The sequence below is a fragment of the Succiniclasticum ruminis DSM 9236 genome (assembly GCF_900112895.1).
Taxonomy (GTDB): Bacteria; Bacillota; Negativicutes; order Acidaminococcales; family Acidaminococcaceae; genus Succiniclasticum; species Succiniclasticum ruminis.
Genome location: NZ_FONL01000004.1, coordinates 1 through 56,783, shown reverse-complemented (window position 1 = coordinate 56,783; position 56,783 = coordinate 1). Strand labels below are relative to the sequence as shown.

60 protein-coding genes, 2 tRNA genes, 2 rRNA genes and 1 other RNA gene (1 of these 65 running past the window's edge) are annotated in these 56,783 nt (G+C 48.7%); 10 read left to right on the top strand and 55 right to left on the bottom strand.

The genetic code is table 11. The features are described from left to right. The 11 genes from rnc to BM159_RS04665 form a co-directional block, all read right to left on the bottom strand. Window positions 1-424, bottom strand: the 5' portion of a protein-coding gene (gene rnc / locus BM159_RS04715; RefSeq protein ID WP_093913180.1) for a ribonuclease III. It extends 332 nt beyond the left edge of the window; only the first 424 of its 756 coding nucleotides appear in the window; its start codon is at window positions 422-424; the stop codon falls past the left edge of the window. A gap of 20 nt (window positions 425-444) precedes the next feature. Then, window positions 445-1,695, bottom strand: coding sequence for a beta-ketoacyl-ACP synthase II (gene fabF, locus BM159_RS04710; RefSeq protein WP_093913179.1), 1,251 nt, complete (start codon window positions 1,693-1,695; stop codon window positions 445-447). A gap of 81 nt (window positions 1,696-1,776) precedes the next feature. Next, a complete protein-coding gene (locus tag BM159_RS04705) occupies window positions 1,777-2,733 on the bottom strand; it encodes an NAD(P)H-dependent flavin oxidoreductase (protein WP_093913109.1) in 957 nt (318 codons plus the stop codon). Window positions 2,734-2,830: 97 nt separating this feature from the next. After that, the gene (locus BM159_RS04700) at window positions 2,831-3,067 is read right to left on the bottom strand and encodes an acyl carrier protein (protein WP_093913108.1); all 237 of its coding nucleotides are present in this window, start codon (window positions 3,065-3,067) and stop codon (window positions 2,831-2,833) included. Window positions 3,068-3,115: 48 nt separating this feature from the next. Beyond that, window positions 3,116-3,862 carry a 3-oxoacyl-ACP reductase FabG gene (fabG, locus tag BM159_RS04695; protein WP_093913107.1) on the bottom strand — a complete coding sequence of 249 codons (747 nt, stop codon included), beginning with the start codon at window positions 3,860-3,862 and terminating at the stop codon, window positions 3,116-3,118. Window position 3,863: 1 nt separating this feature from the next. Further along, window positions 3,864-4,811, bottom strand: a complete 948-nt coding sequence (gene fabD, locus BM159_RS04690; RefSeq protein ID WP_093913106.1) for an ACP S-malonyltransferase — start codon at window positions 4,809-4,811, stop codon at window positions 3,864-3,866. 70 nt (window positions 4,812-4,881) lie between these two features. Next, on the bottom strand, window positions 4,882-5,871 hold the full coding sequence (locus BM159_RS04685) for a beta-ketoacyl-ACP synthase III (protein WP_281243268.1): 990 nt from the start codon (window positions 5,869-5,871) through the stop codon (window positions 4,882-4,884). 38 nt (window positions 5,872-5,909) lie between these two features. Beyond that, window positions 5,910-6,941: a phosphate acyltransferase PlsX gene (gene plsX / locus BM159_RS04680; protein ID WP_093913178.1), complete on the bottom strand. Its 1,032-nt coding sequence runs from the start codon at window positions 6,939-6,941 to the stop codon at window positions 5,910-5,912. Window positions 6,942-7,047: 106 nt separating this feature from the next. Continuing rightward, the gene (gene fapR, locus BM159_RS04675; RefSeq protein WP_093913104.1) at window positions 7,048-7,620 is read right to left on the bottom strand and encodes a transcription factor FapR; all 573 of its coding nucleotides are present in this window, start codon (window positions 7,618-7,620) and stop codon (window positions 7,048-7,050) included. Window positions 7,621-7,849: 229 nt separating this feature from the next. Then, window positions 7,850-8,029: a 50S ribosomal protein L32 gene (rpmF, locus tag BM159_RS04670; protein ID WP_093913103.1), complete on the bottom strand. Its 180-nt coding sequence runs from the start codon at window positions 8,027-8,029 to the stop codon at window positions 7,850-7,852. Window positions 8,030-8,060: 31 nt separating this feature from the next. Beyond that, on the bottom strand, window positions 8,061-8,564 hold the full coding sequence (locus BM159_RS04665) for a YceD family protein (RefSeq protein ID WP_093913102.1): 504 nt from the start codon (window positions 8,562-8,564) through the stop codon (window positions 8,061-8,063). Between the two features lie 193 nt (window positions 8,565-8,757). Here BM159_RS04665 and BM159_RS04660 point away from each other — a divergent pair, with 193 nt between their 5' ends. Then, window positions 8,758-9,981, top strand: coding sequence for a nucleotidyltransferase family protein (locus BM159_RS04660; protein WP_093913101.1), 1,224 nt, complete (start codon window positions 8,758-8,760; stop codon window positions 9,979-9,981). A gap of 190 nt (window positions 9,982-10,171) precedes the next feature. Here the strand turns inward: BM159_RS04660 and BM159_RS04655 are convergent, their stop codons facing one another. The 5 genes from BM159_RS04655 to BM159_RS04635 all read right to left on the bottom strand — a co-directional run bounded on the left by BM159_RS04655 (window position 10,172) and on the right by BM159_RS04635 (window position 14,032). Then, complete coding sequence (locus tag BM159_RS04655; protein WP_143089394.1) at window positions 10,172-10,822, bottom strand: ATP synthase F0 subunit B; 651 nt, start codon at window positions 10,820-10,822, stop codon at window positions 10,172-10,174. 101 nt (window positions 10,823-10,923) lie between these two features. Then, window positions 10,924-11,415 (bottom strand): pantetheine-phosphate adenylyltransferase, encoded by a 492-nt coding sequence (coaD, locus tag BM159_RS04650; RefSeq protein WP_093913099.1) that lies wholly within the window; start codon window positions 11,413-11,415, stop codon window positions 10,924-10,926. Between the two features lie 63 nt (window positions 11,416-11,478). Next, window positions 11,479-12,036, bottom strand: coding sequence for a 16S rRNA (guanine(966)-N(2))-methyltransferase RsmD (rsmD, locus tag BM159_RS04645; protein ID WP_093913098.1), 558 nt, complete (start codon window positions 12,034-12,036; stop codon window positions 11,479-11,481). 267 nt (window positions 12,037-12,303) lie between these two features. Next, window positions 12,304-13,398: a TPM domain-containing protein gene (locus BM159_RS12085; protein WP_245763634.1), complete on the bottom strand. Its 1,095-nt coding sequence runs from the start codon at window positions 13,396-13,398 to the stop codon at window positions 12,304-12,306. Window positions 13,399-13,480: 82 nt separating this feature from the next. Then, the gene (locus BM159_RS04635; protein ID WP_093913097.1) at window positions 13,481-14,032 is read right to left on the bottom strand and encodes a LemA family protein; all 552 of its coding nucleotides are present in this window, start codon (window positions 14,030-14,032) and stop codon (window positions 13,481-13,483) included. A gap of 439 nt (window positions 14,033-14,471) precedes the next feature. On the opposite strand from BM159_RS04635, the gene BM159_RS04630 reads away from it, so the two are divergent. Next, on the top strand, window positions 14,472-15,209 hold the full coding sequence (locus BM159_RS04630; RefSeq protein WP_177205913.1) for a polysaccharide deacetylase family protein: 738 nt from the start codon (window positions 14,472-14,474) through the stop codon (window positions 15,207-15,209). Between the two features lie 64 nt (window positions 15,210-15,273). Here BM159_RS04630 and BM159_RS04625 read toward each other — a convergent pair. The 3 genes from BM159_RS04625 to tyrS all read right to left on the bottom strand — a co-directional run bounded on the left by BM159_RS04625 (window position 15,274) and on the right by tyrS (window position 18,032). Then, window positions 15,274-15,350, bottom strand: a tRNA-Val gene (locus BM159_RS04625). Between the two features lie 77 nt (window positions 15,351-15,427). Next, entirely contained in the window at window positions 15,428-16,729 is a 1,302-nt protein-coding gene (gene brnQ / locus BM159_RS04620) for a branched-chain amino acid transport system II carrier protein (protein ID WP_093913095.1), read from the bottom strand. Between the two features lie 82 nt (window positions 16,730-16,811). Beyond that, window positions 16,812-18,032 carry a tyrosine--tRNA ligase gene (gene tyrS / locus BM159_RS04615; protein WP_093913094.1) on the bottom strand — a complete coding sequence of 407 codons (1,221 nt, stop codon included), beginning with the start codon at window positions 18,030-18,032 and terminating at the stop codon, window positions 16,812-16,814. 246 nt (window positions 18,033-18,278) lie between these two features. Between tyrS and BM159_RS04610 the strand changes: the two genes are divergently transcribed. From BM159_RS04610 to BM159_RS04600, 3 genes are all read left to right on the top strand, one after another. Next, window positions 18,279-18,614, top strand: coding sequence for a hypothetical protein (locus BM159_RS04610; RefSeq protein WP_093913093.1), 336 nt, complete (start codon window positions 18,279-18,281; stop codon window positions 18,612-18,614). A 56-nt stretch (window positions 18,615-18,670) separates the two neighbouring features. Continuing rightward, window positions 18,671-18,747, top strand: a tRNA-Pro gene (locus tag BM159_RS04605). 70 nt (window positions 18,748-18,817) lie between these two features. Further along, a complete protein-coding gene (locus BM159_RS04600) occupies window positions 18,818-19,630 on the top strand; it encodes a TFIIB-type zinc ribbon-containing protein (RefSeq protein ID WP_093913092.1) in 813 nt (270 codons plus the stop codon). Between the two features lie 201 nt (window positions 19,631-19,831). Here BM159_RS04600 and BM159_RS04595 read toward each other — a convergent pair whose 3' ends face one another. The 10 genes from BM159_RS04595 to BM159_RS04550 all read right to left on the bottom strand — a co-directional run bounded on the left by BM159_RS04595 (window position 19,832) and on the right by BM159_RS04550 (window position 26,793). Then, on the bottom strand, window positions 19,832-20,794 hold the full coding sequence (locus BM159_RS04595; protein ID WP_093913091.1) for an alpha/beta hydrolase: 963 nt from the start codon (window positions 20,792-20,794) through the stop codon (window positions 19,832-19,834). Beyond that, window positions 20,791-21,207 carry a MaoC family dehydratase gene (locus BM159_RS04590; protein WP_218149510.1) on the bottom strand — a complete coding sequence of 139 codons (417 nt, stop codon included), beginning with the start codon at window positions 21,205-21,207 and terminating at the stop codon, window positions 20,791-20,793. Before BM159_RS04590 ends, BM159_RS04595 begins: the two co-directional genes overlap by 4 nt. Before the next feature lie 113 nt (window positions 21,208-21,320). Then, a complete protein-coding gene (locus BM159_RS04585) occupies window positions 21,321-21,710 on the bottom strand; it encodes a MaoC family dehydratase (protein ID WP_093913090.1) in 390 nt (129 codons plus the stop codon). A 31-nt stretch (window positions 21,711-21,741) separates the two neighbouring features. Continuing rightward, a complete protein-coding gene (locus BM159_RS04580) occupies window positions 21,742-22,566 on the bottom strand; it encodes a lecithin retinol acyltransferase family protein (protein WP_143089393.1) in 825 nt (274 codons plus the stop codon). 96 nt (window positions 22,567-22,662) lie between these two features. Continuing rightward, window positions 22,663-23,535: a DMT family transporter gene (locus BM159_RS04575; protein ID WP_093913089.1), complete on the bottom strand. Its 873-nt coding sequence runs from the start codon at window positions 23,533-23,535 to the stop codon at window positions 22,663-22,665. 8 nt (window positions 23,536-23,543) lie between these two features. Further along, on the bottom strand, window positions 23,544-23,885 hold the full coding sequence (locus BM159_RS04570) for a cupin domain-containing protein (RefSeq protein WP_177205912.1): 342 nt from the start codon (window positions 23,883-23,885) through the stop codon (window positions 23,544-23,546). Between the two features lie 8 nt (window positions 23,886-23,893). Then, window positions 23,894-24,154 (bottom strand): hypothetical protein, encoded by a 261-nt coding sequence (locus BM159_RS04565; protein ID WP_093730702.1) that lies wholly within the window; start codon window positions 24,152-24,154, stop codon window positions 23,894-23,896. A gap of 2 nt (window positions 24,155-24,156) precedes the next feature. After that, the gene (locus BM159_RS04560; protein WP_093913088.1) at window positions 24,157-24,756 is read right to left on the bottom strand and encodes a nitroreductase; all 600 of its coding nucleotides are present in this window, start codon (window positions 24,754-24,756) and stop codon (window positions 24,157-24,159) included. Between the two features lie 259 nt (window positions 24,757-25,015). Continuing rightward, complete coding sequence (locus BM159_RS04555; protein WP_093913087.1) at window positions 25,016-26,023, bottom strand: ABC transporter substrate-binding protein; 1,008 nt, start codon at window positions 26,021-26,023, stop codon at window positions 25,016-25,018. Between the two features lie 107 nt (window positions 26,024-26,130). Then, the gene (locus tag BM159_RS04550) at window positions 26,131-26,793 is read right to left on the bottom strand and encodes an HAD family hydrolase (protein WP_093913086.1); all 663 of its coding nucleotides are present in this window, start codon (window positions 26,791-26,793) and stop codon (window positions 26,131-26,133) included. A gap of 109 nt (window positions 26,794-26,902) precedes the next feature. On the opposite strand from BM159_RS04550, the gene BM159_RS04545 reads away from it, so the two are divergent. Further along, window positions 26,903-27,955: a 5'-nucleotidase, lipoprotein e(P4) family gene (locus BM159_RS04545; RefSeq protein ID WP_093913085.1), complete on the top strand. Its 1,053-nt coding sequence runs from the start codon at window positions 26,903-26,905 to the stop codon at window positions 27,953-27,955. A 174-nt stretch (window positions 27,956-28,129) separates the two neighbouring features. On the opposite strand, the gene ssrA is transcribed toward BM159_RS04545, so the two are convergent. From ssrA to BM159_RS04530, 3 genes are all read right to left on the bottom strand, one after another. Beyond that, window positions 28,130-28,481, bottom strand: a transfer-messenger RNA (tmRNA) gene (ssrA, locus tag BM159_RS04540). Window positions 28,482-28,676: 195 nt separating this feature from the next. Then, window positions 28,677-29,393, bottom strand: a complete 717-nt coding sequence (locus BM159_RS04535) for an SIMPL domain-containing protein (RefSeq protein WP_093913084.1) — start codon at window positions 29,391-29,393, stop codon at window positions 28,677-28,679. 11 nt (window positions 29,394-29,404) lie between these two features. Continuing rightward, the gene (locus BM159_RS04530; protein ID WP_093913083.1) at window positions 29,405-29,785 is read right to left on the bottom strand and encodes a RidA family protein; all 381 of its coding nucleotides are present in this window, start codon (window positions 29,783-29,785) and stop codon (window positions 29,405-29,407) included. A 254-nt stretch (window positions 29,786-30,039) separates the two neighbouring features. Between BM159_RS04530 and cuyB the strand changes: the two genes are divergently transcribed. From cuyB to BM159_RS04515, 3 genes are all read left to right on the top strand, one after another. Then, window positions 30,040-30,771: a cysteate racemase gene (cuyB, locus tag BM159_RS04525; RefSeq protein ID WP_218149508.1), complete on the top strand. Its 732-nt coding sequence runs from the start codon at window positions 30,040-30,042 to the stop codon at window positions 30,769-30,771. A gap of 11 nt (window positions 30,772-30,782) precedes the next feature. Continuing rightward, a complete protein-coding gene (locus BM159_RS04520; protein WP_093913081.1) occupies window positions 30,783-31,541 on the top strand; it encodes a sulfite exporter TauE/SafE family protein in 759 nt (252 codons plus the stop codon). Window positions 31,542-31,628: 87 nt separating this feature from the next. Continuing rightward, a complete protein-coding gene (locus tag BM159_RS04515) occupies window positions 31,629-32,459 on the top strand; it encodes a P-loop NTPase (RefSeq protein WP_177205922.1) in 831 nt (276 codons plus the stop codon). Window positions 32,460-32,803: 344 nt separating this feature from the next. On the opposite strand, the gene BM159_RS04510 is transcribed toward BM159_RS04515, so the two are convergent. The 10 genes from BM159_RS04510 to BM159_RS04465 all read right to left on the bottom strand — a co-directional run bounded on the left by BM159_RS04510 (window position 32,804) and on the right by BM159_RS04465 (window position 41,921). Next, window positions 32,804-34,267, bottom strand: coding sequence for a nicotinate phosphoribosyltransferase (locus BM159_RS04510; protein ID WP_093913079.1), 1,464 nt, complete (start codon window positions 34,265-34,267; stop codon window positions 32,804-32,806). Window positions 34,268-34,365: 98 nt separating this feature from the next. Beyond that, entirely contained in the window at window positions 34,366-34,935 is a 570-nt protein-coding gene (locus BM159_RS04505; RefSeq protein WP_093913078.1) for a hypothetical protein, read from the bottom strand. A 225-nt stretch (window positions 34,936-35,160) separates the two neighbouring features. Then, complete coding sequence (locus BM159_RS04500; protein ID WP_143089392.1) at window positions 35,161-35,646, bottom strand: DUF6935 domain-containing protein; 486 nt, start codon at window positions 35,644-35,646, stop codon at window positions 35,161-35,163. Window positions 35,647-35,765: 119 nt separating this feature from the next. Further along, window positions 35,766-35,924 carry a rubredoxin gene (gene rd / locus BM159_RS04495; RefSeq protein WP_093913076.1) on the bottom strand — a complete coding sequence of 53 codons (159 nt, stop codon included), beginning with the start codon at window positions 35,922-35,924 and terminating at the stop codon, window positions 35,766-35,768. 203 nt (window positions 35,925-36,127) lie between these two features. Continuing rightward, entirely contained in the window at window positions 36,128-36,901 is a 774-nt protein-coding gene (locus BM159_RS04490) for a M48 family metallopeptidase (RefSeq protein WP_143089391.1), read from the bottom strand. A 28-nt stretch (window positions 36,902-36,929) separates the two neighbouring features. Beyond that, entirely contained in the window at window positions 36,930-37,400 is a 471-nt protein-coding gene (gene smpB / locus BM159_RS04485; RefSeq protein ID WP_093913074.1) for an SsrA-binding protein SmpB, read from the bottom strand. Between the two features lie 111 nt (window positions 37,401-37,511). Next, the gene (gene rnr / locus BM159_RS04480) at window positions 37,512-40,034 is read right to left on the bottom strand and encodes a ribonuclease R (protein WP_093913073.1); all 2,523 of its coding nucleotides are present in this window, start codon (window positions 40,032-40,034) and stop codon (window positions 37,512-37,514) included. 109 nt (window positions 40,035-40,143) lie between these two features. Next, window positions 40,144-40,650 carry a PaaI family thioesterase gene (locus BM159_RS04475; RefSeq protein ID WP_245763633.1) on the bottom strand — a complete coding sequence of 169 codons (507 nt, stop codon included), beginning with the start codon at window positions 40,648-40,650 and terminating at the stop codon, window positions 40,144-40,146. A gap of 116 nt (window positions 40,651-40,766) precedes the next feature. Continuing rightward, window positions 40,767-41,513 (bottom strand): alpha/beta hydrolase, encoded by a 747-nt coding sequence (locus tag BM159_RS04470; protein ID WP_093913072.1) that lies wholly within the window; start codon window positions 41,511-41,513, stop codon window positions 40,767-40,769. A 12-nt stretch (window positions 41,514-41,525) separates the two neighbouring features. Further along, window positions 41,526-41,921 carry a secondary thiamine-phosphate synthase enzyme YjbQ gene (locus tag BM159_RS04465; RefSeq protein ID WP_093913071.1) on the bottom strand — a complete coding sequence of 132 codons (396 nt, stop codon included), beginning with the start codon at window positions 41,919-41,921 and terminating at the stop codon, window positions 41,526-41,528. Between the two features lie 330 nt (window positions 41,922-42,251). Between BM159_RS04465 and BM159_RS04460 the strand changes: the two genes are divergently transcribed. Further along, the gene (locus BM159_RS04460) at window positions 42,252-43,727 is read left to right on the top strand and encodes an ATP-binding protein (RefSeq protein ID WP_218149507.1); all 1,476 of its coding nucleotides are present in this window, start codon (window positions 42,252-42,254) and stop codon (window positions 43,725-43,727) included. A 174-nt stretch (window positions 43,728-43,901) separates the two neighbouring features. Here BM159_RS04460 and BM159_RS04455 read toward each other — a convergent pair whose 3' ends face one another. The 13 genes from BM159_RS04455 to BM159_RS04395 form a co-directional block, all read right to left on the bottom strand. Then, window positions 43,902-44,528 carry a hypothetical protein gene (locus BM159_RS04455; RefSeq protein WP_093913070.1) on the bottom strand — a complete coding sequence of 209 codons (627 nt, stop codon included), beginning with the start codon at window positions 44,526-44,528 and terminating at the stop codon, window positions 43,902-43,904. A gap of 119 nt (window positions 44,529-44,647) precedes the next feature. Next, window positions 44,648-45,049, bottom strand: a complete 402-nt coding sequence (locus BM159_RS04450; protein ID WP_093913069.1) for a hypothetical protein — start codon at window positions 45,047-45,049, stop codon at window positions 44,648-44,650. Window positions 45,050-45,067: 18 nt separating this feature from the next. Continuing rightward, window positions 45,068-45,907 carry an alpha/beta hydrolase gene (locus BM159_RS04445; protein WP_177205910.1) on the bottom strand — a complete coding sequence of 280 codons (840 nt, stop codon included), beginning with the start codon at window positions 45,905-45,907 and terminating at the stop codon, window positions 45,068-45,070. 135 nt (window positions 45,908-46,042) lie between these two features. Then, window positions 46,043-48,058, bottom strand: coding sequence for a sodium-translocating pyrophosphatase (locus BM159_RS04440; protein ID WP_177205921.1), 2,016 nt, complete (start codon window positions 48,056-48,058; stop codon window positions 46,043-46,045). A gap of 95 nt (window positions 48,059-48,153) precedes the next feature. Further along, complete coding sequence (gene secG / locus BM159_RS04435; RefSeq protein ID WP_218149506.1) at window positions 48,154-48,384, bottom strand: preprotein translocase subunit SecG; 231 nt, start codon at window positions 48,382-48,384, stop codon at window positions 48,154-48,156. Between the two features lie 311 nt (window positions 48,385-48,695). Next, window positions 48,696-49,982: a phosphopyruvate hydratase gene (eno, locus tag BM159_RS04430; protein WP_093913066.1), complete on the bottom strand. Its 1,287-nt coding sequence runs from the start codon at window positions 49,980-49,982 to the stop codon at window positions 48,696-48,698. A gap of 30 nt (window positions 49,983-50,012) precedes the next feature. Then, entirely contained in the window at window positions 50,013-51,560 is a 1,548-nt protein-coding gene (gene gpmI / locus BM159_RS04425) for a 2,3-bisphosphoglycerate-independent phosphoglycerate mutase (protein WP_093913065.1), read from the bottom strand. 24 nt (window positions 51,561-51,584) lie between these two features. Continuing rightward, a complete protein-coding gene (tpiA, locus tag BM159_RS04420; protein WP_245763632.1) occupies window positions 51,585-53,519 on the bottom strand; it encodes a triose-phosphate isomerase in 1,935 nt (644 codons plus the stop codon). Between the two features lie 167 nt (window positions 53,520-53,686). Further along, window positions 53,687-54,691 (bottom strand): type I glyceraldehyde-3-phosphate dehydrogenase, encoded by a 1,005-nt coding sequence (gene gap / locus BM159_RS04415; RefSeq protein ID WP_093913064.1) that lies wholly within the window; start codon window positions 54,689-54,691, stop codon window positions 53,687-53,689. A 248-nt stretch (window positions 54,692-54,939) separates the two neighbouring features. Beyond that, window positions 54,940-55,437, bottom strand: a complete 498-nt coding sequence (gene queF, locus BM159_RS04410) for a preQ(1) synthase (RefSeq protein WP_093913063.1) — start codon at window positions 55,435-55,437, stop codon at window positions 54,940-54,942. 111 nt (window positions 55,438-55,548) lie between these two features. Further along, window positions 55,549-56,061, bottom strand: coding sequence for a QueT transporter family protein (locus BM159_RS04405; RefSeq protein WP_093913062.1), 513 nt, complete (start codon window positions 56,059-56,061; stop codon window positions 55,549-55,551). A 424-nt stretch (window positions 56,062-56,485) separates the two neighbouring features. Beyond that, window positions 56,486-56,602 (bottom strand): 5S ribosomal RNA (gene rrf, locus BM159_RS04400). Between the two features lie 76 nt (window positions 56,603-56,678). Further along, window positions 56,679-56,783 (bottom strand): 23S ribosomal RNA (locus BM159_RS04395); the annotation flags it as partial.

Here is a 56,783-nt window from a genome sequence, read left to right as displayed (position 1 = left end):
CTCCCAGCACCGCTTCAAAGGCATCAGCCAGTATAGAGGGGCGTTTGTTCCCACCGGAAGACAGTTCGCCGTTACCCATACGCAGGTAATCCCCCAGTCCGATACGTTTCGCGCACTGATACAGCGAAGCCTCGCATACTACCTGGGCACGCAGCTTGGTCATCCGGCCTTCATCAAAATGGGGAAAATGCTCAAACATATAGGTGCTGACAATGAGACCCAGGACAGAATCCCCCAGAAATTCCAGCCGTTCATTATGCTCATTGTGAGGATAGTGCGGCGTTTCATGGGCAAAAGAAGTATGCGTCAGAGCCAGATTCAGCAACTCAAAGTGTTGCATTGTGATTCCCAGCCCTGCGCACAGTTCTTTCAGTTGTTCTTTTCGTTCTTCGCTACAGCAGGTCAATCCTGCAGAATTTTTCATGGTCACTGTGCGCCTGTCTCTTATGCTTCGTACTTTCGAATCACGATAACCGCATTATGTCCGCCAAAGCCGAAATTGCTGGACAAGGCAGCCCGGACGTCCTGTTTTCTTGCTTCGTTAGGAACGAAGTCCAGATCCATACCATCTTCCGCATCCACTTCATGATAGTTTATAGTGGGCGGAATGATGCCGTTCACAATGGTGAGAACCGTTGCAACTGCTTCCATGCCGCCGGCCCCGCCTAACAGGTGACCGGTCATTGATTTATTGGAACTCATGGGAACTTTGTAAGCCCGTTCCCCAAAAATCTTCTTGGATGCGATAACCTCATTCAAATCATTGCGATGGGTAGAAGTTCCGTGAGCGTTGATGTAATCAATATCGTCCGGGGTCAGGCCCGCGTCTTTGATTGCTGCTTCCATGCAGACCGCAGGCATCTCTCCTGCCGGGTCTGGAGCAGTGATATGGTAAGCATCCGTGTTCATGGCGAAACCTGCCAGCTCCGCATAAATATGGGCGCCCCGTTTCTTTGCGTGTTCCAGTTCTTCCAACACTATTACACCGCCGCCTTCACCCATCACAAAGCCGCTCCGGGTCTTGTCAAACGGACGGGAAGCTGCCTGGGGATTCTCATTGCTGTCGGTGCAAAGGGCCTTCATGTTTTCGAAACCGGCGATAGCAATGGGATTCACCGCTGCTTCCACGCCACCGGCGATCATCACGTCAGCATCACCGTACTGAATGGTACGCAGTGCATCTCCGATGCAGTTGGTGCCTGTAGCGCAGGCTGTCACGATAGCCGTGTTGGGTCCCTTCCATCCCAGCGCTATACCGATATGGGCCGCCGGCATGTTGGGGATTTCCATGGGAATAAAGAACGGACTGATACGCCCCGGCCCTCTTTCCCCGTATTTCAGGGACTGTTCCAGGAACGTAATGATTCCTCCGATGCCGGTACCGACACACACGCCCAGGCGTGCAGGGTTTTCCTGCGCCACATCAATGCCGGCATCCGCCACCGCCTGCCTGGCAACGGCCACTGCAAAATGAGCCACCCGGTCCATTTTACGCCCTTCTTTTTTATCAACATACTGGGTGTAATCAAAATTTTTGACTTCTCCTGCGATTTTCGTTTTCAATGCCGAAGTATCGAATGCTTTTATCGTATCGATACCCGATTTCCCGGCAATCAGATTGTTCCAAAATGTTTCTACATCATTACCGATTGGTGTAACAACGCCTAACCCGGTAATTACCACGCGTTTCTTCAAAATCATCACCTCAAAATTATTGGGAACCACAGGACCGTGCACCGGACGGTCTGCCCGCTCGCCTTACTGCCCCGCTTCCTTTTAGCTGTTGATAGCTGACACTTCATCCTTAATGCGCCGGAAAATTTCTTTCACCGGCAAAATTTCATGAATCTTCCACATGTGAGCCCCGGTAAAAATCAGACCTGTTTCCACATCTCCCTGCTGAGCCCGGGACAAGGCACGAATTATACAGAACTGATGCGTGCAATGTTTCAGACATGCATCACAGGTTACCGGCAGAGGTGCCCTGCCTTCCAAGGAAAGTTGGGCGAAAGGACTGCGGATGGCGCGACCCTTATAACCTACCGGACTGTCAATCTGTACGACGTCCTCTTTTACCATCCTCAGGTACATTTCCTTAAGGAAACGCGCGCCGTTGGACTCCTCGCTGGCCGCAAACCGGCTGCCCATCTGTACACCGTCAGCCCCCAGGTTCAGAAGGTCCACAATATCCTTTCCGCAGGTAGCTCCGCCAGCCGCAATAACCGGAATCTTCACCGCTTTCGCAATGTCCGGAAGAATCTCTTTGATTGACTGTTGCGTTCCCAAATGACCGCCGGCTTCCGTACCTTCAACCACAATTGCGGAAGCACCCAGCTTTTCAGAAATCTTTGCCAGCTTTACAGACGATACAATCGGTACAACCGCCACATTGTATTCCCTGCCGACGGCAAAAATATCTCTTGAAAAACCGGCGCCGGCCACAATCAGATCCACGCCTTCCTGCGCAGCAGTCACAATTAAGTTTTTAAACGCACGGGCCGCTACCATGCAGTTTATCCCAATGATACCCTTGCCGTTGGTCAGCTTACGGGCAAGACGGATCTCCGTCCTTAATTCCTGCTCCTCCATACCAGAAGCAGCAATCAGACCGATACCCCCTTCATTGGCTACCGCAGCAGCCAGACGTGCCGTTGATAATCTAATTGCCATGCCGCCCTGGATAATCGGAACCTGCGCAACTAAATTCCCTATTTTAAGCACTGGTAATTTCAACAGATATCCCCCATTTCAGGAAACAAATTCACGATTCACAAACATAAAACAGTTTACAGGGATGCCCTTTCCCAGAGCATCCCCGAACTGATCAGCATTATGCCTCTTTTTCTTCGTCCAACATTTTAACTGCGTCGGCAACAGTACGGATCTTTTCAGCTTTTTCATCCGGAATTTCTACACCGAATTCTTCTTCAAAAGCCATAATCAGTTCAACGATATCCAGGGAGTCAGCTCCCAGATCATCAATGAACGCAGATTCCATCTTTACTTCATCAGCGTCAACGCTTAACTGTTCAACTGTAATATCTCTTACTTTTTCGAAAGTGCCCATCACGATTCACCTCCTCTCAAGACCTGTTACCGGTCAGTCTCCTTTTCCTTAATTCATAAACATACCGCCATTTACATGCAATGTCTGGCCAGTAATATATGCAGCTTCATCCGATACCAGGAATGCAACCGCTTTTGCAATATCCTCCGGGTCGCCGAGGCGTCCCATGGGGATACCTGCTTTCAAACTTTCCACGACCTTTTCCGGCAGCACTGCTGTCATATCGGTAGCAATAAAACCGGGAGCCACAGCATTCACTGTAATGCCCCGGGCCGCGACTTCTTTCGCCGTGGCTTTGGTAAAGCCCAGGATGCCTGCCTTAGCTGCGGCATAGTTTGCCTGGCCGGCATTTCCCATAGCACCTACTACAGAACTGATATTGACAATCCGGCCGCTGCGGGCTTTCATCATATACTTAATGGCAGCCTTGGTACAGTTGAATACGCTTTTCAGGTTGGTGAGCAGTACCGCATCCCAGTCTGCTTCCTTCATACGCATCAGCAGTCCATCCCGTGTAATACCCGCATTGTTTACCAAAATATCAATCTTTCCAAAAGCCTTAACTACTTCGTCAATCATGGTGACACAGGCTTCTGCGTCTGCCACATCCGTCTTCACCAGAATCGCTTTGCGTCCCAGCGCTTCTACTTCCGCTTTGGTTTTCTCGGCAGCTTCAGTATTGCCGGCGTAGTTGATTGCAATATCAGCGCCCCGGGAAGCCAGCAAAAGGGCGATGCTTCTACCGATTCCGCGGGAAGCACCTGTAACCAGTGCAACTTTACCTTCTAACTGCATTTTAGCGAACCTCCTTAAAATAAGCAAGTGTTTTTTCCAAACTTGCCATGTCTTCCACGTTTAAAGCATTCATGGCACGGTCAATTTTGCGGGTAAAGCCCGTCAGGACCTTACCCGGACCCACTTCAACAAACGTATCGAAGCCGTCTTTGATCATCCTGTGCATGGACATCTCCCATTTAACCGGACTGGCAGCCTGTTTAACAAGCAGAGCTCGGATTTCTTCCGCTTTGACAACCGGCTCGGCAGTTACATTGGAGAATACCGGGAACTTTGCATCCCGGAATTCAATCTTGTCCAACACTTCCTTTAGGCGTTCTGCAGCCGGTTTCATCAGAGTGCTGTGGAAAGGTGCGCTTACCGGCAGTGGGATGGCTCGTTTGGCACCTGCCGCTTTTAAGGCTTCCGATGCTTTATCCACTGCTTTTGTCGCCCCCGCAATAACAACCTGACCGGGACAGTTGAAGTTAACAGCCTGCACTTCTTCTCCGCATTCTGCTTCCACATTCTGGCAAATTGCCACGATTTCATCCGGCGTCAGTCCCATCACTGCCGCCATGGCGCCTTCCCCGACAGGAACCGCTTCCTGCATGAACTCGCCACGCTTGTGGACCGCCACCACCGCATCCTGCAGCCTCATAACGTCAGCTGCTACCAGCGCGGAATATTCACCCAGACTGTGGCCGCCGGCCGCCTCACACTCCAGCCCGTGTTCGCGCATCACAGCCAGCGCTGCTACGCTGCAGGTCAGAATAGCCGGTTGGGTATACTTTGTCAGTCGCAAATCTTCTTCCGGTCCCTCAAAACACATCTTCGTAATAGAAAAACCCAGCGCGTCATCTGCTTCTTCAAACACCTTTTTTGCGCAGGCGTAGTTGTCATAAAAATCCTTACACATACCAACTTTTTGGGAACCCTGTCCCGGAAATACAAATGCAACTTTTGACAATGGAACCAACCTCACTTTCCATACTTAAATGTATTATTTATATCCCAGAAATCACGTTAAAACATCAGAATTACTTTGCCCATTTCAGTAATGCGCCGGCCCATGTCAGCCCTGCGCCGAAGGCAACCATAATCACATTGTCACCTTTTTTTAACCGTCCGGCTTGCTGCGCTTCCGTCAGACAGACGGGAACGCACGCTGCTGACATATTCCCGTGTTTTTCAATATTGATCCAGACCCTGTTCCTATTTATTTTCAGACGGTCTATGGCATTATCGATAATGCGCAGGTTCGCCTGATGAGGTACCAGCAATGCAATATCATCTATGGTCATGCCGGCTTTCTGCAGCACCTTTTTACAGGCTGCAGGCATTTTGCGCGCCGCAAACTTGAATACATCCTGACCGTCCATGTGCACACATTGCCCGTAAGCATCTACCGTCTCGTGAGTGGTCGGATTGCGGCTTCCCCCGGCAGGCTGAATCAGATGCTCTCCACCCGTTCCGTCTGCTCCAAGCTCAAGACTCAGCACACCATAACCGTCATCCACCCGTCCCAGTACCGCAGCGCCTGCGCCGTCACCGAACAGCACACAGGTATTGCGGTCCGTCCAGTTGATAATCCGGGAAAGAGTCTCCGCTCCCACCAACAGAATCTTTTTATACAACCCGCTTACGATACTCTGGCTGCCTATACCCAGGGCATACACAAAACCGCTGCAACCGGCAGACAGATCAAAGCACGCCGCATTTTTCGCACCCAGTTTTGCCTGCAGGAGACAGGCCGTAGACGGATATTTATAATCCGGTGTCTCAGTCGCCACAATAATCATGTCGAGTTCTTCCGGTTTTGTTTTCGCATCAGCCAGCGCCTGCAACGACGCCTCGTAGGCCAGGTCACTGGTCGCCTGATCCGGAGCAGCAATATGACGCGTCTTGATACCCGTACGTTCGGTAATCCAGGCATCGGAGGTGTCAACCATTTTCTCCAGGTCCTGGTTCGTCAGTTTCTTTTCAGGAAGATAACAGCCTATACCTATTATACCAGCAGCAAATGTCACTATGTTTCTCCTTATATGAACCTTTGTACTTCATTTTTTTACCGCAGACTGCCCACTTTCTTGTCAGCTTTTGTCTGTCTTGCAATATCCTCAGCAATACGGCTGCAGATGTTTCGTTCCACGCCGTCAACCGCCGCACCTATGGCATTTTTGATTGCTTTTGCCCTGGAAGAGCCGTGACAGATAAAGAAAGGTGCCCGTACCCCCAGCAACAACGCGCCACCGTAGGCTTCCGGATCCAGCCGTTTTTTGAGACCTTTCAGGGCCGGACGGATCAGCAGTCCGCCGACCTTGGCTAAGAAGCCTCCGTTCATAATAGCTTCCTTTACCATGGTAAGGATGGCCGTTGCCAGGCCTTCCGCCGCTTTCAGCACCACGTTTCCCACAAAGCCGTCGCAGACTACCACGTCCACATTGCCTTTATTGATGTCGCGGCCTTCCACGTTGCCGATAAAGTTGATTTGTTTCTCTTCTTTCATCAGCGGGTATGTCGCCAGTGTCTGTTCATTGCCTTTTATCTCTTCTTCGCCGATGTTTAGCAGCCCCACCCGGGGATTTTTTATGTTCAGCATCAATTCCGCATAAATGGAACCCATGATGGCATTCTGCAGCATGTGCTGTGGTTTGGCGTCCACCTTGGCCCCGCTGTCCAGCAACACCGTAGTGCCCGTCAGACTGGGGATAGGCGTGGCAATCGCCGGCCGGCCTACGCCACGGATTCGTCCCAGATGGAACAGAGCCGCTGCTACTGCCGCCCCCGTACTGCCGGAAGACACCAGCGCATCGCATTCTTTGTTGCGCAAAAGGTCGGTAGCCACCACGATAGAGGCATCCTTTTTTGTCTTTACCGCAATGCCGGGATGCTCGTGCATATCAATGACTTCCGACGCATGCCGGGTAGTCAGATGCGGATTCTTATCAGCACCGTAATCTTTCAGCAATTTTACAATGGTAGGCTCATCCCCCACCAGCACTACGTCACAATTATATTCTTTTACCGCCATTACAGCGCCCAGAACCAGTTCCTTCGGGCCGTAATCGGTACCCATTACATCCAGCGCAATTTTCATGCGTTTTTCAGCATCCTTTCCAGTCAGCGGAACCACTTGCAAAGCCGCTGATCAATTTCTCAGTGCGTTTATCGTCAATTACACGTTCTGCTGTAACAACGCTTTACTAATTAAACTCTTCACCGTTACCTACTGCGGCAATAATAAACTTCGCTCTGAAAACTTCCGTATTTTCCTTTTTAATAATGACTCTGATGTAATATTTTCCGTCTTTGATGTTGGTCACATCCGCTTTGGCTACCAGCCTGTCATCGGGATACACAGGCACTTTATACTTTACATTACCGACAGCCGTTAAGGCAAATTCAGTATCTACCAGCGCAAGAGCCAGCGTATCTGCCATCGCATACATGAAATAGCCCCGGCCCACTCCGGTTTTTCCCAGTACCATCTCATTGGTGACAGTCAGGGTTGAAATGGCGGACTTGTTAAGTTCCAGATCAATCAGCTCGCCTACAATATCCTTCTGATCGATTGCTTTCAGGCGTGTGCTGGCCGCGCTGGCCATCGCGCGGATCCGCTCCCGCAGTTCAGGTATATTCAGCGAAAGGCGATCAAGCCGCACAGTTGGCACACTGACCTTTAAGGTCTTTGCCAGCTGTTCGTCGGTTAAAAATGGATCCTTCTGAATCAACTTCTGCAACTTCCCATGACGAACCAGTTTTTTCGAAGAATTCATTTTATCACCTCGCTTTTAATACCTGGTTATAACACCTACTTGTATGCATTATACTATTTTTCCTTTTCTAATGCAAGCCCTTTTTGAAAAATCAGTACAAATATACTAAGAAGCTGAAACGGGTCCGCTTGTGTTGAACATTATTAATAAAAAGGAAACACGGAATATTGTAAGCAAAACGAAAAAACCCTGAAGACTTACATCTTCAGGGTCAATTCTCGTTTTTAGATTATTCTTCGGTTTTGATAACTTCTTTCCCGTTATAGTAACCACATTCCGGGCACACACGGTGCGGCATCTTCATTTCGTGGCACTGCGGGCATTCAACCAGGCCCGGAGCAGTCAGCTTCCAGTTCGCGCGGCGGGAATCGCGGCGTGCTTTGGTCATTTTCCTTTTCGGTACTGCCATTTTCCATACACCTCCTAAGCAAAAATGGTATTTAATATTTGATGAACTGCTTTAATGCCGCAAGTCTTGGATCGATGGTGCCGGTATCGCAGCTGCAGGGATGGACGTTACGGTCCGCCCCGCACACAGGGCAGATTCCCAGGCAATCCTCTTTACACAAGACTCTCAGAGGTTCTGCCAACAGCAGGCTCTCACGCAGCGGCTCTGTTATATCAACAATATCCGCTTCGTAGACATAAGCATCATTTTCAACACCCGGACTTCCTGACGGATAATATTTCTCTACGACTTCAGCAGCTGAATCCGCCGTAAACTCTTTCAGGCAGCGGGAACACATACGGTTCACCCTTGCGCTGACACGGGCTTGCAGCAAAAGCACATCCCCTACATTGGATATTTCACCATCAATACGGACCGTGCCGGCAATGGGCAGTTCCGTTTCAGCGATATCCAGTTCTTCGGGTTTCGCGTCAAACTGCAGGAGTTTATTTCCTGTCAGGTGTCTTCGTATCTCAGCGACATTTATCTTAATCATGTTTCACCAATCGTTACAATTATAGCCATACATAAAACCTTTGTCAAGATAAAATCAACAAAGGAATTTATCCGAGCTTTCCTGATTTTATGATAAAATAATAAAAAAGGAAAAAAGGACTAATCCCTTCATGATTCTTTTTGGCTGAAACGATTGTATAACAGCCGGGGCAATATTGCAAGAGGAGTTCCCTATGAATTTGCAGATAATCGGAATCACAACTGAATACAATCCTTTCCATAATGGGCATAAATGGCAGCTTCAGGCAATCCGGGAAAAATTTGGCAATGTTCCGGTTATTGCCTGCATGAGCGGCTTTTTCGTGCAACGGGGCGAAATCGCCCTGACCGATCCCTGGTCCCGGGCCGCCGCAGCTGTGCATGCCGGCGCAGACCTGGTCTTGTTGCTGCCTTCATGGTACAGCCTGCGCAGCGCAGATTATTTTGCTGCCGGGGCAGTAAAAACGCTGGCTGCCACAGGCCTTGTTAACACACTGGTGTGCGGTACGGAGCAGGATGCCGGGCACAATCTTGCAGAAACTGCTGCCTGGTCGCTGCAGGCAGAAACCGAACAGCAGATAAAAACGTTACTGCAAAAGGGTCTGTCCTACGGCGCAGCCTGGGAAACCGCAGCCATGCAAAAACACAAAGACGCCAATTGGTTCAAAGGAGCAAACAACCTGCTGGCGCTGGCATATCAAAAAGTTGTTATACAGAACAATCTGTCTTTCGAACTGATTACTCTGCCGCGCCAGGGGAGCAATTACAACGACACGGTACTGACGCCGCCTTACGCGTCCGCCTCCGCCATTCGTACAGCATTGCGAAACAACGGTGCTTCCGTTTCCCTTTCTTCCGTTATGCCGGAAGACTCCTTAGCTTTACTAAAACCAAATGAAACCAATTATGCCGCCCGCTTTGTACAGCAGGAAGAAACCCTGGCCTTGCTTCTGGGTAGTCTGCTTGCCAGATGCAACAGCCATGACCTGTATGAACACAGCAGCGGAAGCCGGGAATTATGTGACCGCTTCCATAATGGAAAGTCAGAATTGCAGCAGGGCTACCGTTCCTTCTGCCGGAGTATTACCAGCAAACGAAATCCGCTGCCCTCTGTCCGTCGGCTCGCACTGCAACTGCTGTTACATAAAGGCCGGGCATTTTGGACAGAAACACCGGAACCGGCTTACCTACGGGTACTGGCTTTCAATAACCGGGGCCGCAACCTGCTAAAAAAAATGAAAGAAACCGCAAAACTACCTGTCGTAACAAAACCAGGCCGCATAGAGCACTACAAAAACACTGCCCTGTATCCGCTGTTTCAACTGGACGCCGATGCCGCCGATCTGTATCAGTTGTTGAACGGCAACATTGGAATATACGGAACCTGTTTTACCACGTCACCACTTTATGTAAAGTAAATCGCGGATTGCTTTAGATTTTCCGGAAAGCTTTCCGGAACAGCCTGTATCTGAATATCCCCATAATGAAATCAAAACTCCTTATCTACGGTTTGATTGCAAACGATCCTGCCGCATATAAGGAGTTTTTTCGTTCGTACAATGAGGCCCAACACAAACTAACGCGCAATTCCGGTCAAATCACGCCCGGTTATTCTTCTTCAGCAGGCACCTCTTCCGCTTCTTCCGCTGCTACAGGCGCCGGGATTGCTTCCGGTTGGGCAGCCGCATGCTGCACGCGGGATGCGATAAGTTCCGCCAATCCTTTCCGTTCCTCATTCACACTATTGCGGTTGTCTTCAATAGCCCGCAGGGCAGATTGCAAACTGTTGCCCAGGTACCCCAGCATATCGTCCGCATATTGGAGAGAATCGGTCTTCACCTGATCCGCGTACTGGTCCGCCCCCTGTTTCACTTCATCTTCATAGCGCTGGGCAGAAGTTTTAATATCTTTGGAAAGCATCTCGGCCTGTCGTACGATTTCTTCCTGGCGAACCAGACGGTCTGCTTCTTCCTTGGCAGCTGTGATGATATGTTCCGCTTCCAAATTGGCTTTTTCCACCGTTGCGGCAGCTTCTTCTTTTGCAGAACTCATTATTTTCTGTGATTCTGTCAGAACTTCCGACGCACGTTTTACTTCTTTGGGAATCGCTTCCTTCAAATCATCCAGAATCGCAGACAAATCGCTTTCTTCCACGATGATTTTGTCTGTCAGCGGAATCCGGTTCGCTTCCGAAATCAAATTGTATAAGTCGTCAAAAATCTGGTCAAGTGTTACGTTTGTGCTAAGTCTCTCCAGCATTTTCATATCCTCTTTCTTTTTCAATTTGGCAGCCCTGCCGCCAGCTGTTTATTGTATTATCCCATCTGCGCCAGTTACTTATACTCCAGATGCAGCCTCACTCACTTTGTTTTACGTTTCTGGTATTTGCGGATCAGCTCTTCCACGCCAGCCGGCACAAGCTGCCCTATGTCGCCGCCAAATGCTAACAGCTCCCGCACACCGGATGAACTGATATATGAATAGTTGGCATTCGTCATGATAAAAACCGTCTCCAGTGATTCATTAATCTTTTTCAACAACAACGCCCGCTGGAATTCATATTCAAAATCTGTGAAAGCCCTTAAACCCCTGACAATAAACGAAGCTTTTTCCTTTTCGCAGAACTCGTTTAAAAGCCCGCTGCAGCTGGTCACCCGCACATTCGGCAGGTGGGATGTAGCCGCTTTCAGCATTTCTACCCTTTCCTTTGGAGTAAACAGAGACGTTGCTTTTCCCGGATTGTAGAACACACAGACTATTATCTCGTCAAACATCCGGCTGGCACGCTCGATAATATCGATATGCCCTATGGTCACTGGGTCAAAACTGCCTGAACATACAGCCTTGCGCATCATTGCTCCCCCTTAGGCGACAAATTTAAAACTTATTTAATTTTAATAAGCTTCGACACCGTTTCATAAAATCCTTTTTATAAAACTCAATACCGTTTCCCCGTATTGCCGGTTTCGAAAAATTTCATAGCTTTCCGGCACAGCGTCCGCAATGTCGTCATGGGCTGAATGCTCTGCAACCAGCCAGCCGTTTTCTGCCAGAAGCTGATTTTTTTCCAGCTTCGCCAGGATTTTCTGCACCCAGCCTTTATTATAAGGAGGATCCACGAAAATCAAATCAAACCGTTGCCCCTGTTTGTACAACAGGTCCACCGCTGCCTCAGCGTCATGCTTTAACACCTTGCAGTCCGCTTCTGCCCGGCATTTACGGATATTGCTGTCTGTCAGTTGCAGAGACATCCGACTGTTATCCACAAACTGCACAAACCGAGCCCCGCGGCTCCAGGATTCCAGCCCCAGATTACCGCTGCCGGCGAACAGATCCAACACTGCTGCGCCCACTACCTTGCTGCCGATAATACTGAACAGGGACTCTTTCACCCGGTCCGCCGTAGGACGCACATCATAATTTTTCGGCACGTTCAGGTGCAGCCCCCGTGCCTTTCCCGTAATAATTCGCATCGCGTTTCAGGCCGCGCCTTTCTGCCGGTCAAAGCAATATTTTCCGGGAACCGGCGTACCTGCGGTTTTTCTTTTACACTGAACATCGCAGGACATTAATATTCTTACTTATCATACAACAAAACTGCCGTTTTGTCACTTTCCTATTGCTAAATATTGTAACAAATCTGTGAAAAACACAAAATATAGTATGATTTTGCCTTATAACCCCATTTTTCCGTAACCATTCCGTTCGGGAAATAATACACAGCGGAACAGAAAAAACGGTTACCAACTGCGGGATGACCCACCCCCACCACCGGAGCCGCCACCAAAACCGCCGCCGCTGTATCCTCCACCGCCGGAAGCACCACCGCCGGAGCCGCCACCACCGCTGAAGAAGAACCCCAGAACGCGCAGCAACAGACTGGTGATTGCGCCGTTGAACAAGATAAAATCAATGAGCAGCAGTGCAACTATGACCGGAACCCAGCCAAAAGTATCTACCAGCCACTCGCCTTTCATCAGCAGAAAACCGAATACGCTAAAGGCTCCCGCCAGCAGGGGGGGATCCGTAACGGGGGGAGCAGTTCCGCCACTGTTTACCGACTGATTCCGCGAATCATCGTCCTGCCCTTTTGGCTGATCTGCCTGCTGAGCAGCACTTTCCCTTCCGTTCTGCGAATCAGCACCCCGATTTACCTCTGTTCCAATTATTGCATTCCCTGTCGCGTTCTCCGTTCCGTTCTGTTCCTTGAGGGCCTTTTCAAACAGCGCCGCAGTGGACTGTCCGTCAGCGCCAGCCTTGACCGTACCCGAAGAATGATTGTTGTAGCCGCTGGCTGCCAATTGCACATTGTATTCCTTCGCAATCCGGAGGGCCAGGGCCTCATACCCGCGGGCAATTCCTTCCTCATAGGTCCCTTCTCGGAAATAAGGAATCATATACCGATCCTGAATCTGCCCGGTAAGACTGTCCGTCAGGGCACCCTCCAGCCCGTAGCCCACTTCAATTCGTGACTTGCGGTCCCCGGTGGAAATCAGCAGGAGCACGCCATTATTCTTTTCCTTATTGCCGATACCCCAGTCCCGCAACAGTTTCAGGGAATACTCCTCCAGCGGTGCGCCGTTCAGACTCTTCACCGTCACCACCGTGAGCTGGGCCGTAGTCTTCTGGTCCAGCTGGCGACCCAGGTCCCGAAGATAGGTGCGGGCAGGCGCAGAAATAACGCCTGCATAATCCTGCACATAAATGCCAGAAGATGCAGACGGCTTCGGTGGAACCTGAACGGTTGTTCCAGCAGGCTCATCGTCCACAAAGAACCAGATGCCAGCTATCATAGCATAGACCGCCACCAACAGCAGTCTTAAAAAATATTTCATTCTTTATACTGCGCTTTCATATCACAGAATAATCCTGTAACCGGTTTGAAAGGGCTCAAACCGGCAATCCGGCAGACCATCCTTAAAACTGCACTTTCGGAACTGTCCTGGCTGTTTCTTCTACCTTGAAATAATCCCGCGCCGTAAAGCCTAATGCCCCGGCGAACAGGGAATATGGCAGTGATTTTATCTTCGTGTTGTAACTCTGAACCGCGTCATTGTAGTCCTTCCTGGCCACCGCGATACGGTTTTCCGTGCCAGACAGTTCGTCCTGCAGCTGCCGAAAATTCTGATCCGCTTTCAATTGGGGATAATTCTCAGCCACTGCCAGCAAACGCGACAGCGCACTGTTTATCTCCGTATTGGCCGCCAGCTTATCGCTTACTGACCTGGCGCCGGCCATTTTTGCCCGGGCATCGGACACGGACTGGAACACTTCTTTCTCGTGAGCCGCATAGCCCTTTACCGTATTTACCAGATTGGGAATCAAGTCACTGCGACGCTGCAGCTGGTTATCTACCTGGGACCACTTACTATCCACATTCTCCCGGGCAGAAACCATACCATTGTAAAAGCCGAACACCGATCCAACCGCCAGCACAACGACCATCAGAATACTTACCAAAGCGCTCATGAAAATACCTCCCGTAACACCAAACGTATTATTATTTTCACATCATACGTACCATTCATTATAATTCACTACATCTTTTTCCAATTTGATTTTATCACATTTTACATGGTTTTGCAGATAATTTACACGTACGGAATAGCGGCAGATATTGATTAAATACTATACAGAACCCGGTATTGGTTTTGACTGTGTCCGCAACAGAATCAGAACAGGCTCAATAATTGTACATAATTCCTTTCAGTTTTTTCAAAAAAACATTTGAATTTAAAGAATAGCCGTTGTACAATGAGGTTGCTTGTTACCAATAATCGAAAAGAAGGTTTGCCAGTTGCCCTTTAAAAAGATTAATTTTGAATTTATAATCATTGGTTTTATATGCATATGCATAGGTCTGTTTTCCTTTGCCCGGTACATGGGCTGGCTACAGAATTCAGGATTATTGTCAACGATTGCCAGAACGGTCTACGGACCGGATATCCGACAGGAAATGGCCCGGCTGAAACGCGCAAAAGATATTGCGCCGGGGTTACCGGTCGTCACTGCTCTTTGCTACCATGAAGTGACGCCAGACCGCGAAAATGATTGTATGAACGTAAAGCCGGAAATTTTTCGCCGACATATAAGGGAGTTTAAGGAAGCAGGCTATGTGTTTATCCATGTAGGCGATCTGCAAAACTATGCGTCAGGTTTGGCACCACTTCCCGCGAAAGCACTGCTGATCTCGTTCGACGACGGATATGCTGACAATTATAATTATGCGTACCCTGTTTTACGGGAAGAGCAGGTGCCTGGCACTTTTTTTGTGGTAAGCAGTACCATTGGGAAAGAAAACCGGATGACCGCAGCCCAACTGCGGGAAATGCAGGCAAACGGAATGAAAATCGGCTCCCACACCGCGAATCATGTAAACTTAACCGATATGGGCGCAAACGAAATTGATTTTGAACTGCGTTCATCCAAAGAAACGCTCGAAAAAATTTTGGGGAAACCGGTCTGCGCACTGGCCTACCCCGGCGGCAAGGTAAATGACACTGTATCTGACAAAGCAAAATCCTGTTATGAAATGGCGTTTGTAGCCACGGTCAGGCCGGAAACAAAACAGACGATGTACACATTGCAGCGTTATGGTGTGTTCAGTTGGAATGAACATATCGAATCTATTTTTAAGAACAGGTAAAATTCAGATATCCTATAATACAAAACCCCGGAATCATAAAAACATGATTCCGGGGATTTTTTTCTGGTACTCGGACAGGGGCTCGAACCCTGGACCTCTGCCATGTGAGGGCAGCACTCTAACCAACTGAGCTATCCGAGCATATTTTGTTTACAAGAGGTATTATACACCTGTAACGGAAAAAATACCAGCTTTTTTTACAGAATTTCAGAAAGTCTTCAGCTTACCCTGTCCCAGATGACTCCTACTGCAGCGCCTATCACCGCCACAGTGAACCAGCCGAATCCTTCCATATACAAAGGCACCGATGCCAGGATACTTTCCATAGGAACCGGGATAGCTGCTGCCTTCAGCCCTTCCACAACAGCAAACAACGTAACGATCCACATCGTACAGCGGAACACACGCTTGTTACCACCAAAGCCAAACACATTTAACAAGGCCAGGGCAATCATAACCGGATATAAGAAACACAGAACGGGAATCGCCATCTTGATGATCATATCCAGCCCGAAGTTGGAGAGCAGGAAGCTGAGAAGCGCCACCAGAAATCCCATCGCTTTTTTGGACAGCTTTTGGTTGAACAGGATATGGAAATAATCGGCAATAGCAGCAATGAGACCGATGCTGGTAGTGAGACAGGCCAGAATGATGATGGCGGAAAGGATAGCGGTACCGCCTGCACCCAGATATTCATGGGCCGTTGCCACAAGGATGCCGGCGCCGTTGGAAAACTCACCAGACAGGTAACGGTGCGCTTCCGCTCCCGCATACCCCAGGAAGTAATAGATGACGGCCAGCAGGGCTGCGGCAATGAGACCCGCGCACAGACAGGCACGGATCAGATTTTTTTTGCCTTCAATCCCCAGTGTCTTAATGGAAGTCAGTGTTGCCGCGCCAAACAGAAAAGATGCCAGTAAGTCCATGGTATTGTACCCTTCCTGGAATCCTTTCAGGAAAGGGGTGTTCAGATAGGCATCCTGAGGCGCGCCCGGCACGAAAGACGGCGCCAGCAGTACTTTCGCGAACAGTACCGCAAGGCATACCAGCAATGCAGGTGTCAGGATTTTTCCCAGCCAGTTCAGCACTTTGGACGGATTATTCGCCACATAGAAGCTGAATGCAAAATACAGGGCGGAATACAGAGCCAGCTGCCATGTTTCCGTAGTTCCCAGCAGCGGTTTGATACCGATTTCATAACTGAACGCAGCCGTGCGGGGAATAGCGAACAACGGCCCGATGGCCATGCTGGACAAAAACATGACAATCTTTGCGTACGCAATATTAACAGGCGCCGCTACTTCCGTCAGGTCGGTACCGCCGGTCATAGCGATGGCCAGCACCCCCAGAATGGGAAGACTCACGCCGGTAATGCAAAAGCCTAACGTAGCAATGTTCAGGTTGCTGCCAGCCAAATACCCGAACAGCGGTGGAAACAGCAGATTGCCGGCGCCGAAAAACGAAGAAAACAAAACTAAGCTTACCGGAATCAGTTTATTGAGAGAAAGGGAATTGTTCATAAAAATCACCTGATAAGAAAACGAAAACGCACCTGACGTGCGTTTTCAAAATAATAATTAAGATAATGCAACTTTCAAACGTTTACTTTACAACAATACGATAATACTTCTTCTTGCCTTTACGGATCAGCACGCCGCCATCTTCCGCGAACAGCTCCGGTGTCAGCGCAAATTCCGCATCTTCCACCGCCGCATTGTTCAGATACAGACCCCGCTGGGCAATCATCTGCCGTGCTTCCCGCTTGCTGCCGAATACTTTTTGCGCAGTCAGGACGTCAACCAGTTTGGCAGTCTTATCTGCTTCGGAAATCTCCAGCGTGGGCACATTTTCCATATCCGCTCCGCCGCCAAACAGGGCTTCCGTAGCTTTCACCGCTTTGTCCGCTTCCTCCTGGCCGTGGATCAGCCTGGTCACTTCATAGGCCAGCACCTTTTTCGCTTCGTTGATTTTTTCGTCTTTGTACGCTCCCAGACGGCGGACTTCCTCCATAGGCAGGAAGGTCAGCAGCGCCAGGCATTTTTCCACGTCAGAATCGTCCACATTGCGCCAGTACTGATAGAAATCATAAGGCGAACATTTTTCCGCATCCAGCCACAGGGCGCCCTTTTCCGTTTTGCCCATTTTGCGGCCGTCACTGGTCGTGAGCAGCTTACAGGTAATGCAGAAAGCCGGTTTCTGGTCTTTGCGGCGGATCAGTTCCACGCCGGCCAGCATGTTGGACCACTGGTCGTCGCCGCCCATTTCCAGCACACAGTTATAGTTCTTATGCAGCGTATAAAAATCATACGCCTGCATAATCATATAGTTAAATTCAAAGAATGTCAGGCCTTTGTCCCAGCGCTTCTTATAGCACTCGGCCGCCAGCATGTGGTTCACGGAAAAATGCGTGCCCACCTCCCGCAGCAGGTTCACGTAATTTAAACTCAGCAGCCAGTCTCCATTGTTCACCATCAGCGCCTTGCCGTCGGAAAAATCAATGAACTTGCTCATCTGCTTTTTGAAGCACTCAATGTTGTGGTTGATAAATTCCGGCGTCAGCATCTTGCGCATATCGTCCTTGCCGCTGGGGTCGCCGATCATACCGGTGCCGCCGCCCAGCAGTGCGATGGGACGATGCCCTGCCCGCTGCATATGGGCCATAGCCATCAGAGCAATAAAGTGACCGACATGCAGACTGTCCGCCGTCGGGTCAAAGCCAATATAAAACGTAATTTTTTTCTTCTCCAGCATTTCCCGGATTTCATCCTCATGGGAAACCTGTGCGATAAAACCACGTTCCTGCAACACATCAAAAACAGACATCGGTTTAAAACCCTCCTGTAATTTTAAATAAGTAAGTATGTATTATTCTAACCCATTTCTTATCTTATTACAAGACTGTTGTGTGCTAAAACCCCCCTTTTTATAGAACTATTTTGTTTTTGGTTCCTTGACGTACCTATCACAATTACTTATAATATTGATGTATCAGAATACACCCTGCCCAGGCAGAGATAATATTTGGATAATATTATTAAAAGTATTTCTTACAAACAGGAGGATAATAGAATGAGACCTGATTTAGTCGTACCGGGCGAGAACGAGGAGAACTTTGTCGCCGCCCGCGATACCCGTGTTGTAACTGTACCCTTTTCCCCGATTGAAAAACGTTTTGCCAAGGAAAAGCCCCAACTGATGCCCGGCTTGAAAATGTTGCGGGAAGAATTGGGCGATGCCGAATTCGACAGGCTTATCAACCGCATCCATAACATTAACGTATCCGGTGAACGCTGTCTGATCGTAGCTGAAAGCGAACTGCACCGCACCTTTATCCTGCGGGACGCTATTCCTGCCATCTCCAAAGCATTTAATGTAAGCAACATCCGTGTGGTGACGCAGGGATAAGTTTTTTATTTTGCTGTTGACAAATTGAAATGAATTTACTATAATAATTATGTTGTCGGGGCGTGGCGCAGTTTGGTAGCGCGCTTGTTTCGGGTACAAGAGGCCGTGAGTTCGAATCTCGCCGCCCCGACCAGGTTAAAAACAACCGGAAGTCAGTAGGTATCTGGCTTCCGGTTTTTTTATAGCGAAAGGAGACATCTGTCATGAAAATATACAACCTGAAATGTCCCAATTGCGGCGCCACGCTCACAACTGACGTTAATAACAACTACGCAAAATGCCAATACTGCGGCAATGAATTTATGATTTCCGAAGATACGGAAACAGATGAAAAGCGATCCGCATGCGGAAAGATGAAAGAAGCTGCAGAAAATGGAACTGAAGTGCCTGAGAAACGTCCAGCGGCGCAAAAAGAAACCGCCAGCCCGGAAAAACGCAAAGCCTCCCGGGTCCGCGATTTTATCATAGTTTTTCTTATTGTTACGGCAGGTCTTGCCCTTTCCCTGCTGCTGGACAAAAATAAACCGCAGGACATCGTGCCCAAAACTGACCTGCACCGTTTCTTTATGGAACTGAGACCGGACGGTACAACGCGGGATGTAGAAACATTGGCCCAAAAGCACAAACTTCACTTTTTCCGGACAGAAAAGGCTGTCAACTCTGAAACTGCAAACGTAATATATTATAAAGTCGCCAAAACCAACGAAACAGTTCTGAACAAACAGGGCGAACATGCTGAAACGGTTGAAATCGAGTTCGACATGACGAAAGAAAATGCTTTCAAACTGGCAGTCTACACGGACCCGGAGCACATTACTGCCCGCGCCCTGCTCTTTAAATACGGAACTTACTACAGCCTTTCCGCTGAAAATCCTAAAACAAATGAGTTTGCAGGTTATTATTATTACAATAATTCCTTACGCAGCGCCGCAGGAGAACAGAAAACTCATCCGCCTTACCTGAAATGCGCAGATGCAGCGGAAGCACTGAAAAAAATTTATACTTACAAGAAGTAACTGAGCATCGCCACTTTGGTTATTTCCCCGAGTTACATCGCATATCGGTTGTTTTTATGAAACGACAAACATTAAACAGTCAGCCGAATGAACCGGCTGGCTGTTTTTGTCTTGATTTCCGCTTCAGAAAAGGCGGTTCCATTTGTTTGTAAATACGTACTGTTTCGTAAGCTGTTGCCGTTAAAACACCTGGTTGCTATTTCATTCCCTCAAAATCCGCATCGTCTCTTCGTAATCTTCCCTTGCTTCCGGGAAAAATACCGTGGCGCAATAACAGTGCGGCATGTCTTTCGCCATTTTCAAATGGTGCTTTACCCCGGCTTTCGTCAGCATTTCGTCATAGGCCGCAGCTTTGGCAGAAAGCACTTCCGAAGTTCCGTAATAAATCCACGTCTCCGGAAAACCCGAAAAATCTGCCCCGTCACAGCTCTGCATCCACCGGGGAATCGTCGTATTACCGTGGGACAGCAGCGGTTGTATCGTTTTCATATACTGTGCCGAAAGCATGATATCCTTGCTGTTCAGGGACTGCATCTTCTCCCACTCTTCCTCCGTAGACGGTATACCACCAGGAGAAATCAGTATTAGCTTTTCCGGCATGGGCAAAGGGTTATTATTCTCATTCAGGTAGGCTCCAAGCAACAGCAGCAATGCCCCGCCGGAGGAATAGCCATACCATCGCACATCTTCATATTCCCGGCACATGGCAGCATACACTTCCTGCAGCATGCGGACGCTGTCCCGAATCGTATATTCATCGCATAGCGGATAATAGGGGAACCACACATCCGCTCCCGTATTGGCCGCTATCTTTTTTGCAAAACCAACGAACATCCGGGGCGGCGCCAGTAAAAGTCCTCCGCCATATACACACAGGACAGCTTTTCCCGTTTTATTTTTATGACAGATTGCCAGGCAGTGAAACGCTTCAGAAAGCCTCTCTGCAGAAACTGACAACCCGCTTTCCCCGCCAGCACCGTCCAGACCAACAACCCGTACCGTTTCATCCCGATAAAGAAATTTCCCGTCTGTCGGGATGTAGAAACGGTTCAGCTTGTTGCGTCTGTGTATCTGCTTCAGCAGCTTGTCCTTTGGCAGACCGGTGATACGCTTGCTCCCCGACAGACGTACCAGCAGCTTCGTGATGGTCAACTGTATGCTCATGAAACTATTACTTCCGTTGTCCCTTTAATTACTTTTTCCTTCTTCCCGTTCAGGCACACCACCTGCATCCGGATTTGCAGTTTATCCCCCTGGCCTTCTGCAGGTACGGCCTTTGTTACTTTTGCTTCTGTAGTAATAACCTCTCCCGGACGAACCGGCGCCATAAAGCTCACTTCAATCACACCGTTTTCCAGCCAGACCCTGCCAAACGTACGAATCATCAGTTCCTGAATGAATGCCACGCTTAACATGCCATGGGCAATAGTTCCTCCGAAACGTGTGGTTTTGGCAAATTCCGGATCAATATGCAGCGGGTTGTGATCTTCCGCCGCATCCGCATAATGATTGATCATTGCCTGAGTCACATTTTTTGCAGGCAATATAAAAACATCGCCTTTACTGATTTCTTTCATACTTTCCCTCTTCCCGCCATCCATTATTAATTAGCCGAAATGACGTACTCCTGATTTATGAATGCTGTTTTTCACAACTATTTGTTAAAGCATTTTTAGGAAACACTGATTAATTATGCCGGCAAAATAATGGTAATCTCACTTTCCACTGCCAGTTCTCCGGCTCCATTAAAGGCTTCTACCTTTTGCACCACGAATTTCAGGCCGCGTTTTTCCATCTTTTCCTTCACCCTGCCCCGCAGTGTCAGAGTATCCTCCCAGTAAATGGGTTTCAGATAACGGAACACCTGCTTCGCATGGACGGTTCCGTCCTCCAGCTGTTCGCCGGTCAGCGCCTCCCAACGGGTATAGACAGCAGCATAAGCAGGTGGAACCAATTGTTCGTCCACATACAGCGGTGAATCATCCTCCACTGCTGTCAAATAAGCTTTCACCGCTTCCTCTGTCACTTTGAATATCTTTTCAGGATAAGGTACTCCCACTTGTACTTCCGCAAATTTCATAGTGATACATCCTCCGTTTCATACTGCTTCGTCACACCGAATTTGTTCCCTGCTTCGTCTGCTCCTTTTCCCGTTCTTCGATACGTTTGCCCACTTCTTCCGCAAAATCCGCGGCAAGTTCCATTCCAACCTGCAGCCCTTTCCTGATCTGCCGGCCGGTTTCCGCCACCGCACTCAGCAAGTCTTCAATCTGATGGGATTCGGAAATCCCTGTCTTGCACCAGATGGCAAAATGTTCGCAATTGTTCGTCCACAAACTGTACTGCGTCTCCCCGATACGTTCCCGGGCACGGATTACCGTTTCCTCCGGCGTATAGAGATGGTAATTACTGATTTTCAGTACATCCCACAAGGTCTGGGCTTTTTCGGGATGGGCAAACTTCTTCCGGAATTCCGCAAAAGGAATCTCTTCCGTAGGGCGCCCGTACACTTTCGGAAATTCACATATGCTGTAGACAAGGCTTCCGTTCAGGAATTCTTCCAGGGGAGCCTGATGGATACATATCTTATAATGGTCCGAAGGATCGATGTCATAGTGAATCACCTTATCATCGCCTACATAGATGCCATAATGTTCAAATCCGATGCGGTGCACACATATCACATCCCCATACTCCGGCTCTTCCAGCAGTCCCGGATCTGTTTCCAGATCCAGTGCCTGCCGCACATTACTGGAAAACTTATTAGCCGCCATAAAAATCGGATTGATCCGGCTGCCGATTCCATCCCTTATCTCATTGATTCGGTTTTCAATCTGATTTTCGATACTTTCAGGTATCTTCTCATCAATCTCCTGCCCGACGGTACTTTCTTCTGTTTTATCTTTGTCAATCCCGGCTTTATCTAATTCCGCCATCTTTCAAACGTAACCTTCCATTTTTCAATTTAAAGTCTATCACTAATTATTTCGATTTAATTTTTACTGGCAGACAGAACGAATCCTTTCGGAAAATCACTTCTTCTTACTAAAATAAATCCACAGCCCGCCTAAAATGCAGAGCATTCCCAGCCCCTGTTGCAACACGATGCTTTCACCAAAAATCAGGAACGCGAGTATGATTGTTCCTGCCGGTTCGCCTAAAATCCCCATGGTGACAGCCGTAGCCGGAAGATACTTCAGCAACAGATTAAACACACACTGCCCGCCAACCGTGGCAAACAAAGCGAGACCTAAAAAACATCCCCAGGTCTGCAGGGAATAGCCTGTAAAGGCCTGATCAGAAACCAGCGCATATACAGCCAGACATACAGTGCTGGCCGAATAACACACTGTCGTATAAGGCAGTACATCCAGTTCTTTCCGGAGAATCTGCCCGAAGAGAAAGTGCAGGCTGATGACCCCTGCAGACGTAAAAGAGAGCAAATCCCCCCAGAACGCTGAACCGCTGACCTGAAAATCCCCCCAGCCGATGATGATGGACCCGGCAATAGCCAGAAACACACCAATCATACCCTTCCGGGAAACTTTTTCGCGCAACAGCAGACCGCCCCACAATATGGAAAAAAGCGGTTGCAGGGAAACCAACACCGTGGAACTGGCCACCGATGTATACCGCAGGGATTCAAACCACATTACCCAGTGAACGGCCAGCAACGCCCCCGAAACAACTGCCAGCCTGATCTGTCGTCCATCAAGCTGATACAGTTGTTCCCGTTCCTTTTTCCGGTACAGTAGGACAGGTACTAAAAAAAACAGGGTAAACAGCAGACGGTAAAAGGCAATGATACCGGAGGGTGCTTCCGCCATTTTGACAAAAATCGCTGATGTAGACAGGAACAATACGCCTAATCCCAGTGAACCGTACAGAAAAACCGTAGATTGCATGCCGTCACTTACTTTCCATGCTCAGGCACAACGGCAAAAAACGTTAAATCTTCCGTGCCGTCATTAATCACAGTATGGGTTGATCCTTCCGGACAGTAGCAGGCCACGCCGGATTCGAGGACTTCCTTTTCCCCGTCACACACGATGTAACCTTTACCGGATAAACCAAAAATTATCTCGCTGCTGCCTTCGTGTTTGTGCTCGCCTACAGTCGCACCCGGCACAAGGCGCCCCAGCAGAATCTTATTGTTTGCATCTGCAAACATTTTGGCGTTCAGTTCTTTTTCCCCGCCTTTAAAATGCGGCAGAGCCTTTTCTTCTATTTTTGTATAATCAAAACGCACGGTCATTCACTCCTTTACAGATGATCGATAGAACCCCGGATGTGGGTGTAGATTACTTTTGCCCCTGTCAGCGGCACCACGATGGGTTCCAGCTCCCGCAGGTCTTCCACCCTCCAGCCTTCTTTCCGTTCCTCCAGCAGTTTCAGCGCATCGTCCAGCGTTTCCGCTTCCACGATCGCCAGCGCGTCCAGATAAAACTCGTTCACAACACAGGGCTCGTTAATCATACTGTGGCTGTGATAAGTTTTATTATGCCGCCAGATATACAGATTCATAATTATGCCTCCCCTACATACGTTACGGGATTTCCTTTCCGTTCCACAATCCGTCTTAGAGGCAGCCCGTCCGGTGAATCGGGATACCCCAGCGCCATACTGACATAGACCGTCTCCCCGTCCTGCATGCCCAGGGTTTTCAGATAGGCAACCATGACAGGGTTGCTGTTCAGCCAGTTAATCTGGTTGATCCAGCAGCTGCCAAGATCCAGCGCATTGGCCATCAGCATCATGTTTTCCACTGCGCAGCTGCAGTCCGCCATGTTGTTATCGTAACCGATCCGGTTCGCTGTCAGAATCAGCACCGGTGCATTGTAATGGAATACATACGTTCCTTTTTTGCTCAGTTTGATAGACGTAGCCAGCGACGCATACGTATCAGGCTTCAAGTTCATCTTTGCGAATTCTTCCCGGGTAATACGGACCAGTTCCGACAGCACTGACTTATCCTGAATCACAATAAAATGTGTGGTCTGGTTGTTGCCGCCACTGGGTGCAAAGCGTCCCGCTTCGATGACCTGTTCCAGTTTTTCTTTTTCTACAGGTTTATCTGAAAATTTGCGTGTACTGTGACGTGTCTTAATCAAGGTCAGCGCATCCATATGGTCCACCCTTTCTTCCCAAAGCCTTTCACTTCATTATAATTCATAAGCTTTAAAGTTCGTCACTCCGGTATTTCTTTTTTACTTATTATACACTATCAGGATGATTTATAATAATAATATACAACATATTTTTTAAAAAGAAAATCCCGGTCCGTTTTCAGGACCGGGATTTCACCTTACAGTTAAACTCATCTTTTATGTTTTGCGTTGCAAGCTTGAATCGCCAATTCCGCAAATAACAGGAAACCGCAACAGATTATTTTGCAAACTTCGCAATATCTTCCGGAACTTTCAGACCCAGCTTTTCAGCCTGAGCTTTGTTGATGCTGGGGGTGAACTCTTTCTGGAAAGCAATAGGCATATCCTGGGGTTTCGCCTTGCCCAGCAGAATATCGCCGGCCATTTCGCCGCTGATAACGCCCAATTGGAAGAATTCGATGTTAACGCTTGCAGTAGCACCGTTCTTTAACAGGATTGCGTCTGCCGCAACAACAGGAATCTTTGCTTCATTGGTGATGGCGACCAGCGCCGGCGTAGCAGAAGCAATGATGTTGTCGGTGGGAACATAAATGAAGTCAACGCCCTTGCTTACCAGGCTCCGGGCAATTTCCTGAATATCGTTAACGGTGTTTACGCTGCCTTCTTCAAACGCAACGCCCACCTTTTTCAGATGCTCTTCCGCCATTTTAATCTGAATCTGGGAATTCATTTCACTGGAAGTAAACATCAGCCCCACTTTCTTCGCGCCGGGTTTCAGTTTCAGGCCCAGATCCAGCTGTGCCGCTACCGGAGCCATATCGCTGGCGCCGGTCACGTTGGTTTCAGGTTTTTTATCGGATTTGACCAGCTTGGCAGTTTCAAAACTGGTGATAGCATTACCGACAATCGGAATGGTTTTCGTTGCGTTGGCCATGGTCTGGGCTGCCGGTGTGGAAATAGCGCAGATAAGGTCAACCTTATTATTCACAAAACGCTGGGCAATGGTCTGCAGGTTGGACTGGTCCCCCTGTGCATTTTGCGCATCGTATTTTACGTTCTTGCCTTCCACGAAGCCTTTTTTCTTCATGCCTTCGATGAATCCCTTGCGGGAATCGTCCAGTGCTTCATGTTGTACGATCTGGACGATGCCTACATTGTATATTTTGGCCGCGTCTTTTTTCGGGGCTTCCGCTTTCTTATCTCCGCCGCCGCAACCGACCGCAGCAAAGGCCATCATGGACAAAAGCATACCGGCTGCCAATAACTTTTTGCTTTTAAAAAACATAAACTTAACCTTCTTTCGCTAATATAATTACATAAATTAATGATACAAAATCAAAATGCCAAAGTCAACCTGAAATTTCAGAAAACAGTATGTTCACGTAAAGCTGTTTACATTCTTGCCTGCAGATACTCCAGTGCTGCCAGCAAATTTTCCACAATCGCTTCTGCTATCCCCCGGATTTCTTCCGTGGGCTGCTGCATGTCCGGCACCATGACAGGATGCATGCCGGCCCGGTACGCTGCCCGGATGCCATTATGGGAATCTTCCAGTACATAACAACATTTCGGTTCAGCCTGCAAAGCCGCTGCCGCAGCCAGAAAAATATCCGGCTCCGGTTTGCTGCGGGACACCATGTCCCCTCCCAGAACTGCATCAAAATATGGCAGCAGGTTTGCTTCTTCCATTTCCTGTTTTACAATATCCGAGCGGGTGGAAGAAGCCAGGGCCAAAGGAATATTATTGCGTTTCAGTTCTTCCAAAATTTTTACAACGCCGGGTTTTAACGGAAGCCTGCCCTCGCCGTACCGATCACGGAACAAGGCAGTGACTTCCTTTTTATACGCTTCATACGGAAAATCCCTCCCGTATTTTTCCCGGAAACGTTTCCCCGTTTCCTCCCGATTGTTTCCCTGAACCCGCATACAGATTTCCACAATATCCGGGATGTTATGCTCTGCCGCGACCACTTTCCAGCATTCGATTACCAACCGCTCTGAATCAAAGATTACGCCATCCATGTCGAAGATGACAGCCTGTACTTGTTTTCTCATAGTCTGTGACCCTCCTGTAAAACTATTATAAACTAAGTTGCCGTGTTATAATAACGGTATAGATAAAACATCTCAGCAGATTTACTTTCAAGTTCCGGGAGGTCTGAATATGAGTATTATCCGTCGTTTGTCCCTCGTATCCGGTGCTTTGTTTATAATTACTGCCAGCCTTTTCTGTTCAACAGTTCCTGCTGATGCCGACGCTGTATCTTCTGCTCTTCCGCAGGAAGAAATGCTGTACCTTACCGCTTCCGAGTTAGCCGAAGAAGAAAACCTGATGGCGATTTTATGGGTACAACGCTCTGCCGAATTCCGCGGCCTGAGTTACCAGGCATACAATCTGGCAGCAAGGGAGGTAGACAAAGCCGTCACACAGCGCAGGAAGGAAGAAAAAAACTTACGTAAAACAAAAGAAAAACTCCCAGAACCGCATAACCGCCTTCTTCCTCTGGCTGTCGTCATGGACATTGACGACACAATCGCCTGCCATGCGCCCCTTGAAGCTTACTATACAGAACACCCTGAAGCAAAAGCAGACTACAATGCCTGGAGGCAGTGGATTTCCAGCCATAGACTGTTGCTGCCCGGCGCCGCGGATTTTCTGAAATACGCTGACAGTAACGGTGTTCAGGTGTTTTATGTAACGGGCCGTGGCCCCCAGGACAGAAGGATAACCGAAGACTTCCTGCAAAAAGCAGGTCTCCCCTTCCCGGATGGATTCCATCTTCTGATGAATGACGGAAGCGGCGGAAAGATGAATTATTTCGCAAAGCTGGCGCGACGTTATGATATCATCTGCTACCTGGGAGATAACGTTGCAGATTTCCCCATCGGTGCATCCCGGGATGAAAACCCTGTCATTTATAAAAAAGATTTTGCTGACAATAAGTCCGGCATACCTGAAACCGATATGCAAAGCGGAAAACAAAAGACCGGAATGCCGCTGGATATTCAGGCCATGCTGAAACGGGATAAAAACGCGACCCGCAACCGGATTATTGACGCGCACAAAAAATCTTTCGGAGCCGCATTTATTTTACTGCCCAATCCCATGTACGGCGACTGGGAATACAATCTGGCGCAAAAATTCCGCAGGCTGCCTGCGGAAGAGCGTATTGCTCTGCGGAAAGCCGCTCTGAAGAGCTTTGAATTTAATGAATAAGTAAAATAAAACGTACATACCGCAGGGATTATACACGTTTTAATTTGAAAGGCAGCCGTTTTTACTACCAAAGCAAGGGTAATAATCTGAAAACAAAGAGGAGATACCGGATGCGTTGCGGTATCTCCTTTATATTGTGCCACTCTTAAAATATGTTAAAAGCGGAATTTAATCTGGTGGAGGTGGAGGGAGTCGAACCCTCGTCCGAACATATTGTTATACAACTTTCTCCGAGCGCAGACAGCATATTGTGTTTCGCTCCGGCACCGCCTGCCGACCGGCTGTACCTTCACTAGTTCGTAAGATTTAATCCGGAGCTACGAACCTTGCTCTCAGACGATCCCGCTAAGTGACGTTCTTGCCGTTCCTGCGGGAGCCGGAATGACAGAACGGGTTGCTTTAATTAAGCAGCCAGTGCTAATTCGTTATCTGCGTTTAAATTTAAACGTCCACCGTTTAACGTGCTGATGGAACCACGGCTCGCTTATCGTACACCACCTATACCCGTCGAAGCCTTTACACCCCCGGTTAAAGGCCCCTGCCAACGACAGGAAAGAGTAACAGCTGAGCGCCGGATTGCAACCCGGTACGCCGCGCTGTCAGAACAGGGTGCTAAAACAGCACCGTTGCCGCAGATTTCGTGTATAACGGATTATAGCACAAGTCAGTTACAAAATCAATCAAACGAAATGTGAATTTTTAAAGATACCATGATTAAATATTATTCCAGCGCAAACTCAAGATCTACATTCGCATTCACTGTGATGACACCCGGATCCAGTTCTGTGGGCGCAACTTCCGCCGCATCCAGGTTGGCTGCTTTTGCCATCATCATGTTGCGGTTCATGGTATGTGTCACGTTGCCTGATGTACTGAAGCCCGCATGTATCAGGCGACCCAGGGTACGCCCGCCCGCCCGGGCAACCACTGCAGCCTTGTTCCTGGCGTTGGCCACCGCTTCCTCCAGCAGGCTGTTTTCAAACAGGGAGCGGTTGTTCAGGCCGAACTCCACTCTGTCTACAGTGAAGTTGCAGCCGATGGACTTATCAATCACTGCGCCCAGCTTTTCCAGATCTTTGATTTTCACTTTGTAATCCGCACGGGCAACATAACCGGCGAGCCTGCGTTTATTCTTTTCATAGTTGTATTCCGGCTGCAGCGTATAACGGACGGTCTGGACATCCTGTCCGGCAACCATCTGTCCCAACAGCATATGTCTGAATGATGCCATATCCTTCGCCAGGTTTTCCCTCGCGGTCTCTGCGACGGCCGCCCGTTTTTCCAGATTACCATAGAGCGTCGCCATGTCCGGTGCGACTTCCGCGCTGGCGTGCCCGTTAACAGAGATACTGTCCCGCTCCGCTGCGAACGAACCGCTGCAGAAAACGGTAAACATTGCCGCCATCACAAGCAGCAAAGCAATGAATTTTTGTTTCATAAAAACCCCCGTCACGCTTCCGCAATCACTTCAATCTCTACTAATCCCTCTTTGGGAAGGGCCGCCACCTGAACCGCGGAACGGGCCGGGAAATTCTCTGTAAAAAATTCGGAATACACAGCATTCATCGCGGCGAAATCCTTCATGTCTTTCAGAAAAACAGTAACCTTCACAACTTTTTCCAGACCGGAGCCGGCTGCTTCCAGCACTTGCTTTACATTCGTCAGAGACTGGCGGGTCTGTCCTGTCACACCGCCTTCCGCAAATTCTCCCGTCCCCGGAATCAGTCCAAGCTGACCTGATGCAAACACAAAACCGTTAGCGGTAATTCCCTGAGAATAGGGCCCGATTGCCCCCGGTGCTTTGGTTGTAGCGATAATTGCTTTAGCCATGTTCATTACCTCCTTAATATATTGCATAAAAAAAGTGTGCCAGAATTATGGAAGGACGGAATATCTTTTCTCCGGTTTTCCAATTTTAATTATATCACAACTGTAACATTACAGTTATGTTAGTATTATTATGTTAGATAAGGTTTTTCTGATTCTGCAGTTTTTTTACAACTTCCGGGAATTCTGTGGTATAATTTTTAGTACACAATGTTCATTAAACCTGCAATTACTTACGCCGCCAACGCAGCGGCAGAATGGAGACAGAAATGAAAACCATCGGCATTATGGGGGGCATGGGCCCCATGGCAACCGTAGATCTGATGCAGAAAGTCATCGTGGCAACGAAAGCCATCAAAGACCAGGAGCACATCCACACGGTCATAGACAATAACACTAACATCCCGGACCGTTCCGAATGCATCTTCGGCAAAGGACCGAGCCCGGTTCCGGAGATGGTAAAATCTGCAGAACGACTCACCACCATGGGAGCAGACGTAATCATTATCGGCTGCAACACAGCCCATTACTTCCTTCCGGAAGTACAGAAACTGGTTAAAACGCCATTCATCAACATGATTGAGGAAACAGCAAAGTTCTGTGCGGAAGAAGGCTACCGTACCCTCGGGCTTCTGGCCTCGGCAGGCACCTGTGCCTCCGGCATTTATAAAAAGGAATTTGAAAAGCTGGGTATGACTTTGCTCCACCCGGAAGAAGCCGAACAGGAAATCATACACGAAATGATTTACGACGGTGTGAAAGCTACAAACTATAACTATGACGCTGCACCGGCCCAAAACGTGCTGCGTGCCATGGAACAACGGGGCGTGGAAGCTTTCATTCTAGGCTGCACGGAAGTGCCGGTTGCTGTACAGATGTACAAACTGCAGGGCTGCTTTGTAGACGCCACGGAAGTACTGGCGGAAAAAGCGGTAGCCTGGGCCGGCGGCGAAGTCATCAGCAGCCTGCCCCGCCGGAGTAATAAGTAAGGAATGTTGTGATGGATTCTTATACACAATACCTGATCATCTGCCCATTGCTGTTTCTGGGCGGCTTTGTGGATTCCATCGCCGGAGGCGGCGGTCTTATCACCCTGCCCGCCTATCTGCTGGCGGGACTGCCTCCCCACCTGGCTTTGGGCACCAATAAATTCAGTTCGGCTATCGGCACCAGTGTTTCTACTGCACGTCTGGCCCTCAACGGATTTATCAAACTGCGTCCTGCCCTGATCTGCATCGTCGGCGCCTTTATCGGTTCTTCCATCGGGTCAAGGCTGACACTGCTCATCAGCGATGAAGTTTTCAACAAGTTGCTGATTATCGTGCTTCCCATTGCAGCATTTTACGTTATGCGCAACAAAGGACTGAGCCAAGACCCCAATTCGTATGTAGACAAGACAGACAACAGAACGCCCTTGCGGATTGCTGTCATTGCATTTTTCATCGGCGGGTACGACGGCTTTTACGGCCCCGGCGCAGGTACATTCCTGCTGCTGGCCTTAACGGGCTGGGCCATGCTGGATGTCCGCAATGCGGCGGGGCTGACGAAAGCCGCCAACCTGACTTCCAACATTGCTGCACTGATTACTTTCATTCTCAGCAGCAATGTGGATTACCAGCTAGGCCTGGCTGGCGCCGTGTGCAATTTCATAGGCGCATACATCGGAGCCGGCATGGTGCTGACCAAAGCCAACAAAATTGTTAAACCGCTGGTCATTGTGGTATTGACGCTGCTGTTTATCAAAATTGTAATGAAATAGAAACGAATTAGATATACAAGTACAAAACTCGACTCAACAATTGTTTAACCCTGTCTGACTTAGTAAATCATTTTTAGGAGACGAACCATCATGGCAAATTGTAATCACGATTGTGAAAGTTGCAGCGCCAGCTGCGGTGAACGGCAGGATCCGGCCTCTTTCAAAAAACCGGCCCATAAAGAGAGTCACATTAAAAAAGTCATCGGCATTGTCAGCGGCAAAGGCGGCGTGGGCAAATCCATGGTCACTTCCCTGCTGGCCATGGCGCTTTGTCGCGCGGGCAAACAAGTGGCGATTCTGGACGCGGACGTAACGGGACCGTCCATCCCCAAAACCTTCGGCCTTCACGGGCAGGCTCTTATGACAGACCGGGGCGTGTTCCCCATGGAGACCCGCATGGGTATCAAAGTCATGTCCATCAACCTGTTGCTGCAGAATGAAACCGACCCCGTGGTATGGCGGGGCCCCATTATCGCCGGAGCTATCCAGCAGTTCTGGACCGATGTGATTTACGGCGACGTGGATTTTCTGCTGGTTGACATGCCCCCGGGAACCGGAGATGTTCCCCTCACCGTTTTCCAGACCATGCCGGTAGACGGCATTATCGTCGTCGCATCCCCCCAGGAACTGGTAGGCATGATTGTGGAAAAAGCCTGCAACATGGCAAAGATGATGGACGTTCCCGTACTGTCCATCGTGGAAAACTTCAGCTATTTCAAATGTCCGGACTGCGGCAAAGAACATTCCATCTTCGGCAAAAGCAGGCTGGCTGAAACTGCAGCAGCGCATGGCGTCGTCTGTCAGGACAAGCTGCCGGTGGATCCTCTTCTGGCAGAAGCGGTAGACAACGGCAAACTGGAGGAAGCCAACGTTCCTGCCCTGCCACAGACGACAGAGCTGTTGCTGAAGATGCTGTAAGAAGCGTACAATTTTACAAAAAACAAGCGCACAGGGTTTCTCAAAACCGGACGTGTATGCTATTCCATGGACTTATGTGCCTGTGGCTTCGAAACTCGGGCTTCGCCCTCAGACAGTCTCGCCACCGCGGCACATTTCGCCTCATGGAATGACGCAAACACTCCCGATATTTTGCTCATTCCCTGTGCGCTTGCTTTTTTATTAAATTTTTCAGGACCTTCTGTAAAAAAGTAACCGCTCTCGGAAAAGACAGCGGTTACGTTTGAGTAAATAGCTCTTTTGACCAACCGTTCATCGGTGGCACTCTTTTTCTGTTATTATTGCAACATCAAGCAGCCACAAAATCATATTTCTTTCTTCCCTGACTGCGCCAGCATATCGTGCTTCAGCGTCCACAGCTTTTTGGACAAATCCACGTTGTACTTGTGGGGATTTTCAAACCGTTTCACTTCGTCCCACAGGCCGGCCACTTCCTTGGCGCAGTATTCCTGCAGTTCTTTCAGACCGGGCTGCTTGTACACCAGCTTTCCTTTTTTGAAAATGGGCACCTGCAGCTCTCTAATTCGGAAATCTGTCAGCGTCCGCTGCTTCCAGGTTGCTTCCGGATCAAAGATGGTATGGGGCAGCGCTTCAGAAACCATCTCGTCACGCATGCAAATTTCATCCGCAATGGCCTTGCCCGTTTTCTTATCGTAGAAACGGTACACCTTTTTGAAACCGGGGTTGGTGATCTTGGCTGTGTTCTCGGAAATTTTGATTTTGGGAACGATGGTTCCGTCTTCTTTTTCCACCGCAACCAACTTGTACACGCCGCCGAATACAGGACTGCTCTTGCTGGTGATGAGCCGTTCGCCAACGCCGAAGGAATCAATCTTGGCTCCCTGCTGCAGCAGATCCCGGATCAGGTATTCGTCCAAAGAATTGGAAACTACGATTTTTGCATCGTTCAGTCCTGCTTCATCCAGCATGACACGGGCTTTTTTTGTTAAGTAAGCCAAGTCGCCGGAGTCGAGGCGGATGCCGAAGTTGCCAAACTTTTTGCCTGTTGACAGATATTCTTTAAATACTTTAATCGCATTGGGAATGCCGCTCTTTAACGTGTTGTAGGTATCCACCAGCAGCACTGCGTTGTTAGGATAGGTTTCTGCGTAGAACTTAAAAGCTTCGTATTCCGTATCGAACATCTGCACCCAGGAATGGGCCATGGTACCTGCTGCCGGAACGCCGTACAGTTCATCCGTCAGGGTACAGGCCGTGGCCACGCAGCCTCCGATATAAGCAGCCCGCGCCCCGATCACCGCGCCGGAAACGCCCTGGGCCCGGCGGGAACCGAATTCCATCACCGGCCGTCCTCCCGCCGCACGCACGATGCGGTTTGCTTTTGTGGCAATGCAGGACTGGTGGTTGATGCACAGGAGAATAAACGTTTCCATCAGCTGCGCTTCCGCCGCCGGCGCTTTTACAGTAATAATCGGCTCATAGGGAAAAACCGGCGTGCCTTCCGGCACTGCATAGATATCTCCCGTAAACTTAAACTTACGCAGGTATTTCAGGAACTTTTCATCAAAGATGCCCTTGCTGCGTAAGAACTCGATATCCGCTTCACTGAAATGCAGGTTCTTTACATACTCAATGATATCCGTCAGCCCGCAGGCGATGGCAAAGCCGCCATTATCGGGAACACTGCGGTAAAATACATCAAAATAGGCCTGCTTTTTATAAAATCCGTTCAAAAAATACCCGTTCCCCATTGTCAGCTCATAAAAGTCTGTCAACAGGGTTAAATTTTGCTCTGCAACAGTCGGCATTATCTCCTTCACCTCATTTCGACAGTATATCAAAAAGACAGCGACAGACCAATTCGCTTGTGCAACTATCTAAAGCTTAACAAATAACTTTTAGAATATTATTCCACCTTGATTATTTCTCCGTCATGACGAATCCGACCCGTAACATCTTTCAGGAAGCGTTGTCTGCGTTCCGGGATTATCATTCCGCCCGGTTGTCCGTTTTCCTGCATTTCTTCTGCTTCCGGCACAAAGTTTATCAGCTGGATACCATAGCCGCTGCGGACCAGCATATCAATCATCGCGTCACCCTTGTTACAGAACAACACCAAAGAACGGCCTTCCATTTCGCCCTTTAATGTTCCTTCTTTCTTACCGGTTGCCGCTTTCCTGACGGTTATACGTGTCTTCTTATAGTGGGGCATAATCAGAAAAGCCTGCTCTTTGCCCGTACGGATTACAAAATAGTTTTTCAGGCCGGAAGGCAGGATGACCCCGTTCAATTTCGGATATACTTTTAAATTCGCTACCGCAGCCATCACGGTATGATCCGTCAATTCCACAACAGCGTTTCCTCCGCCCAAAACCGCCTGGTAATCCGTTGCAACATCTGATTTGTCGACTTCGTCAGCAAACGCCGAAGTGCATAACGTTAAAAGGACACACAACCCCAACAGTAACTTTTTCATACAGAAAATCCTCCTTCCAGTCATTCAGCAAAAACAAAACAGCATTAACCCACAACCAGAGTATGATTATTATTTATTGATTATACCACAATGCCTTTGCAATTACATGAAAATAAAAACAAAAAATCTGTGAAGTTAAGGAAACAGGGCTGCAGCAATGTGCCGCAACCCTGATTTGTTTTATTTTCCTTTAAACCAAACCTTTTTCAAAAAACTTATATGCCTTTATTTCCAGGGATCATCTTTTGCCGGAATACGGATTCCCGCCAGCAGCCCTTCATACTCCCACAGATACCACTCGCCGGTTGACGGTTTCAACCGCATGGTAATCGGCCTGGGATTATCTGCGCCACCGCTCCTTACCCACAACTGAGCGTAATCTTTATTTTGATAACTGTACGGAGTTTCGGAAACTGTGAGCGTATAAGGCATGGACGGCGTGTAATTGTTGTCGGGGTTCGCCCCGTCAAAATAGGACTTTGCCGTATATTCCTTACCCCGTAGCTGATCCCGTAGAAACTGCTTGTTAAAATTATTCAAAGGACGGGGCCCTCTCAGTACATCCAACATGGCAATTCCCGCCTCTGCATTCTCCGTATACCGGACCAATGCGGCAATGGCATAGGCAGCAGTCTGTTGCGGCGTATTTGCAGGTTTGATTTCTGCCGAAGATTTCGGCAGCGGGTTAAGAACTACTTTCTTGCTTTCCATAGCATTAACCGCCTTTCCGGGCACACATGAACACAGGAACGTCAAAAGCAATGCGCCTAACAGAACCTTTTTCATCTTCATGTTACACGTCACCTCTGCTTTACGTAATCATAAATCATTTATTCTTCCGAAAAATCTTCTTTGGGGGCAGAGCATAAAGGGCAGACCCATTCCTCCGGAACATCTTCCCATGCAGTACCTGCCGCTACGCCGTTATCCGGATCGCCTTCCGCAGGGTCATATACATAACCGCACACGTTGCACACAAATTTTTTCATGTTCATGCTCCTTTCTGCATTACTACCGGTAAAAAACACAAAAATACAAAGATAAGTAACCAACTCATCATTTATGTGTATTATATCATAGAAACAGACGTTGGAAAATGCATAGTTTGGATTATTTACAAGCCGGATTCCGGTTCCTGCTGCCGATACTTCCAGAGCCAGTATTTAGAAAACTGAAACTAATTCATGTTTCCTTACAACATATACGCCAGTTTCCCGATTTCCTGACGACGCTCCCGCCATTTGGGATAGTACAGGTCCATCCGCGCCCTGAACGGTTCACCGTGCCCTTTCTCCCACAGATGGGTCAGTTCATGCGTCACGATGTAGCTCAGATATTCCGGCGGCAGATGACCGAGGTTTAAATTGATGCAGATACGCCCCGTTTTAATATTACAGGTTCCCCAGCGGGTTTTCATCTTACGCACATACCAGCTGGACTCCCGCTTGCCCACCAGGGACCCGCAGCCCTGAAAGACGGCAGGCAAAAAAGCTTCCATCTGGCGCTTCAGCCACAAGTCTAGGCATTGTTCCCGTCTTGATGCATCAAAATCCACGGGACAGGCTAACAATAATTTCGTGTTTTCAATTTTTACCGCAGCCATGCCATGCTTTTGCAACGCTTCTGCGGCTTCTTCCCCACACAACTGGTGAACCATCTCCTGGTCAGTCAGCACCAGCAATTCATAGGCTTTTCCCCAGACATATACCTGCTCCCCGGTCACATAATAATGAACCGGTTTCGGTATCATCTGCTCCTGCTTTTGCTGCTGCCGCCGGATCCACTCCCGGTTCCGGGAAACAAACTGTTCCACCTCAGACAGGGGCGTATGATAGGGCGCTGTCACAAACACCTTTGCCTCCTGAGGTCTTAACCGGAGGTACATACGACGGATTCGTTTATACTGCAGCAGATATTCAATTTCACCGATTTGATGTTCTTCTACTTCACTTGGTCTTCGTCTCAATATTAAACCAGTCCTGATTGTATCCTAACTACAGTTTATTCCGTTCCTTCAGCACCCGCTGCATCTCACGCTTCGCGTCCCGGTCTGCCATATCGCGACGTTTGTCGTAAATCTTCTTGCCGGTACAAAGCGCCAATTCCATTTTCACGAAGCCACGCTTGAAATACAGCTTCAGGGGAATAAGGGAATAACCTTTTTCCTTAACTTTACCCAGCAACCGATCGATTTCCCTACGATGCATCAGCAGACGCCTGGTACGTAACGGATCGTGGTTATTGTAATTGCCAAAATCGTAAGGACTGATGTGCATGTTCATCACAACCAGTTCCCCTTTTTTGCTAATCCGTACAAAACTGTCTTTTAAATTGACCTTGCCTGCCCGCAACGATTTTACCTCAGTGCCCACCAACTCCATGCCGGCTTCCATCGCTTCCACGATATTGTAATCGTGGCGGGCTTTCCGGTTTTCCGTAATGATTTTGATTTTTGTTTCCGCCATAGTAACTCCTGAAAAAATACGAAAAGGATATATGTGAAATAATGCGACGTATTTTTCTGGCTGCATTATTTACTTTACTAAATAATATTCACCAAAAATGCAAAAATTCCTTTATCTCCGTCTCCGTTTTTTCTTATTATTCATGCCCGCGTATTTATTACCGCCGATACCGCCCTTGCCCCGCTTGGCATAAGGACGTGTCACACCGTTAACTTGCTCGTGGCTGCCGTGACGCCGTTTGTTTTTCCTGTGTCCGCCGCCGGTAGCCTGGGCCGCGTCCTGACGGATTTCTTCCAGTAAAACGGCCACACTGCTGTGACCGGATTTATATGTTTTACCCGAACCCTCCGCCCTTTGCCCTGCAATGCCTCCGGACTTTTTCATTCTGCTGCCACCACGCCGGGTGTTGCCCCTGTGGTCCGGTCTTCCAGGGTCTCCGGTGCTGCCAAGCTGTGTCTTAATATAATCCCGCATGGCATCATTTTCCCCGGCCATAATGAAATCAATACTGCGGTCTTCCATGTTCACCTGCAGCACTTCGATTTGCACCGTGTCACCCAACCGGTAGGTGTTGCCGGTATGGGTTCCCGTCAGACAGTAACGATCTTCAATGAATTCGTAATAATCATCCGTGAGACTGGACATGTGGACGAGCCCTTCCACTCCATTGGCCAGTTCCACAAACATACCGAAGGAGGTCACGCCGGAGATCACGCCTTCATAGGTTTCTCCAATGTGTTCCAGCATGTATTCGGCTTTCTTTAAATCCACGGTTTCCCGTTCCGCTTCCGCTGCGTTGCGCTCCTGTACGGAAGAATGCTCCGCCATACTTTCCAGACTGTCTTCCGAAAGCGCAGACAAATGCTGCGTCAGGTCCGGATCTTTCAGCCAGGCGTGCAAAATACGGTGCACCAGCAAATCCGGATAACGGCGAATAGGCGACGTAAAGTGGCAATAGTATTCCGCGGCCAGCCCGAAGTGTCCGATGTTTTCCGTCTGGTACACGGCCTGCCGCATACAGCGCAGGGCTACCGTGTTCACCAGCCGTTCTTCAGGCCGCTCTTTCATTTCCGCCAAGGCTGCCTGCACATCTTTGGGACGCACTTCCCCGTTTTTGGGAATGCGCAGTTTCACATTGAAGCTTTGCAGCAGTTTGCCCAGTCCTTCCATCTTGTCTTCCGCCGGAGACTCATGGACCCGGTACACGCAGGGCCACTGGAGCATGGAAAGATGTCGCGCCACCGTTTCGTTGGCCGCCAGCATAAACTCTTCAATGATGGATTCCGGCAGTCCGTGAATACGCTGTTTAATATCTAACGGCTTACCGGCTTCATCCAATATCACTTTCTGCTCCGGCAGGTCAAACTCAATGGCGCCGCGCCGGGCTCTCTTCTTCTGCAAAATGCGGCAGAGTTCCCGCATTTCTTCCAACATGGGAACGATGTCCTCATAATCTTCTCTGGCCTTTTTGTCCCCCTCTTCCAGAATGGCACGCACCAGATTATAGCTGAGCCGGTGATGGGAATGGATCACCGCCGGGAATATCCTGTATTTTGCAATCCGGCCCGTCTCCGCTTCGATTTCCATTTCACAGCTCATAACAAGGCGGTCTTCCTTTTCGTTCAGGCTGCAGATGCCGTTGCTTAACCGTTGGGGCAGCATGGGCAGTACCCGGTCCACCAGATACACACTGGTGCCCCGTTCCTGTGCTTCCTGATCCAGCAGGGTTTTCGCTTTCACGTAATAACTGACGTCGGCAATGTAAACCCCCAGCAGGTAACGCCCGTTATCCAGACGCCGCACATACACCGCGTCATCCAGATCCCTGGCGTCTTCGCTGTCTACCGTCACGACAGGATAGTCCCGCCGGTCCTCCCTGCCCTGCCAGTCTTTTTCCCGAATTTCGTCCGGAATCCGGGCCGCCGCCCGTTTCACATTTTCCGGAAAATCCAAAGGCAGATCATGCTGCTTGATGATAGACAATATTTCCAGTCCCGGGTCACCTACGTAGCCCAGCACTTCCACCACACGGCCTTCTGCGCTTCGACGTTCCGCATTATGTTCTTCCGTGGGCCAATCCGTAATTTCCACAACCACTTTCTGATTGTTGGCCGCGCCGCCAAAATTCCTGCGTAAAATATAAATGTCGCTGCCGATCCGTTTGTCGTCAGGAATCACAAACGCAAAATCCATGGTGCGTTTGAATATACCCACCACCCTGGTGTTGGCCCGCTGGATAATACGGATGATCTCTCCTTCGGGCCGGCGGCCCGGCGCATGGCTGTCGATACGGGCCATGACACGATCGTTGTTCATGGCACCGTGGAGCTTACGGGGCGGTATGAATACATCCGGCTTTGTTCCCTTGTTATCGGGAATGAGGAAACCGAACCCTTTGCTGCTTAACTGGAACCGCCCGGCCACCAGTCCCATCTTTTCCGGCAGGCCGTAAGTCTCAAAACGGGTTTTTACCACATAGCCGTCTTTTTCCAGTTCCATGATGGCATCCCAGAATTCATGCATGGGTTCTTCTTTGACGGGAATGGCGAATATCATCTCCTCCGCCGTCATGGGAGCGTAACTTTCCCGCTGCATGAAAGCCATAATCTTATCTTTCAGTGAGAGTGTAGCCATATTCAACAATCCTTTGCTGTTTTTTTATATTCTCAGCTGTTCTTTCTTTTTCTTTGTGGAAGGGCATCAACGAAACTATGAAACGGGGCCATTCACGCTCCATCCTTGTCTATCTTTCCAGCATCAAAGTACTGGTGGCCTCCGCTGCTACAGTCCCGTCCGGATTGGTTATAACACCTTCCATGATTACCAGACGACCTTTTCGTTTTACTTCGTGCCCTTCGCAGCGTATGGTACTGCCAATCATTACCGGCGTGCGGAAACGCAGGTCGATGCGTGCCGTATAGGCAGGCACGCCTTCTTTCTTAAAAATGTAATTTCCCATAATCTCATCCAGCAGTACAGTAATCAGACCGCCGTGCATCCGTCCGTCGTAACTCTGATGTTCCTGCCTCGGCGTAAAAAATGCCAGCACGCCGTTAGGAATCCAGAAAAAATGTAAATGAAGTCCTATGGGGTTTTGCTCCCCGCAGGCAAAACACATACCGTATTTCTGGTCTTTCGACATTTCCACCAGCTTCCTGCCGTACTTTTCCTCTTCCGCTGCCAGAAGCTTTTTTTCTGTTTCGTTCATCTGTAAGTGCTGCGTTACAACCTGGTTCTGTATTTCTCCCATATCAGTTCCCCTCCCAATTTTATCATTCACCCAGTTCGATTATTCGAATAATTTGTGGCGTCATTTAGACTTTATTGTTGCGTCATTTAGTTTTATTAGATATTAAATTCATCTTTTTAGATATTTTTCTTGAGCCAACTTTTCACCAATTCACCGGCTTCTTTAAAGCGCAGATCCAGATGGTGATTGTCGCCTTCCATGTAATGCAACTGCTTTTCGCCCCCGGCAATTTCGAAATTCTCTTTTGCCTGGTCCGGCGTGACAGTGGTATCGTTTTCCCCGTGGATGATTAACAATGGACCCTTTTTCCATTTTTTTAAGAGCTCCGCCACATCATAATGGAACAGATCTGTAACAAACGCTGCCGGAATTTCATCGTGTCCCCTTTCATCGTCCAAAACAATGGTCTTACCATGCAACGCTTCCTGAAATGCATCTTCCCCCAGCACCTGTATAAAAGTTTGCTTCAGACTGTTGGGCGCAGACCACAATACCATGCCGTAAGGTCGATACGCATTCTCACCCCCACAGGCTGTAACAATGCACGTAGCCCCGCCGAAACTGCGTCCCAGCAGGAATACTTTTTCCGGTTGCATCGTTTCGCGGACAAAATCCAAAACGGCTTTGAGTTCCGCAACCTGATTGCTCAGCATGGTGCACCAGCTGAAATTGAACCGGACCACGCTGCAAATATTTTCCCCGATTTCATCCGCCAATGTGGCAGCTCGTCCGGCTCCATCCATCGAACCCCGGAATCCATGGGCCATCACGAGCACATGACGCCGTCCCAGCTCTTCCCCACACAAATTGATCACGCCACTTAACTTGCCAAACGGTCCGGCAATGGTAAAATTCTGTCTCATAAAGCCTCCAAATTAATTTATGATCTTAACGTAAACTTTCCGAGGCCTTGGCCCGTCAAACTCGCAAAAATAAATGCCCTGCCAGGTTCCCAGGACAAGTCTGCCATTCTCTATGATAATCTGTTCCGAAAAACCAATCATACTTGATTTCAAATGAGCTGCGGAATTTCCTTCCATGTGAAGGTATCCGTCTTCCCAGGGAACGATTTTATTGATTTCTTTCGTAAAATCTTTCACCACGTCAGGATCCGCATTCTCATTGATGGTGACCGCCGCAGTCGTGTGCGGGATAAACACAATGCAGAGCCCATCTTTTACACCGCTGTCCGTAACGGCTTTCTGTATCAGCCGGGTAATATCCTGCAACTCGGTATGATTTTTTGTCGTTACATCCAATTTGATAAACATAGACGCCCCTTTCCAGCCTCACATTTCATGTGCTAAGGTCTAACAAACGAAATCTTTGTATATTTCCTTCGCAATCTGGCATAATCTTTCTTCGTTTTTCATTATATCGTCCGGATTTGCAGAATTGTCCTGTTATTTATATTTTACCACATATTTCGATACAATTCCCCCTTTTTCCCTAACGCTGATCATATTTATAATATACTAAAATTTATATTTTGAAATCAATTATTGAATTTGAATCCAAACTTGTGTTAGAATATTTTAAGGAATTATTTGCCAATTATTATTTTTTATTTGTTTTTATTTTTTATTATAAGTGAGGATTTTATGAAACTGTCATTACAGATGCAATCTAAATCAAAAAACATTTTAATCACGGATGAGCACGGCGCACGTCTTCCTGTAGTACGTATCACAAAGATCGTTTTACAGGACTTCAAGAACGTAGAGTTTGGCGAAATAGATTTCAACTGCGGCAAATATTTCGTCCCATACGGCACCCAATCCGACATCCTGGGTCTGTATGGACAGAACGGCTCCGGCAAAACGGCGTTGATCGAGGCACTGTACATTTTAAAACAGCTGTTGCGGGGCAGCAAGGTGCAGAACCTGTTTTCTGAATGTGTCAACAAGAATGCGGAGTCCGCAAAGCTTTCTTTCCAGTTCGAACTGCAATACGAGGATGGCCGCATACGCAAAGCCATGTATGAGTTCTGTATGAAAGCGGAAGAGAATGCGGTTGACACAGAATCAGGGCTTGGTGACTCCCCTGATTTCAACACGCTTCCTTTTTCCAGCCAAAGGGTCTGTATCTTTAACGAAGTCCTCAGTATGTCCGGTCCCTTCCATGGCAGCGACCAGCGCATGAATCCGGTTATTGACACCACAGGCGACGAGCGTCCTTTCGGACCTAAATCACGCCATAAGTTCATGATTGGCCCGGATAAAAATAACCAGAAGGCAGTGGATCTCGAAGTAAACAAGAGGCTGGCCAGCAAACGTTCCCAGTCTTTCATCTTCATGCCGGAAACACTGAAGTATTTGAAAGAATGCGCTGATTATTCTGAATATCTGCAGGTGATACTGGAACTGAACTATTACGGGTTAAACTATTTCTTTGTAGTCAACACCCGCTCCTCCGGCCTGATCCGTCTGAATCTGGCACTGCTGCTGCACACGCCGGCAGGTTCCTTCCCTATCCAGATGGACCGCCCCACTGCCATGCCTCAGGATATGTTTAAAGTCGTTGACCAATATATCTCCAAGGTGAATACAGTCATTGAGCAGTTAATCCCCGGCCTGTCCATCGAGCTACGCACCATCGCCCGGCCTGTCATGAAGGATGGTTCTGTCGGGCAAATGGTGGAAGCGATTGCCCACCGCAAAGGGGTGGTATTGCCTCTGAGAGACGAATCCGACGGGGTCCGCCGCCTTATCTCCATGCTGAGCCTTTTTACCGCTGCTTATAATGACCCTTCCTTCACTCTTGCCATTGACGAATTTGACGCAGGAATCTTTGAATATATCTGGGGTGAAATGCTGGAGATTTTTGCGGATAGAGGCTTAGGCCAGCTAATCTTCACTGCGCACAACCTTCGGCCTTTGGAAGTCATCAATAAAAAGTTTTTGTTTTTCACCAGCACCGACCCGAAGGACCGTTATGTACAGCTGAAGAGCATTGCCCGCACCAACAACATGCGTAACGTGTACTTCCGCCAGATTGAACACGGTTACGAGGAAAAAGTATATAATGAAACAAAGCGCGATGCAATTATAAACGCACTGCAGAGTGTGAAAGAATAAATATCAGGCCGCCTTCATAGTTTGTAACGCAGATCTGTAATTCAGAATTCATTTGTTTCCCGGTTTCAGCCGCAAAATAAACAAGGCCTTCGCTGTCGGCCATGGCAGCGAAGGCTTTCTGTTTTTTCCAGACAATCCGTTATTTAGTACCAATACAATTATTGCCGGATCCGGTTACTGACCCAGCCAGTCCACCAACACATAGCGTTCCGCATCAGCAGGCGAACGGGTCACGGTAAACATATAGCGGCCGGTAAGTGCAGGAACATCTTCCGGCGCTTCCCTTCTCCATTGTTCAACCGTGCCGTGCACATTTCCGGTAAACCCGGAAGAAGCGGTGTAAACATTGGCCAAGCCTGTCCACACACCGTTCCCGCTTTCGTTCCAATCCGCCACCTGGGCAAAAGTAAAGGCTTCCCCACCGGCTTTGGGAACAATATACAGATCATTCGTCAGTGTGTATTGGCGGGACGAAGCAGCCTGGATGCTGCGGCCAAAATATTTATAAATGGCAGCCTCTACCGCTTCCTTCTTCACGCCCCAGTACCCGTCGTTTACATTCACCAGGTCATACTTACGGTTAATCAGATTGTGTCTTATACCGAAATTGACAAAAGAATCCATGGGAATCTCGTTGTTCACCACAAAACTCCCCACATGCGCTTCCGCAAAATTACTGAAGAAGATGTCCAGCTTGTCCCGTTGCGCAGCATCTAATTCCGCGCGGTTTGCAGCGCCTGCAGACAAAGCAAATAAAACCATTAAAAGAACTGTCATAAATAATGTTAAAAGTCTTTTCATGTTAAATCCCCCTTTATACTTTTCTTTTACTTCTTTATTTAAAAAGTTTATAGAATAAACCGTTGTATCAAATAACGATGCGAAAATAACTCACATTCAGAAACATAAAGAATCACTGATTAATAATAAAACCAAAACAGAATTTCACCCAGCACGATGCTGCACACGTTCACCAACACGAGAGTCCAGAACAGCTTCTTCCTGTCACCCTGGATGAAATAACAGCACAGGCAAAATTCCAGCAGTATCACTGCAAGTTCTCCCAAGACAACAGCCACCCAAAACCAGTCAAAAGGATCCTGTTCCAAAAATTCATTCAGCAGCAGGTTGCTGATAATATTAACAACAGCAAAGCCTGCCAGTTCTTTTGGTTTGCGGTAACCGCAAAAATAAAATAACGGAACTTCTATCAGCACGGTAAGCAACGCTGCCATTAGAAATGCTTCTTCTATTTCCGCCCAGTCTACAAAAATCCTGGTTCCGGGAATCAGCGGTGTGGGAGCAATCAAATCAAACAACATCGGCACAGCCTCCCTGTTTCAAAATTGCTTTTCAATAAATTCCAGGCACTTTTCATACACCGTTTCCCGTGCATCGTCCAGTGTCACCACATGCCTTGCTTTCGGCAGCCAGAGGAGTTCTTTCTGCTTATCCGGAACACGTTTTAAGTGTTCGTAAATGTATGTCGCGCTTTCCGGCTTTACTGTACGGTCCGCGTTCCCCTGCACAATCAGGGTAGGTATTTTTATTTTCCCCAGATATTCTTTTTTACAAAGCTCTATCAGTTCCAAAAGGCTTGGCACCGGTTTCGTCGGCATCTCCGTGTAGCCTTGCATATATTCTTCCGGCACGTTGTAACTGTGCTGACCTGTGTACAGACGCGGAATAAAATAACGCAAAAGTTTTACGAAAGGAACACGCCAGTCCTGTAAAAATACTGGCGTTGCCAGCAGTATCAGTTTTTCCACAGAACAGGTCTTTGCACGTTTTTCTGCCGGATCTTCCCTGTTTCCATTGATAAGCAATCCTTCCGAAGAATCCGTCAGAGGAAGCCCTGACGCAGCTTTGATGGCCAGCAGGCCGCCCATGGACTGCCCTGCTATATAGATATGGCGGCAGTGTCGGTGCAATTTTTTCACTCCGTCTTCCACAGCTTTATACCAGTCGTGCCAAGTGGTCTGCTCAAGCATTTCTACCGTTGCGCAGTGTCCGGCCAGACAGACGCCCTGCACAGTATAACCGCCCTTTGCCTGCAAATAGTCACCTAACATACGCATTTCAGCCGGAGCGCCGGTATAACCATGAACCAGCAATATACCTGCGTCCCTGCTGCCCTGCAGAAAAAACGCACCTGCTTCTTTGGGAATGATTCTGGTCATGGCTGCCTCCGCAAATGTAAATTGAAATTTATGCGCATACAAATTCATGGTTTCCAATTCCATTATATCATACCAACCCTACTTTCAGGCATAAAAAAAGGACCGCCAAAGCAGTCCTTTTAAATTTTATTCATATTATTTAAACATTCCCAGCAGAATGCCGCCGTGAGCAGCCAGCACCGGAGCAAATACCAGAGAAACGATGGTCATCAGCTTCAGCAGGATGTTCATAGCCGGTCCGGAAGTATCTTTGAAAGGATCGCCTACAGTGTCACCGGTAACCGCCGCCTTGTGCGGGTCGGAACCTTTGCCGCCGTGTACGCCGGATTCAATGTACTTCTTCGCGTTATCCCATGCGCCGCCCGCATTGGCCATCATGATAGCCAGCAGTACGCCGGCAGCCAGCGCGCCGCCAATCATTCCGCCCAGAGCGGCAGGCCCTAACAGCATGCCAACCAGGATCGGGAACGCAATAGCGATGACGCCGGGGGCAATCATTTTATTCAGTGCAGCAGCAGTAGAGATATCTACGCAACGGCGATAGTCGCCGCGGGCCTTGCCTTCCAGCAGGCCGGGAATCTCATGGAACTGACGGCGGACTTCCACTACCATTTCGTTAGCAGCTTCACCTACGGATTCCATGGTCATAGCACCAAATACGAACGGCAGGGTGGCGCCGATGAATACGCCAATCAGAACAACCGGATCCAGCAGGTCAATGGCTTTCAGCTTCACAACCTGAGAGTACGCGGAGAACAGAGCCAGTGCAGTCAGCGCTGCAGAACCGATGGCAAAACCTTTACCGATAGCAGCAGTGGTGTTGCCGACGGAGTCCAGGGTATCGGTGATTTCACGAACGCTTGCGGGCAGTTCTGCCATTTCCGCAATGCCGCCTGCGTTATCGGAGATAGGACCGTAAGCGTCAACCGCTACGGTAATACCGGTGGTGGCCAGCATGCCGACTGCGGACAGGGCAATACCGTAAATGCCCAACGCCGGATTGGCCATGCCGCCCATTACGAAGAACGCAATGAATACTGCGATGCAGATGAATACGATAGGCAGGAAGGTGGAATACATACCAACTGCCAGACCTGCGATGATTACGGTTGCGTGACCGGTTTCTGCCTGATCAGCGATTCTCTTAACAGAACTGTAATCAGCAGAGGTGTAAACTTCGGTAATCTTACCAATCAGCAGGCCTACAACCTGGCCGGCAGCAATCGCCCAGAAAGCGTTCATATTGCCAAACAGGGAGTTGGACAGATAAGCAGCCGCGCCGATAGTCAGGATACCGGCGATGTAGGTGCCGGTGTTCAGCGCGCCCTGGGGGTTGGTGGATTTGCTGTGACGGACATACAGGATACCGATGATGGAAGAAACGATACCGGCAAGAGCCAGCAAGAACGGATACTGAACGCCTTCGCCGCCTTTGAACGCAACAGCGCCAAGAGTCAGGGCAGAGATGATTGCGCCTACATAGGATTCAAACAGGTCGGCGCCCATACCGGCAACGTCGCCTACGTTATCGCCTACGTTATCTGCGATGGTAGCGGGGTTACGGGGGTCATCTTCCGGAATACCGGCTTCAACCTTACCTACCAGGTCGGCGCCTACGTCGGCCGCTTTGGTGTAAATGCCACCGCCTACACGGGCGAACAGCGCGATGGAGCTAGCGCCCAGACCGAAACCGGTTACGATGTCCATGTTTGCTCCGTTCTCGCCAAACAGTGCAAAGGCCAGCGCTACGCCGGTGATACCCAGACCGACAACGCCCAGGCCCATAACGGAACCGCCGGAGAACGCAATCTGCAGCGCCTGGGGCATACCGTGCTCAGCGGCCGCGGTAGTACGGACGTTGGCTTTGGTAGCTACGTTCATGCCGCAGTAACCGGCCAGAATGGAGAAGATTGCGCCTGCAACGAAGCAGACTGCGGTCATGGGTTTCAGGAAAATGCCAATAAGAATTGCAACAACCAGGATGAATACAGCCAGTGCTTTGTATTCACGGTACAGGAAAGCCATGGCACCCTCGTGGATGTGTCCGGAAATTTCCTGCATCAGTGCGTTACCGGCTTCCGCCCTCATGATAGAGCTGCTCAGCATGGCAGCGATCAAAAGCGCAAGGATACCGGCGCCAATGGAAAACATGATAAAACTACTCAAGATGTTATCCCCTTTCGACAAAAATAAAAATATAATTTAAAAATTTTAAAGGGTAAAACCCTTTATTAATAAAACTATGGTCATGCATTGAGCTTGGCAAGAGCTAACGTGATGACACCAAATGCAGTCCCCAGCGCAATCGTCGCCTTAGACAAAATCGTATCCAGATCATTTCCCTTGCCAAAGAAGGTACCATCACCGCCACCGAAGGAACTGGACAGGCCTGCGCCTCTGCCGGTCTGCATCAGCACAGCCGCAATCAGGGCGACACAGACGATAAAGTCCACTACCATCAAGACAGTTACCAGCATTTACTTACCTCCTTTTTTCATATTATATGATTATATACTCTGTGTTAGTACCACAGTATTTTACCATACCTTTATCAACGTGGCAATAATAAATGACAAATTTTTTTCACAGAATTTTGTCAAAGGTTAATTCACCATAAAACTTACTGTTTCATTACACCTGAAACGAAAACCCCTCTATGTTACAATCTTTAAAAGAATGGGGGAACTGCTTTAACACAGTTCCCCCATTTGTTTCGATCAGTAAATGATGTTTACCGTTTGAATCTGCATTTTGATTTGCTAAACAACCATTCCCATCTGTTTGCAAATTATTTGTTCAGATTGTAGAACACTTCCATGCCACCGTAGGTTGCAGCCGGGCCAAGGTCTTCTTCAATGCGCAGCAGCTGGTTGTATTTAGCCACACGGTCGGTACGTGCCGGCGCACCGGATTTAATCTGGCCGGCGTTCAGCGCTACTGCGATATCAGACATGGTGACGTCTTCTGTTTCACCGCTGCGGTGAGAAACGATGGCAGTATAGCCGTGACGTTTTGCCAGTTCCACAGCCCGGAAGGTTTCGGTGAGAGTACCAATCTGGTTCACTTTGATCAGGATAGCATTGGCCACACCTTTGTCGATGCCCATCTGCAGGCGTGCCGCATTGGTAACGAACAGGTCGTCGCCTACCAGCTGAACTTTGCCGCCCAGCTTCTTGGTAAGGGCAGCCCAGCCTTTCCAGTCGTCTTCAGCAAGGCCGTCTTCAATAGAGATAATGGGATATTTCGCAACCAGATCTGCCAGGTAGTTGACCATCTGGGTGCTGGTCTTGGGAGCGCCTTCCGCCAGCATATGATACTTGCCGTCTTTGTAGAATTCGCTGGCAGCTACGTCCATGGCCAGCATAATGTCTTTACCAGCTTTGTAGCCGGCTTTGGCAATCGCTTCCATAATTACGTCCAGCGCTTCCGCATTGGATTCCAGATTCGGAGCAAAACCACCTTCGTCACCCAGACCGGTGCTCAGGCCTTTGGCCTTCAGGATACCTTTCAGGGCGTGGTAAATTTCCACGTTCATGCGCAGGCATTCGCTGAAACTCTTCGCCCCTACCGGCATGATCATGAATTCCTGGATATCAACATTGTTGTCCGCATGGGAACCGCCATTGAGGATGTTCATCATGGGAACGGGCAGTTCATGTGCATTGGTGCCGCCCAGATACTGGTACAGAGGCAGTCCCACATAGTTGGCCGCCGCTTTGGCTACTGCCATGGATACGCCCAGAATTGCATTGGCGCCTAACTTTGCTTTGTTGGGAGTCTCGTCTAAACGAATCAGCAACTCGTCGATTTCAATCTGGCGGGTGGCATCAAGACCGATAAGCGCTTCGGCAATGATGTCGTTTACGTTTTCCACCGCCTTCATAACGCCTTTGCCAACATAACGCTTCTTGTCGCCATCCCGTAATTCTACCGCTTCATGCACACCGGTGGAAGCACCGGAGGGAACCGCAGCGCGGCCCATAGTGCCGTCTTCCAGGATTACTTCTACTTCAACAGTGGGATTGCCGCGGGAATCCAGAATTTCTCGTGCATAGACTTGCGTAATAATAGACATGATTACCACCTTATCCTTTCTCTTTAAATATTAATCAATTAAGCTCTTTCCTGTCATGGATTTCGGCTGCTGAATCTTCAAAAACTGCAGCAGCGTAGGCGCAATGTCAGCCAGCCGACCTTCATGCAGTTTAACTTTCTCTTTACTGATGACAATAAACGGAACTTTGTTTGTAGTGTGAGCCGTGCAGGGCGTTCCGTCTTCGTTCTGCATCTTTTCCAGATTACCGTGATCCGCGGTAATACAAATTACACCATCCAGCGCCTGAATCTTTTCTACAATCTTTCCGGCGCAGGAATCCACGGTTTCCATGGCCTTTACCGCAGCTTCCATAATACCGGTATGCCCTACCATATCCGGATTGGCAAAATTCAGGATCACTACATCATATTTATCTTCGTCCAGTGCTTTAAGCAACGCTTCCGTTACCAGGGGCGCGCTCATTTCCGGTTGTAAATCGTAGGTCGCGACTTTCGGCGACGGTATCAGGATCCGGTCTTCTCCGGCATTAGGTTCTTCCACGCCGCCATTAAAGAAGAAGGTTACATGAGCGTACTTTTCCGTTTCCGCAATACGCAGCTGCTGCAAGTTGTTCTTCGCCAACACTTCGCCCAGCGTATCTTCATAATGTTCCGGCGGATACGCTGTAGGAATGTCGATGGTGGCATCATACTGGGTCATGCCAACCATATGCACCGGCCTCGCTTCAGCAGACCGCTCAAAATACGGGAACTCTTCATCGTGAAGCGCACGGGTAATTTCCCGGGCCCGGTCCGGGCGGAAATTGTAGAAGATCACGCTGTCATCCTTACGGATGCAGGCAGCAGATTTCTCTCCCGCGTCAGCCACTTCATTTTTCTGCGCTACACAGAACGGTACTACAAACTCATCGTTAACTCCCGCTTCATAAGAAGCCTGAATACCTTCTGCAGCAGAAGCAAAAACTGCACCGTCCCGCAGTACCATGTTACGGTAGGCTTTTTCCAGACGTTCCCAGCGTTTGTCCCGGTCCATGGCATAGTAACGGCCGCTGACCGTTGCAAAACAGCCGATGCCTTTTTCCTTCATAAAAGCTTCCAGATCCTGCACATAAGGAATGGCGCTTTGGGGCGGCACGTCCCGGCCGTCCAGAAAAGCATGTACATAGACTTTTTGCAGTCCTGCCGTCTTTGCCATCTCCAGCAGCGCTTTCAGATGATCGATGTGACTATGAACACCACCATCGCTGAACAGCCCCATCAGGTGCAGGGAACTTTCCTTTTCTTTTGCATGCCGCAGCGCATCCAGCAACACCTGGTTTTTAAAGAAACTGCCTTCTCTAATGGCATGGGAAATCAGGGAGAGATCCTGATAAATGATCCGGCCCGACCCGATGTTCAAATGCCCTACTTCCGAATTTCCAATCTGGCCTGCAGGCAGCCCCACATCTTCCCCGCTGGCCTCCAGCCTTGTGTTTGGATAATTCGCAAAGTAACTGTCCAGGTGCGGGGTACGGGCTGTCGTCGCCGCATTGTAAGGACCGGCCGGAGCAATGCCCCAGCCGTCCAGAATCATTAACATTACCGGCTTCTTTGCCATTTGTTCTCCTTCAAACTGCCATGATTAAAAACTGCGGACAATCTTTGCAAAGCTTTCCGCTTTCAGGCTGGCGCCGCCCACCAGTACTCCGTCAATTCCGTTGATGCAGAACTGGGCCGCATTGGTATCTTTTACACTGCCGCCATACAGGATGCGGATATGCCTTGCAACTTCTTCGCCAACGATTTCATTCAACTGGTTGCGGATAAACAGGCAGACTTCCTGGGCATCCTGCGCCGTTGCAGTATTGCCGGTGCCGATCGCCCAGATGGGCTCATAGGCTATGGTCAGCAGTTTCGCCTGTTCTGCTGAAATCCCTGCCAGCGCACTTTTCAACTGTCCATCAATTTTGGCGTTGGTGGCGCCCTGCTTCCGTTCCGCATCTGTTTCGCCGACACACAGTACCGGTTTCAGCTGGTTGCGGTACGCAGCTTTCATTTTCTTTGCAATGATTTCGTTGTCCTCTTTAAAAATTTCACGTCGTTCGCTGTGGCCTACCAACACGTATTCACAGCCAATGTCCGCGATTTGGGCGCCGGACACAGCACCGGTAAAAGCTCCTTCGTCTTCCCAGCACAAATCCTGCGCGCCATAGCCCACCGATTTACCGTCAATGGCTTCCGCTACACTTTCCAACGCAGTAAAAGGCGGGAAAATCACGACTTCATTGACAGTACCGTTCGTTTCGGTAACCAGATCCTGGGCCAGTTCGACCGCTTCGCCAACGGTCTTGTACATCTTCCAGTTACCGGCCACAAAAGGGCGCCGCACCTCATCCAGCGCCTCCACGCCCGGCAGCACTTTGCCTTCCAGATATTCCAGGGAAGCGCCGCCGCCGGTGGAAATGTGACTGATTTTATCTTCCAGACCAATCTTTTTGATAGCCGCCACGCTGTCGCCGCCGCCTACGATGCTGACTGCATTGCTGTCCGCAACGGCTTTGGCAACCGCTTCCGTTCCTTTGCAGAACGCATCCATTTCGAATACGCCCATCGGCCCGTTCCAAACTACCAGTTTGGCATCTTTTACCGCATCCGCATACAGTTTGCAGGTTTCCGGACCGATATCCAGGGCCATGTAGTCCTGGTTCAGATCATCCAGCGCAGACACTTCATACACGGAATCTGGTTTGAACTCTGCTGCCATCACCAGATCAACAGGCAGGAGGATCTTTACATTCTTCACTGCAGCTTCTGCCAGGATACGTTTTGCTTCTTCGATCTTATCTTCTTCCACCAGGGATTTACCCATGGGGATACCTCTGGCCGCAAGGAACGTATTGGCCATGCCGCCGCCAATCAGCAGTGTGTCTACTTTGCCCAGCAGGTTTACGATTACGCCAATCTTATCCGAAACCTTTGCGCCGCCGATAATCGCAGTAAACGGATGCTCCGGATTGTTGACGGCGTCGCCGATAAAACGTATTTCTTTTTCCAGCAGGAAACCTGCCGCGCTGGGCAGGAAATGGGTTACGCCTTCCACTGATGCATGTGCCCGGTGCGATACGCCGAAACCGTCATTCACATACAGATCTGCCAGTGAAGCCAGCTTCTCCGCAAATTCAAGATTATTTTTCTCTTCTTCTTTATGGTAACGCAGGTTCTCCAGCAGCAATACGGAACCGGTCTCCAGCTTCTTCGCAGCTTCTTCTGCTGCCGGCCCGATGCAGTCTTCCGCAAAGGCAACAGGTTTTCCCAGCAGTTCTTCCAGATGTTTCGCAATCGGTTTCAGTGTATATTTGGGATTAGGCTCTCCCTTCGGACGGCCCAGATGACTCATTAAAATTACGGCCGCTTTATGGTCAAGCAGATACTGGATGGTAGGCAGCGCAGCCACCATACGGTTATCATCCGTTATGTTGCCTTCGGCATCCTGGGGCACGTTAAAATCGACCCGCACCAGCACCTTTTTGCCGGCAACATCCAAATCAGACAAGATTTTTTTATCCAAAGAAATCATACCCCTTTCAAAAATCTGCTATATGTTGACAGATTTTTATTTAATCAATTAAAGTTTTTACATCTGCAACAGAGCGAATAATCGCTTTTTGAAAGCGAAAAAACAACATTTATCCTAAAATGCAAACAAAGCCGACGCCCTGCAGAAGGACGCCGACTTGCTGTCAATTATAAACCTTTTTTGCCAACGTAAAGAGCAAGGTCAACCAAACGGCAGGAATAACCCCATTCGTTGTCGTACCAGGCAACCACTTTTGCCAGACGTTTGCCGATCATCATAGTAGACTGACCGTCAATAACAGAGGAAACCTCACAGCCGATGAAATCACTGGAAACCAGCGGCAAATCCGTATAACCCAGGATGCCTTTCAATTCGCCTTCCGCCGCTTCCTTTAACGCAGCATTGATTTCTTCAACGGTAGCGTCTTTCGACAGGTTTACCGTCAGGTCCGTCAGAGATACGTCCGGAGTCGGAACGCGCAGGGCAAAGCCGTTCAGTTTGCCTTTCAGTTCCGGCAGTACCAGGGCTACCGCTTTCGCAGCGCCGGTGGTGGTAGGAATGATGGACATGGCAGCAGCGCGGGCGCGGCGCAGGTCTTTGTGGCTTACGTCCAGAATCTTCTGGTCATTGGTATAGGAATGAACAGTTGTCATCAGACCACTTTCAATACCGAATTTCTCCAGCAGTACCTTGGTAAAGGGAGCCAGGCAGTTGGTGGTGCAGGAAGCATTGGAAATGATATGGTGTTTTGCAGGATCGTACTTCTCCTCATTTACACCCATAACAATGGTGATGTCCTCATTTTTACCGGGAGCGGAAATGATAACTTTCTTCGCGCCGTTATCAATATGGGCCTGAGCTTCTTTCGAATCCTTGAATTTGCCGGTGCATTCCAGCACGATATCCGCGCCGTATTTGCCCCAGGGGATTTTGGTAACATCCGTCTCGCTGATAACCGGAATCTTTTTGCCGTCAATCACAAGGAAGCCATCTTCCCAGGCCACATCTTCCTTCATTGTCCCATGAACGGAATCATATTTTAACAGATGCGCCATTATTTCGCCGACTGTCCGGTTGTTAATAGCCACAACCTCTGCATCAGGAAGGGTCAGGATCCTTCTCAATGCCAGACGACCAATACGACCAAAACCGCTGATACCAATTCTTACCATGCTAAACTCCTCCTTAAAATAATAAATTTAAATCTTTTGATAACTCTCAAAACACAGCCGGTTAACACTGTGAGAAATGCCATATTTGTTGACATTTTATTGTTTTCTTCCCATTTGCAGCCATCTGTTTGCAGGTCGCAAAGGTCTGCCGCAAATAAAAAGAAAATTTACTCTTCTCTCAAGAATATTGTAACATAGCATCCTTTAAAAGTGAAGAGTAAATTTAGCTGTAACAGTCTTTGTGATACTTACCGGTTATTAACCATTTCAGGCTGCATATCGTGAAAATGCAGCCGCTGATGGGCAGTTTTTTCCCAATCGGTTCCCTTCTTCCCGTAATTCGCATAAGGGTCAATGGATAGCCCACCCCGGGGCAGGAATTTTCCCCAGACCTCTATGTACTTGGGATCTAATAAGCGGATAAGGTCCTTCATAATAATATTCACACAGTCTTCGTGAAAATCCCCGTGATTGCGGAAGCTGAAGAGATACAGCTTCAGCGATTTACTTTCCACCAGCTTCTGATCCGGAACATACGAAATATAAATTGTCGCGAAGTCCGGTTGGCCGGTTTTGGGGCACAGGCTGGTAAATTCCGGACAGTTAAATTTTACAAAATAATCATTTTCCGGGTGTTTATTGGAAAAACATTCCAACACCTCCGGCGCGTAATCATCTCTGTATGCCGTCTTATTTCCTAGTAATTTTACACCCTGTAAATCCTTTTTTGTTCTGCCTGCTGTCATCGGTTTCTCCTTATATAACAATAATGCCGTTGTATTTCTACTCCCTATTCAGGGGTAGTGTTGCTGAACCTGTGCACTTATTGTGCATCAATTATTTTTTCAGTATTGTCATTAATTCCTGTTCCGGTCTGTCCTAAAGACCAGGTTTGCAACGTCTGCCTTTTCCAATGCCCTGATCAGCAGCATACCTGTAATTCCCGAGATCAACTGCCCCACCAGTAAACTCACTGCCAAAACACTATAGGGAATTTTTAATAAATACGATAACCATACAGGTACTCCGAGGCCGGGAAGCAATGTTACAAACAGCGCTACAATCCAGCAACCCAAACCATATCTTTTGCCCAAAGCAATGGCGCCGCTGGTCAGCACGCCCATAATAAAGCCGCCGATTGCATCAACGGGGCCTAATCCGCCCATCAAAAGATTGCTAATAACATTGGCAATCCCGAAGGGAACTACTAAAAACGGGAAAATGTACGACAGACCGTATAACGCGGTAGCGATGCGGACCTGGTATTGTCCAAAAGCAAAACTCTGGGTACAGAGCATCACAACCAGATATAAAGCTATACAAACCGCGCTGATTGTTAATTTTTGTGTTTTTGTGTACTCCTGATTCATTATATCTCCTCTTCAAACAAAATTTTGATAAGCAACATCAGGACGTAACCACGTATGAATTAAATTCCACGGCCTTAGATACAGAAAACTTACTGTTTGTCTTAGTATAAAAATTACCGAAACTCTTCATAAAAAAACGCCTATAACTATAGGCGTAAATTATTAATGCATTGCACAGACTTATATTGGCAAAATCCTCTGACAGTATCTGTTCAATTGCGCCCGTAGTTTTATTTAGAGACAGGATGGTCACGAACTGTCTGTTATGAAATTTTAATGTTTATTTATTATACATGATTATTACTCTTCTGTAAAGTGCTTTTGCATTTTTCTTGTTTCACTTTTTCTCCGTTTTTGTAAATCGTCTCCAGCTATTATAAAAACACAAAAAGCCCCCGCACGTAATGTGCGGGGGCTTCTGTCTAACCGGCAACAATCTATCCTCCCGGGCCGCTTCCAGCCAAGTACTTTCGACGCGTGAGAGCTTAACTGCTGTGTTCGGGATGGGAACAGGTGGGACCTCTCAGCCATCGTCACCGGATCGAACGTCTTCTCAGACCTTCAAAACTTTACAGAAGAAACTACTTACAAACTAACTCGTCCTCACTTACATTCTTTAAATCAAGCCCTCGACGGATTAGTACCGGTCCGCTCAATACATTGCTGCACTTACACTCCCGGCCTATCAACCTTGTCTTCTTCAAGGCGTCTTACTGGCTTAC

What these genes read in the sequence shown, in the direction of transcription:
- BM159_RS04700 (WP_093913108.1), bottom strand. Translation starts at nt 3,067, where the DNA reads ATGGGCACTTTCGAAAAAGTAAGAGATATTACAGTTGAACAGTTAAGC.
- fabG (WP_093913107.1), bottom strand. Translation starts at nt 3,862, where the DNA reads ATGCAGTTAGAAGGTAAAGTTGCACTGGTTACAGGTGCTTCCCGCGGA.
- plsX (WP_093913178.1), bottom strand. Translation starts at nt 6,941, where the DNA reads ATGAAAATTGCGCTGGATGTAATGGGTACCGATTACGGCCCGAAGGAA.
- fapR (WP_093913104.1), bottom strand. Translation starts at nt 7,620, where the DNA reads ATGAATTCTTCGAAAAAACTGGTTCGTCATGGGAAGTTGCAGAAGTTG.
- rpmF (WP_093913103.1), bottom strand. Translation starts at nt 8,029, where the DNA reads ATGGCAGTACCGAAAAGGAAAATGACCAAAGCACGCCGCGATTCCCGC.
- BM159_RS04665 (WP_093913102.1), bottom strand. Translation starts at nt 8,564, where the DNA reads ATGATTAAGATAAATGTCGCTGAGATACGAAGACACCTGACAGGAAAT.
- BM159_RS04660 (WP_093913101.1), top strand. Translation starts at nt 8,758, where the DNA reads ATGAATTTGCAGATAATCGGAATCACAACTGAATACAATCCTTTCCAT.
- BM159_RS04655 (WP_143089394.1), bottom strand. Translation starts at nt 10,822, where the DNA reads ATGCTGGAGAGACTTAGCACAAACGTAACACTTGACCAGATTTTTGAC.
- coaD (WP_093913099.1), bottom strand. Translation starts at nt 11,415, where the DNA reads ATGCGCAAGGCTGTATGTTCAGGCAGTTTTGACCCAGTGACCATAGGG.
- rsmD (WP_093913098.1), bottom strand. Translation starts at nt 12,036, where the DNA reads ATGCGAATTATTACGGGAAAGGCACGGGGGCTGCACCTGAACGTGCCG.
- BM159_RS12085 (WP_245763634.1), bottom strand. Translation starts at nt 13,398, where the DNA reads ATGAAATATTTTTTAAGACTGCTGTTGGTGGCGGTCTATGCTATGATA.
- BM159_RS04635 (WP_093913097.1), bottom strand. Translation starts at nt 14,032, where the DNA reads ATGAGCGCTTTGGTAAGTATTCTGATGGTCGTTGTGCTGGCGGTTGGA.
- brnQ (WP_093913095.1), bottom strand. Translation starts at nt 16,729, where the DNA reads ATGAACAATTCCCTTTCTCTCAATAAACTGATTCCGGTAAGCTTAGTT.
- tyrS (WP_093913094.1), bottom strand. Translation starts at nt 18,032, where the DNA reads ATGTCTGTTTTTGATGTGTTGCAGGAACGTGGTTTTATCGCACAGGTT.
- BM159_RS04610 (WP_093913093.1), top strand. Translation starts at nt 18,279, where the DNA reads ATGAGACCTGATTTAGTCGTACCGGGCGAGAACGAGGAGAACTTTGTC.
- BM159_RS04600 (WP_093913092.1), top strand. Translation starts at nt 18,818, where the DNA reads ATGAAAATATACAACCTGAAATGTCCCAATTGCGGCGCCACGCTCACA.
- BM159_RS04595 (WP_093913091.1), bottom strand. Translation starts at nt 20,794, where the DNA reads ATGAGCATACAGTTGACCATCACGAAGCTGCTGGTACGTCTGTCGGGG.
- BM159_RS04590 (WP_218149510.1), bottom strand. Translation starts at nt 21,207, where the DNA reads ATGAAAGAAATCAGTAAAGGCGATGTTTTTATATTGCCTGCAAAAAAT.
- BM159_RS04585 (WP_093913090.1), bottom strand. Translation starts at nt 21,710, where the DNA reads ATGAAATTTGCGGAAGTACAAGTGGGAGTACCTTATCCTGAAAAGATA.
- BM159_RS04580 (WP_143089393.1), bottom strand. Translation starts at nt 22,566, where the DNA reads ATGGCGGAATTAGATAAAGCCGGGATTGACAAAGATAAAACAGAAGAA.
- BM159_RS04575 (WP_093913089.1), bottom strand. Translation starts at nt 23,535, where the DNA reads ATGCAATCTACGGTTTTTCTGTACGGTTCACTGGGATTAGGCGTATTG.
- BM159_RS04570 (WP_177205912.1), bottom strand. Translation starts at nt 23,885, where the DNA reads ATGACCGTGCGTTTTGATTATACAAAAATAGAAGAAAAGGCTCTGCCG.
- BM159_RS04565 (WP_093730702.1), bottom strand. Translation starts at nt 24,154, where the DNA reads ATGAATCTGTATATCTGGCGGCATAATAAAACTTATCACAGCCACAGT.
- BM159_RS04560 (WP_093913088.1), bottom strand. Translation starts at nt 24,756, where the DNA reads ATGGATGCGCTGACCTTGATTAAGACACGTCACAGTACACGCAAATTT.
- BM159_RS04555 (WP_093913087.1), bottom strand. Translation starts at nt 26,023, where the DNA reads ATGTTTTTTAAAAGCAAAAAGTTATTGGCAGCCGGTATGCTTTTGTCC.
- BM159_RS04550 (WP_093913086.1), bottom strand. Translation starts at nt 26,793, where the DNA reads ATGAGAAAACAAGTACAGGCTGTCATCTTCGACATGGATGGCGTAATC.
- BM159_RS04545 (WP_093913085.1), top strand. Translation starts at nt 26,903, where the DNA reads ATGAGTATTATCCGTCGTTTGTCCCTCGTATCCGGTGCTTTGTTTATA.
- BM159_RS04535 (WP_093913084.1), bottom strand. Translation starts at nt 29,393, where the DNA reads ATGAAACAAAAATTCATTGCTTTGCTGCTTGTGATGGCGGCAATGTTT.
- BM159_RS04530 (WP_093913083.1), bottom strand. Translation starts at nt 29,785, where the DNA reads ATGGCTAAAGCAATTATCGCTACAACCAAAGCACCGGGGGCAATCGGG.
- cuyB (WP_218149508.1), top strand. Translation starts at nt 30,040, where the DNA reads ATGGAGACAGAAATGAAAACCATCGGCATTATGGGGGGCATGGGCCCC.
- BM159_RS04520 (WP_093913081.1), top strand. Translation starts at nt 30,783, where the DNA reads ATGGATTCTTATACACAATACCTGATCATCTGCCCATTGCTGTTTCTG.
- BM159_RS04510 (WP_093913079.1), bottom strand. Translation starts at nt 34,267, where the DNA reads ATGCCGACTGTTGCAGAGCAAAATTTAACCCTGTTGACAGACTTTTAT.
- BM159_RS04505 (WP_093913078.1), bottom strand. Translation starts at nt 34,935, where the DNA reads ATGAAAAAGTTACTGTTGGGGTTGTGTGTCCTTTTAACGTTATGCACT.
- BM159_RS04500 (WP_143089392.1), bottom strand. Translation starts at nt 35,646, where the DNA reads ATGGAAAGCAAGAAAGTAGTTCTTAACCCGCTGCCGAAATCTTCGGCA.
- rd (WP_093913076.1), bottom strand. Translation starts at nt 35,924, where the DNA reads ATGAAAAAATTTGTGTGCAACGTGTGCGGTTATGTATATGACCCTGCG.
- smpB (WP_093913074.1), bottom strand. Translation starts at nt 37,400, where the DNA reads ATGGCGGAAACAAAAATCAAAATCATTACGGAAAACCGGAAAGCCCGC.
- rnr (WP_093913073.1), bottom strand. Translation starts at nt 40,034, where the DNA reads ATGGCTACACTCTCACTGAAAGATAAGATTATGGCTTTCATGCAGCGG.
- BM159_RS04475 (WP_245763633.1), bottom strand. Translation starts at nt 40,650, where the DNA reads ATGGGAGAAATACAGAACCAGGTTGTAACGCAGCACTTACAGATGAAC.
- BM159_RS04470 (WP_093913072.1), bottom strand. Translation starts at nt 41,513, where the DNA reads ATGAGACAGAATTTTACCATTGCCGGACCGTTTGGCAAGTTAAGTGGC.
- BM159_RS04465 (WP_093913071.1), bottom strand. Translation starts at nt 41,921, where the DNA reads ATGTTTATCAAATTGGATGTAACGACAAAAAATCATACCGAGTTGCAG.
- BM159_RS04460 (WP_218149507.1), top strand. Translation starts at nt 42,252, where the DNA reads ATGAAACTGTCATTACAGATGCAATCTAAATCAAAAAACATTTTAATC.
- BM159_RS04455 (WP_093913070.1), bottom strand. Translation starts at nt 44,528, where the DNA reads ATGAAAAGACTTTTAACATTATTTATGACAGTTCTTTTAATGGTTTTA.
- BM159_RS04450 (WP_093913069.1), bottom strand. Translation starts at nt 45,049, where the DNA reads ATGTTGTTTGATTTGATTGCTCCCACACCGCTGATTCCCGGAACCAGG.
- BM159_RS04445 (WP_177205910.1), bottom strand. Translation starts at nt 45,907, where the DNA reads ATGACCAGAATCATTCCCAAAGAAGCAGGTGCGTTTTTTCTGCAGGGC.
- BM159_RS04440 (WP_177205921.1), bottom strand. Translation starts at nt 48,058, where the DNA reads ATGTTTTCCATTGGCGCCGGTATCCTTGCGCTTTTGATCGCTGCCATG.
- secG (WP_218149506.1), bottom strand. Translation starts at nt 48,384, where the DNA reads ATGCTGGTAACTGTCTTGATGGTAGTGGACTTTATCGTCTGTGTCGCC.
- eno (WP_093913066.1), bottom strand. Translation starts at nt 49,982, where the DNA reads ATGTCTATTATTACGCAAGTCTATGCACGAGAAATTCTGGATTCCCGC.
- gpmI (WP_093913065.1), bottom strand. Translation starts at nt 51,560, where the DNA reads ATGGCAAAGAAGCCGGTAATGTTAATGATTCTGGACGGCTGGGGCATT.
- tpiA (WP_245763632.1), bottom strand. Translation starts at nt 53,519, where the DNA reads ATGATTTCTTTGGATAAAAAAATCTTGTCTGATTTGGATGTTGCCGGC.
- gap (WP_093913064.1), bottom strand. Translation starts at nt 54,691, where the DNA reads ATGGTAAGAATTGGTATCAGCGGTTTTGGTCGTATTGGTCGTCTGGCA.
- queF (WP_093913063.1), bottom strand. Translation starts at nt 55,437, where the DNA reads ATGACAGCAGGCAGAACAAAAAAGGATTTACAGGGTGTAAAATTACTA.
- BM159_RS04405 (WP_093913062.1), bottom strand. Translation starts at nt 56,061, where the DNA reads ATGAATCAGGAGTACACAAAAACACAAAAATTAACAATCAGCGCGGTT.